Raw genomic sequence first — 50,328 nt, 5'->3', positions numbered from 1 at the left:
AGGCCACAGGCTGCACGGGGCGAGAACTCAACCCCGGCGCTGCTCCGGTCGTACGCGATGTATAACCGCCCCGGGCCCGCCGGCATTCCGCGAACCCGCCCCCAGCGAGAGTTGATCAAGCCCAAAAAACCTCGCACATTTGGCGGGCCCGGGACACCGGTCACCTGACAGCCGTTGTCGGACCCGGCGTCATTGCGGTCAGATGGGTTTGATGAGCATTATCGGCGCGCCCACGGCGATGTCGACCGGTGGTTGGACGAGTACGGCGACGACCGTGCCGGAGATGTCCGAGGGGACCTCGGTATCGATCTTGTCGGTGGACACCTCGCATACCGCCTCACCGGCGCGTACGGCTTCACCGGTTGATTTGTGCACCGACGTGACGGTAGCGGTTCTCACCGACTCCCCGAGCCACGGCATCACAACGGCCACGGTTTCGGACTCGCTACCGGAGGCGGGCTGAACCGCGGGGACGGCCGGTTGTGCGGGCGCGGGCAAGGGAGATCGGCCGAGCGCTCCTCGCAGGAGGGAGACTGCCGCCGCGGCGGACAGCAGCCCGCACATGACAAGCAGGGTCCGGAGACGCAGATGTTCGTGCGCGACAACGTCAACCGCCACGTACGGCATCACCAGCCAGAACCACCATCGCCTGACGCCCTCGGACCAGCTCACCGGAAGGGTCGGTCGTCGAGGCCGGAGCGGCCGGCGGAGGGCGATGTTCGCCGCGAGTACGGCGGTCACGACGAGAGCGACGACATCCGACACGATCAGCAACGTAGGACGTGACGTCAACGCTCCACCGCACCGAGTTTCGGCCGGGCATGCGGTGGGTGGCCGGGAGGTGTCGTCTTCGGTCTGCACTGGCGCCGTCCCGAGCGGATGGTTATCGTGCCGACGACGCCCACGAGGCTCCACCCACCGTCATTGGAAGGCACGTAATGACCTCTCCCTCCGGCCCGTCCCGACGCCAGCTTCTGGTCACCGCGGCGGCTGCCGCCGCGGCAGCACCGCTGGTCGCCGCCGCTCCGGCCCAGGCGCACCGGCCCACGAAGCCGAAGAGCTGGGACCTCACCGTCCTGGGCACTTCGGACACTCACGGTAACGTCTACAACTGGGACTACTACAAGGACGCCGAGTACGACGACAGCGCCCACAACGACATCGGCGTGGCGAAGCTGACCACCCTGGTCAAGCAGATCCGCAAGGAGCGGCGGGGCAAGGCGACCCTGGTGCTGGACGCCGGCGACACGATCCAGGGCACGTCGCTGGCGACGTACTACGCCAAGCAGGAGCCGATCACGTCGACGGGCGAGAAGCACCCGATGGCGCGGGCGATGAACGTGCTCGACTACGACGCGGTGACGCTGGGCAACCACGAGTTCAACTACGGCCTGCCCCTGCTCGACCTCTGGATCCGGCAGCTCGGGTTCCCCGCCCTGGCCGCGAACGCGGTCAACGCGCGCACCGGGAAGCCGGCGTACACGCCGTACATCATCAAGAAGGTCGACCTCGGCGCGGGCGCACCGACCCTGCGGGTTGGCATCCTCGGTCTGACGAACCCCGGCGTGGCCATCTGGGACAAGGGCAACGTCGAGGGCAAGCTCAGGTTCGAGGACATGATCGCGACCGCCGCGAAGTGGGTGCCGGTGATGCGCCAGCGCGGCGCCGACATCGTGCTGATCTCCGCGCACGGTGGCGACAACGGTACGTCGAGCTACGGTCCGGAACTGCCGAACGAGAACCCGGTCGCGCTGATCGCCCAGCAGGTTCCCGGCATCGACGCGATCCTCTTCGGCCACGCGCACAACGAGGTGGTCGAGCGGTTCGTCACCAACACCGCCACCGGTGTGCAGGTGCTGACGTCGGAGCCGTCGCGGTGGGGCCAGCGGCTGACCCGGATGGACTTCACCCTCACCCGGGAGCACAACTGCTGGAAGATCACCAGCAAGCACGCCACCATGCTGAACACGAACACGGTGGTCGAGGACCCGAAGGTCCTCGCGGCCGTACGCGCGCAGCACAACAAGACGGTCGCGTACGTGAACCAGGTGGTGGCCACCTCAGCGGTCGAACTGCCCGCGACGGAGTCCCGCTACAAGGACACCCCGATCCTCGACTACATCAACAAGGTGCAGACCGACGTCGTCGGCGCCGCCCTGGTGGGCACCGCGTACGCGAGCCTGCCGGTGCTGTCGATCGCCGCACCGTTCAGCCGTACGGCGGTCTTCCCGGCCGGTGACGTGAAGATCAAGGACGTGGCCGGGCTCTACATCTACGACAACACCCTCGAGGCCGTGCTGATCAGCGGCGCGGAGGTGAAGGCGTACCTGGAGTACTCGGCGAAGTACTTCCGGACGCTCGGCCCGGGTGCCCCGGTGGACCCGGCGACGATCAACGACCCGTCGGTGCCGGACTACAACTACGACACCATCTCCGGCGTCGACTACGACATCGACATCAGCCGCCCGGTCGGGCAGCGGATCACCCGCCTGGCCCACCCCGGTACGGGCATCCCGGTCGCCGACGGTGACCAGTTCGTGATCGCGGTGAACAACTACCGGCGCAGCGGCGGCGGCAACTTCCCCGGCATCGTGAAGACCCAGATCTACAACCAGCAGCAGGAGATCCGCCAGCTGCTGATCGACTGGGCACAGGAGAAGGGGACCATCGACCCGGCCGACTTCTTCGTACCGAACTGGCGCCTGGTACGCGAGGGCGTCCCGGTCGAGTTCCCGAGCTGACCTGCTTCGACGTGCACGGCGGTGGTCCTCACCCGGTCGGATGAGAACCACCGCCGTCGCGGTATCCGGGGCATCATCGATGCGTCCCGACCAGGTGACTTCCCCCTACCCTGCGGCGTTGCGCAGCATCCAGTCGTCTTCGCCGCCGGCCGGCGCCGCCCGGTCCGGGCGTTGGCCGGTCTCGACCAGTTGGACGTGGTCCTCGGGCCGTACCCGGGCGGGTAGCCGTCCGAACCGCACCTGCCGCAGGTGGGCCAGTTCCTCGTCGGTGGAGCGTCCCTCGGGTTCCTGTTCGGTCGCCATAACGGCCTCCTCGCTCCTGTCCAGTGTCCACCGCAACGACCGTCGGCGACCACCCGGTGACTGATTCGCGTCACCGGGTGGAGGAGTCTGAAAACGCCATCGGTCACGGGCAGTGCGCGTACCGGGTGTGCCGTTAGGGTGCATCAGGTGCCAGGGGGAGGAAACGGAAGGTGCACGGGTTGAGCGGGGACACCGATCCGGATTTCGGACGACTGTGGGCCGAGGCCGACGACCTCGCCCGGCGGGTGGGCACGGCGAGCGATCCGGCGGCCCGCTACCGGGGCAGCGATCCGGACGACGTGGTGACCGTTCAGGTGGACGGCGACGGCCGGGTCCGTCACGTACGGGTGGACCAGGGCTGGCGCCGGGTCGGTGGCGCGGTCGGGCTCGGCTCGGCCGTACGGGCCGCGATCGAGTCGGCGGCGCTGGACCGGCTGCGTGAGCTGGACGCGAGGCTCTCGGAGGGGCTCGTGACACCGGACCCGCCGCAGCCGGCACCAACTCCGCCGTCGGCGTCCGCTTCCCGGGACCGGTCGGTGGACGAGCTGGTCGCGGCGTTGTCGGAGCGGCCGGATGCGGCGGCGACGGTCGAGGCGATGCGGGAGATGGTGCGGATGCTGCACGACCTCGACGCCGATCTCGACGTGTTGTCGCGGCAGGTCGCCGACCGGCAGACCCGGTCGTACGACGGGCGGGACGCGGGCCGGCACGTGACCGTACGGATCACCGGGGACGGCGCTCCGGTCGGCGTCGAGTACAACTCGCAGTGGCTCTACGACACCCACGAGGTCAACATCGGCCGGGCGACCCTGGAGGCGTTCGAGGAGGCGTACCTGGTGGCCGGTCGGGAGACCGTGCAGGGGCTGGTCGCCGACAGCCGGGTCGGTGCGTTGGGCCGGCTGGCCGGCGACCCGCTGGAACTCGCCCGCCAGTTGGGACTGTACCGCCGACCGTGACCGGCGCCGACCGAACGTCCGCCCGGGTCCGGCCGGGTCACCCGGCCAGCCAGCGATTGTGAGGAAAGACCGTGCCACCGAGCAAAGAGCAGATCGAGGCGTCGATCGCGGCCCTGCACGAGGGTGCCCGGTCCTGGGGCCGGCACGCCTACACCATGGACGCCGCGTCGAAGTCGGCCTCGGCGCAGAGCCTGGGTCCGTTCGAGCTGTCCAGCCTGGCGTCGCTCACCGGTCTGGTCGAGACGTACGGCGAGTTGCAGGAGAAGCTGGCGCGGCTGCTGCGCGAGGGCGCGGCCAACTTCGACGCGATCGGTTCGGCGTTGCGTACGGCAGCCGACGGTTACGAGGCCGACGAGCGGGACGCGGTGCACCGGATGCGCGGCATCTACTAGTGGACCGCGCCATGGGCGACCCAGCTGCGGAAAAGGACGGTGTGTGATGGCTCCGAGCCCCGGTGAGCAGGAGTTCCGCGAACTGATCGAGGAGTTCGAGGCCGCGCTGAAACGCGTACAGCAGAAGACCGAGGAGATCGTCGACAATGTCAACCGGGTGCTGTCGAAGGTGCCCGGCTTCGTCGGCGACGGGATCCGCGAGTCGACCGAACGGTTCGTCTCCCTGATCAACAAGATCTACGCGGAGCTGAACAGGTACATGCTCAAGCCGGGGTGGCCCCCGACGCTGCTGCGGGTTGGCAACGCGTGGGCGGACGACGTCGGGTCTCCGGTCAGTGCGCTCGCCGGGGCGGCTGACCCGGACAAGTCGGCGATCCTGGACGAGTGGAAGGGACCGGCGGCGGACGCGTACAAGCGGATGCTGGGCGCGCAGCTCAAGGCCATCACCTCGATCAAGAAGGACTTCACCGACGCCATCCACAGTGCGCTGACGGCCACCGCCGCGGCGATCGTGGTCTGGTGGGGTTCGATCCTCGTCGCGATCACGGCCCTGGTGGGCGGCCTGATCGGCGCCGCCGCGTCCACCGCCTCGGTGTTCGGTGCGCCGGCCGGACCGTTCATCGCGATCGCGGCGTGTCTGGTGTTCCTGACCGCCCTGACCGCGGGAACCGGCACCCTCTACGGGGTGACCGCGGTGCAGGAGGGCAATCTCCGGGACCGGATCAACGAGTGGTTGGCCTTCGACGGGCACCGGTGGCCGGTCTCCGCTGCCGACAAGATCTCCGACGGCTCTCTGCGGGACAAGGCTCCGGCGGTCGCGGACGGCACGGACTGGCGCCTGGAGCCATGACCGGGCAGATCGGCGCGGACGGCCGTCGGCGCGCCGCCCGGAAGCGGGCCGCCGTCGCGGGCGCGCTGCTCATCGGGTACGCGGTGCTGCTGGCCTTTGTCGGCTACCTGCTCGGCATCGACGCGGTCGGGGTGCTGATCCCGGTCGCGGTGGCACTCGGTGTAGGCGTACTGGGGTGCGTACCGGTGCTCGTCGCGAACCTCCGCCTGGCGGCGGGGGCGACCGGTGGCCGGTGGCTGCTGTGGAGCACGTTCCTGTTGACCGGGCTCGCCGTCGGCGGGCTGTTCGTGGTGGGCGCGTTCGAACTGATCGCCGGGGATGCGGCGGTCGGGGGGATCGCGAGCGGGGCGATCGTGCTGGTGCTCGGTCCCCTGGTGCCGGCGGCCCTGTCGTTCTCCGCGACGGACCGCCGATGACTCCGGCCGAGTCCGACGGGCTGCTGGCGGGTCTGCTCGGTTTCGGTTGTCTGGCCGCGGTCGCGGTGCTGGCGCTGCTGGTCGTCCTCGTCCTGCTCGGCCGGCGGCGCAACGGGCAACGCCGGGACACGCTGCGGCGGTGGGCCGGCCGCAACGGTTGGGTGTACGTGCCACTGCCCATCGTGGACTGGGGAACGAGGCTGCCGGGTGGCAACCGGGCCGGTGTCGCGGTTGTCGTGTCCGGGGTGGTCGCCGGTCAACGGGTCAGTGTTGCCGAGTACAACCACACCGAGACGTACACCGGCACGGGTTCCGACGGCATGGGTGGCACCACCAGCACGACGTCCAGCCACAGCCACCCGTACGTGGTCGTGGTGGTGCACCTGGGGCACGCGTACCCCTCGGTGGAGGTGTCGCCGCGCGGCCCGGCGGCGCAGGTCGGGCGCGCCCTGGCCGGCGGTGGGGGCGCGGTCACCGGTGACCGGGACTTCGACCGGGCGTTCCGGGTCGAGGGCGACCCGGTGGCGGTGCGGTGGGTGCTCTCCCCCGCCCTCGTCGCCGCGCATCTGGCCGGGTCGGTGCCGCCGTGGATCCTGCACCAGGGCGAGCTGATGACCTACCTGCCGGGCCGGCTGGACCAGGTGGACCGCATTCCGGCGCTGGCCGAGCCGCTGACCCGGGTGGCGGCGATGCTGCCCCGGCTGAACTGACACGGGCGGGTTGCCGGCCGGGTTCGGCCGCCGGTCAGGACCGGAGCAGGGCGAGTGCCGCGCGGACCGGCATCCGGGTCAGGGTGCGCTGGAACGACGCCTCCCCCTGGCAGAACCGGGCGAACATCCGCCAGCCGGGCCGGGTGGCGACCACGGCGTGGAAGACGCCGGGGTGCCTGGTGAACGCGCCCAGCAGCCGGCGCCCGGCGGCCATCGGCGGCACCAACTCCCGGTGTACGGCGGTGACGTAACGGTCCAGGTCACCGGAGGCCGCAGCGGCTCCGGCGAGTGCACCGGAGCGCAGGGCGAAGCTGATCCCCTCCCGGGTCCACGGCTCCAGCAGACCGGCGGCGTCACCGGCGACCAGGACCCGGTCCCGGCGCAGCGGCGAGGATTCGCTGCGGCAGCGGGTCAGGTGTCCGGAGTCGTGGATCGGCTCGATCCCGGCGAGCCCGAGCCGGTCGACGAAGTCGCGCAGGTAACGCCGGGTCGCCTCACCCTGGCCCCGCTCGGCGATGACACCGACGGTGAGCACGTCGCCCTTCGGGAAGACCCAGGCGTACGAGCCGGGGATCGGGCCCCAGTCGAGCAGGAGCCGGCCCTGCCAGTGCTCCCGGATCGGACCCGCGACCGGCAGCTCCACCTCGAGCCCGAGGTCCACCTGGTCGTACTCGACGCCGACGTGACGGGCGGTGATCCCGGAGGAGCCGTCCGCGCCGATCACCACACCCGCGGTCAGCTCGGTGCCGTCGGCGAGGCGGATGCGTACGCCGGTGCTGTCCTGGTCGATCGCGCGTACCGCGACCCGCTCGCGGATCTCGGCTCCGGCGTCGGCGGCGGCCCGGCGCAGCCGGTCGTCGAACTCGGGGCGGCGGACCATGAGGACCAGCGGTGAGCCGTGGTCGCGGCTGAACTCGCGCCGGCCGTCGTGGGTGAACGTGACGTTGTGCACCCGGTCGTCGGCGGGCACCTCGATCCGCCCGTCGAGGGCGGCCAGGGAGGTGCCGATCAACCCGCCCCCACAGGTCTTGTAGCGGGGATGTTCGGCCCGCTCCAGCACGATCGTACGGGCTCCGGCCCGGGCGGCGGCGTAGGCGGCGGAGAGGCCGGCCGGCCCGGCGCCGACGACGGCGACGTCACATGCGGTCACGGGAGCAGCCTAGAGGAACGGCCGTCGGGCGCTCGATCGTGCTGACCGTACGCCCCGACCCCGCCCATGTCCGGCCCGAATCCCGCCCACTTCTTTCTTGTAGCAACGGCGACGGATGGCCGCCGTAAGCACGTTTATGTTTCGGCGCGATTGCCGGTTCCATTTGTTTGCGCCGATCCCCGTTTCGGATCCTGTGCCCGATGTGCCGCTCGGCGCTGCATTCGTACACCCAAAACATGAATCGCGAACCGAGTCCACTCAGGTTTATTCCAGAAGGGAGGAGATGTGGCCCGACCTCGGACGTCGTCGGACGCACCACGAACGGGCGCGGCCGGAACACCACAGGATACGCGACTCGCCAACCAAATCATACATCTCTACATTTCAATGAATTGCCCCTAGCATTTCCCCCAATCAGTTACCGGGAACCATCGATCGGTGGACCACGAGTCCACCGGTCGAGCATCGGAAGGGGAGCACGAGGGATGACACTCTCAGGGTCACCGGGGCGCCGCTGGCGCATCGGAGCAGCCGTCACGGCCGCGGCCACCGCCGCGGTCGCGTTCGCCAGTCCAGTCGCCGCCGCACCCGCCGAAGGGCAGATCCTGCAGGCCGGCGGCGTCACGGCGGTGGCCGGCTCGTACGTCGTGGTGTTCAAGGACGCCTCGGTCGCCCAGACCAACGTCACCGACACCGCGGCGAGCCTGGCCAAGCGGCACGGCGGCAGCGTCGCCCGCACCTACCAGCACGCCCTGCGCGGCTTCGAGGTACGGCTGTCCGAGGCGGCGGCCAAGCGGCTCGCCGCCGACCCGTCGGTGAAGTACGTCCAGCAGAACCACACCGTGCGCCTCGCCGCCACCCAGTCCCCGACCCCCTCCTGGGGACTGGACCGGATCGACCAGCGCAACCTGCCGTTGAACAACTCCTACACCTACCCGAACAACGGTGCGGGTGTGCGGGCGTACATCATCGACACCGGGATCCGGTTCGCCCACAACGACTTCGGCGGGCGGGCGGTCACCGGGTTCGACGCGGTCGACGGCGGTAGCGCCGACGACGGCAACGGGCACGGTACGCACGTCGCCGGCACCGTCGGCGGCACCGCGTACGGCGTGGCCAAGGGCGTCACCCTGGTCGGCGTACGGGTGCTCGACAACGGTGGCAGTGGCTCGTACGCCGGTGTCATCGCCGGCATCGACTGGGTCACCGGCGACCACGACCCGGGTGAGCGGGCGGTCGCCAACATGAGCCTCGGCGGCGGTTTCGACCAGGGCGTGAACGACGCCGTGACCCGGTCGATCGCGGACGGCGTGGTGTACGGTCTCGCCGCCGGTAACGAATACAGCTCCAACGCCTGCAACGTCTCCCCCGCCAGCACCCCGAACGGGATCACGGTCGGGGCGACGGAGTCGAACGACGCCAAGGCGTCCTACTCCAACATCGGCACCTGCCTGGACATCTTCGCCCCCGGCAGCGCGATCACCTCGGCCTGGAGCACCAGCAACACCGCGACCAACACCATCAGCGGCACCTCGATGGCGACCCCGCACGTGGTCGGCGCGGCTGCCCTGGTGCTGTCGGCCAGCCCCAGCTACACCCCGCAGCAGGTACGCGACAAGCTCGTCAACGACGCCACCAACGGCGTGGTGACCGGTGCGGGCACCGGTTCGCCGAACAAGCTGCTCTACATCGGAAACGTGGTCCCGCCGACCCAGGACTTCTCGATCTCGGTGGCGCCCGGTGCCGGCACGGTCAACCCGGGGCAGTCGGTGACCGCCACGGTCAGCACCGCCACCACGGTCGGCAGCCCGCAGTCGGTCGCGCTGACCGCGAGCGGCCTGCCCAGCGGGGCGACGGCGACGTTCAGCCCGGCCTCGGTCACCTCGGGCGGCTCGTCCACCCTCACCATCAGCACCACCTCGGCCACCCCGTCGGGCACCTACACGGTGAGCATCACCGGCACCGGCCCGGTCACCACCCAGGCGACCTCGTACTCGCTGACGGTCAACGGGGCACCCGGTTGCACCCAGACCAACGGCAACGACGTGGCGATCCCGGACAACACCACGGTGGAGAGCACGATCACCGTCTCCGGCTGTGCGCGCAACGGCCGTACCAACGCCACGGTCGCGGTGAACATCGTGCACACGTACCAGGGTGACCTGGTGGTCAGCCTGGTCGCCCCGGACGGCAGCGCCTACGTGCTGCACAACCGCACCGGCGGCGGCACCGACAACATCAACACGACCTACACCGTCAACCTCTCCAGCGAACCCGCCAACGGCACCTGGAGGCTCCGCGTCCAGGACGCGGCGACCATCGACACCGGCTACATCAACACCTGGACCCTGGCGCTCTGAAGCCACCGTCCGGTCGCATCGGATCGGAAACCACCGGAGCCCCGGCGCCACGCCGGGGCTCCGGCCCGTCGACGCCGGCGGCACGGGGCCGGCGAGGGGCAAGGACGGCAAACCTCGCATGTACGTCCCGCCGGTCGGGAATCATCGGCTGGGGGCGGGGTATCCGCCCGGTCGTGAGGTGCCCGACAGTGTGGTCGAGCGGAGGAGCTTTCCATGCGACAAGTACAACTATCCGACGTCGAGGAGCGGGTGTACGCGGCGGTGACCGCGCTCGAGGCGAAGGGGCAGGTGCCCTATCCGGCCGCCATCGCGACTGAATCCGGGTTGGCCGAGGAGCAGTTGACCGCGCCGCTGCACAACCTCTCGGTGAAGAACCTGCTGCACCGGGAGGACTCTCCGCTGGCCGGCCTCGACTTCGGTCCCCGGTGGTGTGCGCATCAAGCCGCATAGCAGCCAGGGCAGGTCGAACCGCCAGCGCAACCTCGCGCTGGCGGTGGGCCTGATCGCGACGTTCATGACGCTGCTCGACGTGAGCATCGTCAACGTGGCGGTGCCGTCGATCGAGCGGGCGCTGAAGGCGTCCCCGAGCGAACTGCAGTGGGTTCTCTCCGGCTACGCGCTCACCTTCGGCCTGGTCCTCGTCGCGGCCGGCCGGTTCGGCGACATCCGGGGCCGGCGCAACGTGTTCATCGCCGGACTGGCCCTGTTCACCGTCTCCAGTGCGGCTGCGGGCCTGGCCACCTCACCGGAGTGGCTGATCATCGCGCGCCTGATCCAGGGCGCCGCTGCCGGGGTCGTGAACCCGCAGGTCGTCGGAATGATCCAGCAGATGTTCCAGGGGTCGGAGCGAGGCCGGCCATTCGGTCTGCTCGGCTCGGTCATCGGCCTCTCGACCGCGATCGGGCCGCTGCTGGGTGGGCTGCTGATCGCACTCGTCGGTACGCACGAGGGCTGGCGGCTGGTCTTCTTCGTCAACGTACCGGTCGGCATCGCCGCCATCATCTTCGGCTGGCGGGTGCTGCCGCCGCACCACCCCGGCCCACGCAAGAGCCTCGATCCGGTCGCGGTGCTGCTGCTCGGCCTCGGCGTGACCCTGCTGCTGCTTCCGTTGATCGAGGAACGGCAGTGGCAGGGCTTCCTCAAGTGGCTGCTGGTACCCGCGGCCGCGCTGGTGCTGGCGGGGTTCGTCTACTGGGAGCGCCGCTACGAGCGCCGGGGCGAGCCGCTGTTCGACCTCGCCCTGTTCCGACACCGCTCCTACACGCTGGGCAGTCTGATCGCCCTGCTCTACTTCGCCGGGTTCACCGCGCTCTTCTTCATCTTCACCCTGTTCCTGCAGAACGGACTGCGCTACAGCGCGCTGGCCGCCGGTCTGGCGGTGACCCCGTTCGCGTTGGGCTCCGCCGGTACGGCGATCCTCGGCGGACGGCTGGTCAACCGGTACGGCCGACCGCTGGTGGCGATCGGGCTGACCCTGGTCGCGATCGGGCTCGCCGGGACGATGGTGGCGCTGCACTTCGTACCGGGACGCGGCGCCCCGTACGCGACCGCCGTGCCGCTGCTCATCGCCGGCCTCGGCAGCGGGTTCGTGATCACCCCGAACCAGACCCTCACCCTCGCCGAGGTGCCGGTGGAACGGGGCGGCGCCGCGGCCGGCATGCTGCAGACCGGGCAGCGGATCGGTTCTGCGGCCGGGATCGCCGGTGTCGGTACGGTGTTCTTCAACGCCCTCGCGGCCACCCACAACGGCTGGTCGAGGGCGTTTCGGGACGCGCTGCTCATCGCGCTCGGTTTTGTCGTCATCGCCCTCATCGCCGCCCTGGTCGACATCGTCGCCGGTCGGCGTGCCGCCCATCGATCGGATGCGGCGGCGACCGGCGGCGCCGGTTGACGCCCAAACCCGTCCAGGGCGGGCCCCGGTGTGATCTGGCTCACCCGATTCTCGGAGGCGATCGGGTTCGGATCGGCGCCACCGGTGTATGCAACGGGCGAACCGTGCGTCCGCCACCGGGGAGGTAACCAATGTCCCGCCAGCAGTTCGGTTTCGTGATCGGCTTCCTCATCGCGGCGGTCTGGGCCGTTGCCGGTTTCGGCGCGGCGGCCGGCGCCGTCCTGGCCGGCCTCGTCGGCTGGATCGCCGTACGGGTGATCGACGGTGACCTGTCGGTGGCCGGACTCGCCGACCGGGCCAGCGCCAACCGGCGTCGCTCGCCCACGTCCTGAAGGGCGGTCACCGAGCGTCGCAGCGGCACCCAGTCGCGTCGCGGGACGGCGGTGACCGCGTCATGACCACGGACTCGAAACGGGGCCGTGGCACGTGAACCCCTGCCGCACCCGGACCGGACCAGGAACGAGTTCAGGAGGCACCAGATGGCTGACACCGACACCCGGGCCGACGGCCGGGAGAAGACCAGATCCCCGAGCCAGCCCTTCCCACCGGGCAGCGGACAGACCGGCCACGGCCAGCTGATAACCGACTCCGGGAAGACCCGGATCGCCGAGGGCGTGGTCGCCAAGATCGCCGGGTTCTCCGCCCGGGAGATCCCCGGGGTGCACTCGATGGGCTCCGGCATCGCCCGCCGGGTGGGTCAGCTGCGCAACCTCGTACCGGGCGGGTCGGAGGCGTCCACCCAGGGGGTCTCGGTCGAGGTCGGGGAGCGCGAGGCCGCCGTCGACCTGGACATCGTCACCTGGTACGGCCAGAGCATAGTGGACGTATCCGAGGCCGTACGACGCAACGTGATCGATCGCGTACAGGAGATGACCGGCCTGCGCGTGATCGAGGTGAACATCAACGTGGATGACGTGTTCGTCGAGGGCGAGCAGAACGGCAACAACGCCAGCGGCGGCAACTCGGGTACGCGGACCCAATGACCGAGCAGCGGAACCGAGCCGACCGGGTCGCCCTCGCGACGGCGGTACGCGACGCCGTCCTCGGGGTGGACGGAGTGGCCGGGCTGAACGCGGGCGGACCGGTGGAGGTGGCCACCCAGTACGCCGGAGGCAAGATCTCCGGCGTCCGGCTGGGTGAGCAGGTCGAGGTCCACGTGACGGTCGAGGCGGTGCCGATCGGACCGCTGGGCGAACGGATCGCCGCGGCGGTCCGGAAGGTACTGGACCGGGCCGGCGTGGACCGGCCCGTGGAGGTTGTCGTCGACGACGTCGACCTGGCGGCACTGGCCGCCGAAACCCGGAGGTGAGGCATGCGGGTGGTCAACCGGCTGGCGTCGCTACTGCTGGCCATCATCCTGCTCGGCGGTGGCCTGCTGCTCGCGGCCGAGGCCGCCGCCGTCGCACTGGACCTGCCGTCGCTGCTGATCGACCGGAAGGGCTGGTTCGACACGCTGACCAGCACCACGGTCGGCGACCCCGTGATCTTCGCGATCGCGATCGCGGTCGGGGTCCTGGGCCTGCTGATCCTGCTCACGCAACTGCGCCGCTGGACGCCGAACCGGCTCGCCGTGCCGCTCGCCGACGGCTGGCACCTGCACCGCCGGTCGGTCGAGCACCGGCTCGCCAACGCCGCCGACCGGGTTCCCGGAATCCGGGACGCACGGGTCCGGGTACGCCGTCACGGCGACTCGTGGTCGTCCCGGATCCGCGCGGTCGGTGACCCGTCGGCCCGGCCACAGGTGGAGCGCGCGGTCCGGCAGGAACTCGACCAACTGGCGGCGCCGCCGGCCGATCGGCTGGACATCCAACTGGCCCGGGAACGGAGGACGACATGAGCCACGCCGGCAACCGGGTGCTCTGGACGTTGATCGGGCTGCTGCTCACCGCGCTCGGCGCGGCCGCCGTGGTGGCCAACCTGGGTCACCTGCCCGGGATCGACGAACGGGCACCGCTGATCTGGACCGCGTTCCGGGGCGTGTTCCGGGACATCTCGCCGTGGGGACCGATCGTCACGATCGCCCTGGGGCTGCTGCTGGCGTCTCTCGGCTGGATCCTGCTGCGGCGACAACTACGTCCCGCGTCGAGCCCCGCCATGGACGAGTACGACCTTCGTACGGTCACCCCGAACCGGGTGCCCCGGTACGGTACCGGGCCGGGACTCACGATCGTGCAGGGCTCGGCCCTGGCAGACGGCCTTGAACGGGACCTCACCCGCGACCCGCAGATCCGTCGGGCGTCGGTCTGGCTGACCGGAGAACCGCCCACCCCGGCGGTCCGGATCAAGCTCTACGTCACCCCCCAGGCCCCGCTCAGCAACCTTCGGGAGTACGTACAGGCGGCGGTGGACCGGTTCGCCACGACCTCCGGCCTGCGCCCGAGCCAGCTCGACATCACCGCCCGGGTGGACGCCGGCGGCGCAGCTCGGGTGCGATGACCGCAGACCCCGGCGGCCTGCTGGCCGTCCGAGGCCGACAAGCCGCCTCATTCGGGTTGGAACCGGTAACCCATGCCCGGTTCGGTCAACAGGTGACGCGGCCGGGCCGGGTCGTCCTCCAGCTTGCGGCGCAGTTGGGCCATGTACTGGCGCAGGTAGTTGGTCTCGGACTGGTACTGCGGTCCCCACACGTCGTGCAGCAGTTGCCGCTGACTGACCAACCGGCCCGGATTGCGGATCAGGATCTCCAGCAGGTGCCACTCGGTCGGGGTGAGCCGCACCTCCCGCCCGTCGTCCGCCCGGACCGTACGGGCCGCCAGGTCGACGGTGAAGCGGCCGACGGTGACGGTGGCGACGGTCTCGCCGGCACCGGCCGTACGCCGGGTCACCGCCCGCACGCGGGCCAGGAGTTCGTCCACCCCGAACGGCTTGGTGACGTAGTCGTCGGCACCGGCGTCGAGGGCGAGGACCTTGTCCTGGCTGCCGGCCCGGCCGGAGAGGACGATGATCGGGATGTTGGTCCACCCGCGCAGGCCCCGGATCACGTCCACCCCGTCCATGTCCGGCAGGCCCAGGTCCAGCACCACCAGGTCCGGGGGCTGGCTGGCGGCCAGCCGCAGCGCGTCGGCACCGTCGGCGGCGACCGCCACCTCGTAGCGCCGGGCCCGCAGGTTGATCCGCAGCGCCCGGAGGATCTGCGGCTCGTCGTCGACCACGAGCACCCGGGTCACGCCGGCCCTCCGGCTGGTCCGCTCATGCGTTGTCTCCTTCGGCCGCAGGCAGGCTGAGCACCATGGTCAGCCCTCCACCGGGGGTGTCCTCGGGCACCAGTGTGCCGCCCATCGCCTCGGCGAGGCCACGGGACAGCGCCAACCCGAGGCCGACCCCGGCGTGGTTGTCCCGGTCGCCGTGCCGCTGGAACGGCAGGAAGGCCCGTTCCCACTGGTCGTGCGGCAGCCCAGGACCGTAGTCGGTGACCCGGAGCTCGACCAGCCCGCCGTGCTCGCTGGCCGAGATGGACGGCGGCCGGTCCGGCGGGCTGAACCGCAGGGCGTTGGCGACCAGGTTCACCAGCACCCGTTCCAGCAGGCCGGGGTCGGCCAGCACCGCCCGCAGGTGCGCGGGCAGGCTCACCCGTACCCGCCGGGCCGGCTCCCCCATCTCGTCTAGCACCGGCGGGACCGCGTCCTCGAGACCGATCGGGGCCAGCGACAGCCCGAGTACGCCGGCCTGCAACCGGCTCATGTCAAGCAGGTTCGTCACCAACCGGGTCAACCGGTCGAGCGACTCGTCCGCGGTGGCCAGGAGTTCCTCCCGATCGGACTCGTCGAAGTCGACCTCATCGCTGCGCAGGCTGGTCACCGCCGCCTTGGCCGACGCCAGTGGCGTACGCAGGTCGTGGCTGACCGCGGCGAGCAGCGCCGTACGCATCCGGTCGGCCTCGGCCAGTGGCCGGGCGGTCGCCGCCTCCTCGGCCAGCCGCTCCTGGCGCAGAGCGAGCGCGGCCTGGGCGGCGAACGCCTCCACCACCCGCCGGTCGGCGGCGTCGAGCACCCGGCCGCAGAGCACCAGGGAAAGGTTCTCGGCGGCCCGTACCTCCACGTCCCCGCCGGCCGGGGTGAGGCATGGCGCGGGCCCGACGGTGCCGGCCACCTGCCACGCCCTGGGGTCGCGCTGCCGGTCCGGGCCGGCGGCCACCTCCGGGACCCGTTCCAGCAGGGTGACCGAGGTCAGGCCGAAGGTCTCCCGCAGCCGTTCCAGCAGTGCGGTCAGCGGGCGGGCGCCGCGCAGCACGCTCCCGGCGACCATCGCCAGGGTCTGGGCGTCCGCGCTGGCCCGTGCCGCCTCCCGGGTACGCCTGGCGGCGAGGTCCACGACCATGCTGACCGCCGCCGCCACCAGCAGGAACACCACCAGGGCGAGCAGGTTCTCGCGCTGGGAGATGGTGAACGCGTGCAGCGGCGGGGTGAAGAAGAAGTTGATCACAAAGGAGGCGGCGAGCGCGGCGAGCAGCGCCGGCCAGAGCCCACCGACCAGGGCCACCGCGATCACCACCCCCAGGAAGAGCAGGATGTCGCTGGCCAGGGAGAGGTCGTCGGCCAGCAGCCGGAGCAGCACGGTCAGCACCGGCAGGCCGATCGCGGCCAGACCGAATCCGCTCAGCCGGCGGCGCCGGGACAGCGCGCTGGTCACTGACGGCGGTCGCCGGCCGTGTCCCATCTGGTCGTGGGTCACCAGGTGTACGTCGATCGACCCGGACAGCGCCACCGTGGTGACCCCGACACCCCGGGAGAAGATCTGGGCCAACCGGCCACGACGACTCGCGCCGAGCACGATCTGGCTGGCGTTCACGCCCCGGGCGAAGTCGAGCAACGCGGTCGCGATGTCACCGCCCACCACCTGGTGGTAGGTCCCGCCGAGGCTCTCCACCAGAACCCGTTGCCGGGCGAGCTGGGTGGGGTCGACACCGGTCAGCCCGTCGCTGCGACTGACGTGCACGGCGAGCAGGTCGGCACCGGTGGGCGTACGGGCCGCGACCCGGGCCGCCCGGCGGATCAGGGTCTCCCCCTCCGGTCCACCGGTGAGCGCCACCACGACCCGCTCCCGTGCCTCCCACTTGGCCCCGATGTGGTGTTCGGCCCGGTAGCGGTCGAGCTGGTCGTCGACCTTGTCGGCGAGCCAGAGCAGGGCCAGTTCGCGCAGCGCGGTGAGGTTGCCGACCCGGAAGTAGTTGCCGAGCGCGGCGTCGATCTTGTCTGCCCGGTAGATGTTGCCGTGCGCCATCCGCCGGCGCAGCGCCTCCGGGGTCATGTCGACCAGTTCGACCTGTTCCGCGGAGCGGACGACGTCGTCGGGCAGGGTCTCCCGCTGGGTGACCCCGGTGATCTGCTCGACCACGTCGTTGAGGGACTCCAGGTGCTGGATGTTGACCGTGGAGAGCACGTCGATGCCGGCGTCGAGCAGCTCCTGCACGTCCTGCCAGCGCTTGGCGTTGCGGGAGCCGGGGACGTTGGTGTGGGCGAGTTCATCCACCACGGCGATCTCGGGCCGCCGGGCGAGCACGGCGTCGAGATCCATCTCGGTGAACTCGGCGCCCCGGTAGCTCATCGTGCGGCGCGGCACGATCTCCAGGTCACCGAGCATCGCCGCGGTGTGCTTGCGGCCGTGGGTCTCGGCGAATCCCACCACCACGTCGGTGCCCCGCTCGGCGCGGCGGTGCGCCTCCTCCAACATCGCGTACGTCTTGCCCACACCGGGGGCGGCCCCGAGATGGATGCGCAGTTGTCCACGTGCCACCAGTCGATCCTGCCGCATCTGCACTCGGAGCCACCCCCGGTAGGGGTCAGCTGTTGCCGGGGAACTGTCGGTCCAGGGCGAGGTTGAGCTCCAGTACGTTCACCGCGGGCTCGCCCATGAAGCCCAGTGCGCGCTCGGTGGTGTACCGGTCGACCAGCCCCCGTACGGTCGCCACGTCGGTGCCCCGCTCCCGGGCCACCCTCGGCGCCTGCAGCCGGGCGTACGCCTGGCTGATGTTCGGGTCGAGGCCGCTGCCGCTGGCGGTGACCGCGTCGGCGGGCACCACCGGCTCCGCCGGGGCGTCGCCCCGGATCGGGGTGACGATCCCGTGGCTGTAGTCCTGGCCGATCTCGGCGCACTCCACGGTCACCCCCTGGTAGGTGGTGACGAACGGGGTGGCCGGGCAGGCCTGGTTGATGCTGACCGCCCGGGTCACCGGTCCGGTCAGTCCGTCGCGGTGGAACACCGACAGCACGGCGCCGATCCCGTCGGGGGTGCAGTACGGTCGGGCGCCGCTGACCCCCTCCAGCTCACCGATCGCCCGGCTGCGCTCGCAGACCTGGGTGAGCAGGTTCTGCGAGGCGTCGTCCGGGTTGGCGGCGAGGGTGTCGACCACACTCTCCGGGCCGAGGTTGCTGGCACTGGTCGAGGTCGGGTCGTAACCGTCACCGGCGGCCGACGGACGGCTCTGGAAGTAGCGCGGTACGGCGTCCCCGTCCGCGTCGGTGAAGAGCTGGCCGATCAGCCGGCTGCCGACCGTGCGACCATCGGCGGTCTGCACCAGGGAGCCCTCGGCCCGGCTGTGCAGTCCGGGAATCTGCGCGACCGCGACCATGGCCAGTGGATAGGCCAGACCGAGCAGGGCGGTGAAGACCAGCACCGCGCGGAACGCGGCGAGGTGCTGGGCGAGCCAGGAAGGTAGACGCATCACGAAATCCCCGGGATGAACTGGATGATGAGGTCGATGATCTTGATACCGACGAACGGGGCCACGATCCCACCGAGCCCGTACAGCAACAGGTTGCGACCGAGCAGGGCCGAGGCGCTGCTCGGCCGGTACCGCACGCCGCGCAGGGCCAGCGGCACCAGGGCGATGATGACGATCGCGTTGAAGATGACCGCGGACAGGATCGCCGAGGTCGGACTGGACAGCCGCATGATGTTCAGGGTGTCCAGGCTGGGGTAGATCCCGGCGAACATGGCCGGGATGATCGCGAAGTACTTCGCGATGTCGTTGGCGATGGAGAACGTGGTGAGGGCGCCTCGGGTGATCAGCAACTGCTTGCCGATCTCCACGATCTCGATCAGCTTGGTCGGGTCCGAGTCGAGGTCGACCATGTTGCCGGCCTCCTTCGCGGCCGACGTACCGGTGTTCATCGCCACGCCGACGTCGGCCTGGGCGAGCGCCGGGGCGTCGTTGGTGCCGTCACCGGTCATCGCGACCAGGCGGCCACCCTCCTGCTCCCGCTTGATCAGCGCGAGCTTGTCCTCGGGCGTCGCCTCGGCCAGGAAGTCGTCCACCCCGGCCTCGTCCGCGATGGCCTTGGCCGTACGCGGGTTGTCGCCGGTGATCATCACCGTACGGATGCCCATCCGACGCATCTCGTCGAAGCGCTCCCGCATGCCGCTCTTGACCACGTCCTTGAGGTGGATCACCCCGAGGGCACGGGCCGGTTCACCCTCGACATGCTCGGCGACCACGAGCGGCGTACCGCCGCTGCCGCTGATCCCGTCGACGATCTCGCCGACCTGCTCGGTCGGGTGACCGCCGTTGTCGCGCACCCACTTCATGACGGCCGCCGCGGCGCCCTTGCGGATCTGCCGCACGCCACCCTCGGCGCCGAGGTCGACGCCGCTCATCCGGGTCTGCGCGGTGAACGGTACGAAGGTGGCGTGCGGTACGACGCCCGCCTCCCGCTCCCGCAGGCCGTACTCGTTCTTCGCCAGGACGACCACCGAGCGCCCCTCCGGGGTCTCGTCGGCCAGGCTGGCCAACTGCGCGGCGTCCGCGACCTCCTCCGGGGACACCCCCTCGACGGACAGGAACTCGGACGCCTGCCGGTTGCCGAGGGTGATGGTGCCGGTCTTGTCGAGCAGCAGGGTGTCGACGTCGCCGGCCGCCTCGACCGCGCGGCCGCTCATCGCCAGCACGTTGCGCTGGACGAGCCGGTCCATGCCGGCGATGCCGATCGCCGACAGGAGCGCACCGATGGTGGTCGGGATGAGACAGACCAGCAGCGATGCCAGCACGATGCCGGTAACCCCGTTGGCGTCGACCGCGGCGGTGTCCGGCGCGGCGGCCTGGAACGCCTTGGAGAAGATCGCCAGCGGCTGCAGGGTGACCACCGAGAGCAGGAAGATGATGGTCAGCGCGGCGAGCAGGATGTTGAGCGCGATCTCGTTCGGCGTCTTCTGCCGGTTGGCACCCTCGACCAGGGCGATCATCCGGTCGATGAAGCTCTCCCCCGGCTTCTGGGTGATCTTCACGATGATCCGGTCGGAGAGGACCTTGGTGCCGCCGGTGACCGCGCTGCGGTCGCCGCCGGACTCGCGGATCACGGGCGCGGACTCGCCGGTGATGGCCGACTCGTCGACGCTGGCGATCCCCTCGACCACGTCGCCGTCGCCGGGAATGATCTGCCCGGCATCGACCAGCACGACGTCACCGAGACGCAGTTCGGTGGCGGCGACCGCCTCCTCCCGGTAGCGGCTGGCCGGGGTGTTCGGCGACCAGCCGGTGAGCCGGGTCGCGATGGTGTCCTTCTTGGCCTGCCGCAGGGTCGCGGCCTGTGCCTTGCCCCGCCCCTCGGCGACCGCCTCGGCCAGGTTGGCGAAGAGCACGGTCAGCCAGAGCCACACCGTGATCAGCCAGGCGAAGACGGTCGGGTCGGCGATCGCGAGCACCGTGGTGAACACGGCACCGACCTCGACGATCAGCATCACCGGGTTGCGCCAGAGGGTGCGCGGGTCGAGCTTGCGTGTCGCATCCGGCAGGGAGCGGAGCATCTGCTTCGGGTCCAGCAGGCCACCGCCGATCCGACTGCTCGGATCGCCGGGTCCGCCCGACGAGGGGCGCCCGCCCGACGCGGCGGGAGCCAGCGGAGTGCTAGTCATGTTCTCTTTCCTCAGCATGTCGGTCACAGGCCTTCGGCCAGCGGGCCGAGGGCGAGCGCGGGCAGGAAGGTCAGCGCCACGAGGATCACCGTCACGCCGACGACCATGCCGACGAAGAGCGGGCGGTGGGTCGGCAGCGTGCCCTCCGACGCGGGTACGGGTTTCTGCCGGGCGAGCGACCCGGCCAGGCCGAGCACGAAGATGATCGGCAGGAAGCGGCCGAGCAGCATCGCCAACCCCAGCGCGGTGTCCCACCAGCCGGTGTTGACGGTGATCCCGCCGAACGCCGACCCGTTGTTGTTGCTGGCCGAGGTGAACGCGTACAGGACTTCGGAGAGGCCGTGCGGGCCGACGTTGAGCGCGGTGGCGTTGTTACCGGTGCCGAACGCCAACGCCGTGCCGACCAGCACCAGAGTCGGTGTGATCAGGAAGTAGAGCGAGGCGAACTTGATCTCCCGGGCACCGATCTTCTTGCCCAGGTACTCCGGGGTCCGGCCGACCATCAGACCGGCCACGAACACCGTGATCACGGCGAGGATCAGCAGGCCGTAGAGGCCCGCGCCGACACCGCCCGGTGCCACCTCGCCGAGCATCATGTTGACCATCGGCATCATGCCGCCCAGCGGGGTGAACGAGTCGTGGAAGGAGTTCACCGCGCCGGTCGAGGTGAGCGTGGTAGCCGCCGCGAAGGTGGCCGAGTTCGACACCCCGAATCGGACGTCCTTGCCCTCCATCGCGGCCCCGACCGCGTGCGGGACCGTGCCGCCACCGCCCAGTTCGAACGCGTTGGTCAGGGCGATGCTGGCGATGGCCAGGATCGCCATCACGGCGACGATCGCGTAACCCTGCCGGTTCTGCCCGACCAGGCGACCGAAGACCCGGGGCAGGCTGAACGGAATCACGAAGATCAGGAAGAGCTGGAGCCAGTTCGTCCAGGTGGTCGGGTTCTCGAACGGGTGGGCGCTGTTGGTGTTGTAGAAGCCGCCACCGTTGGTACCGAGTTCCTTGATCACCTCTTGGCTGGCCACCGGTCCACCGGTGATCGTCTGGGTGCCGCCGGTCAGGGTGGTCACGTCGGTGCCGCCGTGCAGGTTCTGCACCATGCCCGCGGCGATGAACACGACGGTTCCGACCACCGCGATCGGGAGCAGGATCCGCAGGGTGATCCGGGTCAGGTCGACCCAGAAGTTGCCCAGCTTGTCGGTCCGGCTGCGGGCGAAGCCGCGTACCAGCGCGACCGCCACCGCGATGCCCACCGAGGCGGAGACGAAGTTCTGCACCGCGAGCCCGGCCATCTGCACCAGGTGCCCCATGGTCGACTCACCGGAGTACGCCTGCCAGTTGGTGTTCGTGACGAACGAGACGGCGGTGTTCCACGCGATGTGGTTGGTGACCGGGTCGAGGCCGAGGGAGAGCCAGAGCTTGTCCTGCAGGCGCAGGAACGCGTACAGGAACAGGAGCGAGACCAGTGAGAAGGCGAGCACGCTGCGGGCGTACACGCCCCAGGACTGCTCGCCCCTCTTGTCCACCCCGATGAGGCGGTAGATGCCCCGCTCCACCCGCGAGTGCCGGGTGCCGGCAACCACGTTGTACATGTAGTCGCCGAACGGGCGGTAGGCCGCGACCAGTGCGGCGGCGAGCACGACGATGAAGATCACGCCCGCGGTTGTCGTACTCATCTAGAAACGCTCCGGGAACAGGAGGGCTACCACCAGGAAGACAGCCAGCGCGGCCGATACGATCAGACCGACGAGGTTGATCACGTTCACAGCCGCTCCACCGCCCGGACCACCAGGGCAAGGGCCGCGAACAGTCCCACTGTCAGCAGCACGAACACGACGTCGATCACCGAACGTCTCCTCAATCGCGGGTTCATCGCGGCCGTGAGTGACCGCACGGAACCATGGAAGCGCGACCAACCGGAGCGGGCGGCGGTTCTGACGATCCCGCTACGTTGGGCCGCCCCTTCTTGACGCTCCCTTGACGTACCCGGCGAATCCGGCGCACGGGGGGTGGCGGATCGGGACATGCGGGGGTGGATCGGGGGGCGCGGCGGTGCGCGGCCGGCACCGGGGCCGGGACGAATCCGGCAGGGGTCCGACGCCGGTGGGACCGGTCGCCTCGGTGGACGGGAGCGCGGCGCGAGCGGCTACGGCAGCCACGGGTACGGCGGCGCGACACCGCGGGGCGGGGCGACCGTAGGGCGGGGCGACCGCAGGACGGGGTGATCGCGGGGCGGAGCAGCCGCAGGGCGGCGGCGAACACCGCCAGTCGTGCCTGGCCCCGGATCCGGCACCCGCCCGCTCACGCCGGACCGGGTACGGACCGCGAGGCGGTCGCCCGGGTCAGCCGGCGCTGCGGCGGGCCCGGATCCGCAGGCCCAGCACGACCGCGGTGACGACGATGGCCACGCCCAGCAGGCCGAGCACGAAGACCAGTGGACGCGAGGAGGTCCCGTCGGAGTCGCGGATCGCGGTGGCCGACGGTGGCGTACCGGTGCCGGTGGCCGAAGGCTCGGCTGCCGGGGCGGTGCCGCTGACGGTGGGCACCGGTCCGGTGGTGGCCGTGGCGGTGGGAGCCGACGGGTTCGCGGCGGGCGGCGGTGGGGCGGCACCGCTGGGCGCGGGCGCCGGACCGCCCTCGGTCACGGTGAAGCTGAAGCTGCCGACGGCGGGCGGCCCGGTGACCGGTGACATCTCGTAGCTCACGGTGTAACGCCCGGCGGCGCCCGGCCGGACCGGTTGACGTACGCCGACACCCCGGATGTTCGGCGGTGACGACACCACGTCCACCCCGTCCGGTCCGGCGACGGTGATCTTCACCTCGGACGGGGACTCGTCGAACACCAGCGTGATCACCTCGGGCAGCCGCGCGATGGTCTGGTCCGCCGGCGGATCGCTCTGCCGCAGGGTCGCCTGCGCGGCCCCGGCGGACTGCGCCGGAAGCAGTGGCAGGGTCAGCCCGAACAGGATCACGGCGAGGGCGGCGAGTACACGGCCCGCGGTGCTACGCATGCGCCACACCATAGTCATCGACCGATGTCGGGGCCAGCGCCGACGTTCGTCCGCGACCGCCGATCGATCGACGCCGACCGGCCCGTGCGCCGGAGCGTGTTTTACGGCGTGTCGGCCGGGTAGCCCGGCGGGGAGCGACAGGGGGTACGCGATGTCGGATTCGTGGGTTCGCGAGGCCACGGCGACCGCGGAGGGCGGGCAGTTGCGTACCGGCGACGGGAAGCTGTCGACCGCGCTCGCCTCCCCGCTCGCCCCGCACTGCAACGGGCTGGCGCCGGAAGAACTACTCGCCGCGGCGTTTGCCGCCTGCCTGCATCACGCCGCCGTCGAGGCCGCGACGTCGGTCACGGACGAGGCGCACACGGTCCAGGTACGGGCGCAGGCCCGACTCGGCCGCGACCCGGACGGCTGTTACCACGCCGACGTACGGGCGAGCATCGCCGCGGTGGGGCTGACCCGGCAGCAGTTGGCGAAGCTCGCCGACCGCGCCGACCGACTCTGGCCCTTCTCCGGCAACGGCGGCGGCCGGCACACCCTCACCGTGACCCCGGCGACCTCCGCCGACCGCTGACCGCCGCGACCGGACACCACCGCCGACCGCCTCGACCGGACACCACCACCACTGAGCGGCGCAGCGGCGGACGCCACTGGCACCGTGACCGCTCCGCGTGCGGGGCCGGCGGTCAGCGGAAACCGGCGGTGACCGCGCGGTGGTCGCTGGCCGGGGTCCGGACCACGCCGGCCGACGCGGCGGTGAGGCCCCGGTAGAGGACATGGTCGGGTCGGGTGAGCGGGAGCGCCGCCGGCCAGGTGAACCCCAGACCGCGCCCGGCGTCGGCCTGGGCGTCGGCGAGCAGGTCGGTCAGGGGCGAGATGGCCCTGTCCGTGCTCGCCGTGTTGAAGTCACCCAGCACGATCAGCCGCTGCGCGGGGTCCTGTCGCAGCGCGGTGGCCAGCATGTCGACGGTGTGGTCACGGGTCGCGGTGTCCCCCGCGCGGGCGGACCCGAGGTGGACGACGTAGACGGTGACGTCGCCCTGGGGGGCCTCCACCACGGCACGCAGCGCCCTGTTCCATCCCATTCCGGTGTCCACGCCCGCATTGTCCCGAATCGGGAACCGGCTCCAGAGAGCGACGGTGGATTCGGCGGCCCGGTACGGGTAGCGGTCCCGCAGTGCCCCGGCGGCCGAGCCCTGGACCTCCCCGCCCACCTCCTGAAGCCCGATCAGGTCGGGTTCGGTTTCGGCGAGCGCGGTCACCGTCGCCACCGGGTCGGGATTGCCGATCCTCAGGTTCTGGCTGGCCACCCGGAGCGCGACCGTCCCGCCGGCGCCTGCGGGCAACCAGGCCGTACCGAACATGACCGCCCAGACCACCAGCGGCACCAGCACCGCCAGCAGGGCGGTGCGGGATCGCCGCAGCAGGGCGGCGAGCGCCAGGACCGGGATGCCGAGGCCGAGGAAGGGCAGGCCGCTGTCGACCAGACTGCCGACTCCGGCGATGTTGGGGATCAGGCGATGACCGGCGATGAGCGCGGCCAGGGCGACCGCCGCCAGGGCGAGGAGCAGCCCACGCCGCCGTGGCGGAGGTGGGGCCGGGGCCGGATCGGCCGGGTTCGTCTCGCTCGCGGTCACCACCGGCATCGTATCGGAGGTCGCCGTCCCCGAGCCGGCACCCGTGCCCGCCGGGTAAATCGTCAACCAATGATTGACCCCGAGGTCCGCGTCAACCTACGGTTGACCAATGAACCAACCGCCCGCGCGACTCGACGAACTGATCGCGTACGTGGTCAGCCGGCGTCCCGACACGTCCGCACTCGTTCACCTGTCGGACTCCACCCTGGTCGCCGAGTATCTCGCCGAGGTGGCGGACCACCTGATCGGCCACTTCGTCGACGAGGCGCGTCGGTCCGGGGCGTCCTGGACCGAGATCGGTCAGCGGATGGGGGTGAGCAAACAGGCGGCGCAGAAGAGGTTCGTGGTCAAACGGGCGGACAGCGGGGAACTCCTGCCACCCGGCGTCTACGCCCGTTTCACCGATCGGGCGCAACACGTGGTGCGGCAGGCGGAGGCGGAGGCCCACCGGATCGGCCACGAGGAGATCACCGGCGCGCACCTGCTCCTCGGCCTGCTGCACGAGCCGGACGGCCTGGCCGTACGGGCGCTGGTGGGGTTGGGCGTACCGGTGGAGACCGTCGGGGCGGCGACCAGGGCGACCCTGGATCCGGCCACCGCACCCCGGCCCACCCCACCCGTGCTCTCCCCCGGCGCCCGGCGGGTACGGGACCTGACCTTCCAGGAGGCGCTGCGCCTGGGACACAACTACGTCGGAACGGAACACCTGCTGCTCGGACTGCTCCGGGACCCGGACGAGCCGGGTGCACGGGTCCTGGTCGCACTGGGCGTCACCCGCGACCGGGTGGAGAACTGGGTCGTCGAGGCGTACGCCCGGGAGCGGGCCGGGGGGTCGGGCGGGTGACGGCGGCGGATCCGGACGACCGGCCACTGTGGCGCGACCACAACTTCACCATCTTCTGGGTGGTACAGACCCTCTCGGTGGGCGGCGCCTCGTTCTCGTACGTCGCCATCCCGCTGCTGGTACTCGACGCCACCGGATCGGTCACCCAGATGGGGCTGCTCACCGGGGCGGCCGGGGCGGCGGCGATCGTCGCCGGGATCGGCGCCGGGGTGCTGGTCGACCGGGTCGACCGCCGTACGTTGCTGATCTGGTGCGACGCCGTACGCGCGCTGCTCTACGCGCTGATCCCGCTGGTCTGGTTGTTCTCCCCGCAACTCTGGCTGCTGTACGTGGTGATGCCGCTGGGCAGTGCGGTGGCGATGGTCTTCCAGGTCGGGTACGCCAGCGCGGTGCCGAACCTGGTGCCGGCGTCCCGGATCACCGAGGCGAACGGCCGGCTCTTCGCCAGCTACGCCGCCGCCGGAGTGGTCGGCCCGATGCTCGCCGGTGGCCTCTCCGTCCTGCTCGGGCCGACCGCCGCGATCGGGGTGGACGCGGCCACCTTCGCCGTCAACGCCCTCGGCCTGTGCCTGGTCCGTTTCCGGCGCGCCGAACCGACGCCGGACGAGGGTGGATCGACCCGCACCCGGAGCCGCACCCGCGCCCGGAGCCGACCGGGCTGGGACGACCTGCTGGTCGGCGCCCGGTTCCTCCGGCGCCAGCCGGTGCTGCGGGCGTTGACCGGACGGCTGGCGCTGCTCACCTTCCTGACCTTCGGCCTCACCGACCTGTACATCTACCACCTCAAACACGACCTCGGCCGGTCCGACCGGACGGTCGGCTACGTGCTCGCGGTGGCCGCGCTCGGCACCATCGCCGCCGCGCTCCTGGTCGCCCCGGCCCGGCGCCGGCTCGGCTTCGGGGTCTGCTGGATCGGCTCGTACACACTCGCCGCGCTCGGGATCGTCGGGCTGGGCGCCGCCGCGCTCGGGCTTCCCGGCGACGCCCGTACGGTGGCAGCCCTCGTCACCGTGGTGGTGTTCGGGACGAGCGTGGCCGGCATCTGCTCGATGTCGCTGCGGCAGGAGGTCACCCCGAACCCGCTGCTCGGCCGGGTCACCTCGGCGTTCTGGACCATCCACACCGCCCCCGGCCCGCTCGGCGCGGCTCTGCTGACGGTCATGGCGGCCCGCTGGGGCACGGCCTGGGTGTTCCTGCTCGCCGGGGGCGCCAGCCTCGCGGTCGTCGCGAGCGCGCTGCGTACGCCGATCCGCCGGACGCGTCCGGAGCGTGCGCGGGTGGACGAGCCGTTCGCGGCGACGACCTGACCGGCCGCCGGCACGCGGGCGACCGCCCCGGGGGTCGGCACCCTTCGATCGGCCGTCCGGATCGGTACGGCAACCCCGTTCGGTCAATCTCGACATCAGCCGAACGTGTGAGTCCTCCAACCCGGCGTGGATCACGACGACACGGTGAGCGATTGCGTCGAGTGACCCCACCAGAACGGACACGACGGATATGCCGGTCTTGCGGCATTCGCGCCCGGCCGCCCCGGGCTGCCGTCCGATGACCGGCTGACCAGGCAAAACTGTGGCGCACACCACCGCACCGGGCTTCCCACGGGCCTACGGCATTACCTAGCCTCGGCGGGTGCATCCCAACGACGAGGTGAAGCGTGAGTCGACCAGCAAAGCCCAACCCATCCGTTCGGCCGAGCCGCCATCGAACGACCGGCTAGCTGGCCGGCACCGCACCCCCGCCCGACGGAATCCGCTTCGGCGCTCCACCGCTCGCGATGGGGAAAAGTCCTCGTCCCGGATCAGGTCCGCCGTCGCCTCCACCCCGGTACGGCTGACCCTGGTCACCGGGATCACCTGCTGCCTCGGATTCGTCGCGTTCACCGAGTCGCGCGCGGCCACCACGCCGACGCAACCGCTGCACGCGGCACTGGTCGACACCGCCGCACTGGCCGACCGCGCCGCGGCGGCCGAGAAGCAGGCGGCGAGCCGGGCCGAGCGGGCTCCCCTATCGCCGAGCCCGACCGCGACCACACCGACACCCACCCCTCCGGCCAAGAGCAAGGCGCCGACCAAACCACCGGTGCGCAAGCCGACCAAGCCGGCCAAGCCGAAGCCGGTCGCCGGTCTGGACCAGGCACAGATGGACAATGCCGCGGCCATCGTCAAGGTCGGAATCAAGCTCGGCATCCCCCGGCAGGGCCTGATCGTCGCGATCGCCACCGCCATGCAGGAGAGCAACCTCTACAACCTGGCCAACCCGGCGTTACCGGAGTCGCTGGACTATCCCAACCAGGGCACCGGGTACGACTACGACTCGGTGGGCCTGTTCCAGCAGCGCACCAGCAGCGGCTGGGGCGCCGTCGCCGACCTGATGCGTCCGGCGTACGCGGCCCAGGCGTTCTTCGAGGCCCTGTTGCAGATCCCCGGTTGGCAGCAGATGAGTGTCAGCGGCGCGGCCCAGGCGGTCCAGGTCTCCGCGTTCCCCGACGCGTACGCCCAGCACGAGAGCCGGGCGACCACGATCGTCGCGGCCCTCGTCTGAGCACCGGCGCCGCCACGCGGTGACTCACACCTGGGCCCGGTTCAGGGTCTCCGCCTGCGGTGCGGTGTCCGGCCGGTCCTCCCCCGCCATCGCCCTGGTGGCCGGTACGGCCGACGGCGCGGTCTCCGGGTCGTCCGCCGGGGCGCTGACCACGGTCACGTCCCGGAGGATGTGATCCACCTGCTCCTCGCGCAGGCGTCGGGCGTGCAACGCGGCCTCGAACTCCCGGCGAGCCTGCACCGCCTCCGCGTACACCTGGTCGCGGAGCTGGCGGGCCTCCTCCTGCGCCGCGGTCAACTCGCCCCGCGCTCGCGCCAGGAGCTGGGCGGCCTCCTGCTCGGCCACGGCGAGCAGCTCGCGCATCCGCGCCGGGCCTCGATCCCCCGCCGAGCCGCCGGTGAGCATGCCGTGCAGCCGGGCCGCTTCCTGCCGTACCCGGATCAGCTCGTCACCGGGTCCGGCGGCGACGTCCGCCGGTGCGGCCAACCGGGCCAACCGCTCACTCAGGTCAGCCAGGCACGAGTCAACCTGATCCTGGTCATAGCCCATCTTCGCGATGGAGAAATCCATGCTTTGCCCCCCAGGCAGCGTGTCTTCCTTCACCTGAATCCTCGCCAGCGGCGCGGACCGTCGGGGCAAAATCGCAAAATTATTCATCATTCGACCGGCGCCACCGGCAAGATGCCGTCACCGGCTCAGAGACCGCGATGAACTGGCACAATGCCGCACCGGGGCCGACCGGGGCGCAGGCGGCGGGTCAGTGCCGGCGGGGCAGGACCGCGACCCGGCCGAAGAACTGGTCGATCCGGCGCACCGCGTCGTTGAACTCGTCCAGGTCGATCGGCTTGGCGACGTACGCGTTGGCCTGCAACGTGTAGCTGCCGATGATGTCGGTGTCGGCGTTCGAGGTGGTCAGCACGACCACCGGGATCGTCCGCAGGTCCTCGTCACCCTTGACCGCGCTGAGCACCTGGCGGCCGTCCATCCGGGGCATGTTCAGGTCCAACAGGATCACGTCCGGACGCATCGCCGTGAGATGCCGCCCCTGCCGGCGCAGGAACTCCATCGCCTCCTGGCCGTCGCTGACCACGTCGATCGCCTTGTGCACATCGGAGTCGCCGAGCGCTTCCTCGATCATCAGAACATCACCGGGATCGTCGTCGACGACGAGGATCCGAACCGGAACGGACGTGTCCGCGTGCATGCGTACCTGCCTCGGGTTGGCGGGGAGGGGACCTGACAGGTGCGCACGGGTCGCCAGTGCAGCGCCGGACGAATGCCTTGCCCACAGCGTACGCGCCGAGCACGTGAATGCCGGTGTCCCCCGTACCGGTTTTAGCCCCCGGTGCGCGGGAACGCGCCCACGATGGTGGATCCGGCTCCGACCGGGAGGAGGACACAGTGCCCGACATGGGAATCCCGACGCTCACCCTTCCGTCCGGCGAGGTGATCTCGGCACTCGGGCAGGGCACCCGGGGTCTGGCCGGCGACCCGAGCCGGCGCGACGAGGAGATCGAGGCGCTCCGGGTCGGCATCGACCTCGGCCTGACCGTGATCGACACCGCCGACACCTACCGCGACGGCGGTACCGAGGAACTGGTCGCCGAGGCCATCGCCGGCCGGCGCGACAGCGTCTTCCTGATCAGCAAGGTGGCTCCGTCCGACGACCGCAACGACACCCTCGCCGCCTGCGAGCAGAGCCTCAACCGGCTCGGTACCGACCGGATCGACCTGTACCTGCTGCACTGGCGGGACTCGGGGCCCCTGGACGAGACGGTCCAGGCCTTCACCTCGCTGATGACCCAGGGGCTGATCCGACACTGGGGGGTCAGCAACTTCGACCTGCCGGATCTGGTCGAACTGACCTCGATCGCCGGTGGGACGGCGATCGAGACCAACCAGGTGCCGTACAACCTGGGCCGGCGCGGGATCGAGGCGGACCTGCTTCCCCTGTGCCGGGAGGCGGGTGTGCCGGTGATGGCGTACGCACCCTTCGGGCCGGACGGGATGCTCGACCATCCGGCGCTGTCGCTGGTGGCCGCGCGCCACGGCGCCACCGCGGCACAGGTGGGACTGGCCTGGCTGTTGCGCCAGGACATGCTGTGCACGATCCCGAGGGCGAGCACCCCGGATCACGTACGCGAGAACCGGGGTGCCGCGGACCTGGTCCTCACCGACGACGACCTGCTCGAACTGGACCTGGCCTTCCCGCCGCCGACCGGCCCCGAACCCCTCCGGATCCCCTGATCCAGCCCCGCTGCCACGCCCGCCATCCCGGCGCCGGCAGGGCGGACACGGGTGGGTGACCCGTGTCCGCCCCGGTACGCGAACAGGTGGAGCGGGACGGGGTCAGGTGGTGGAGGGAGCGGGTTGGAGGAGCGTGGTGGGGACCCCGCTGCCGGAGGTGACACGGGCCTGGTCGGCGTCGTCGGGATGGCCGGTGTCCGGCGGTTGGAAGAGGTAGCGGACGAAGTCGGCACCGGGCTCGTTGTCGTCCGCACCCGGCCACTGGCCCACCGAGTCGACACCGATCACCTCTCGGCTCGCTCCGTCCGCATCCTCCACCAGTGCCCAGACCGTGACGGGATAGGAACGGGTGGCATCCGGTGCGAGACGCCAGCGCGAATACCATCCCGGACGAGCGGGGACGATCTCGATGATCCGCTTCATGACGACCTTCCTTCCGCGAGCATTCGGAAGTCTGCCGGTCCAGCTCGATCATGGGCCCGTGCCGGGTGATGTCCCCTCACCCCGCCGGCATGACCCGAACCCGACCACCGCCCGGCCCGCCACGCCCCGCCGTTTCGGCCGTCCGTACGGCGGGAAGGCGCAGGACATGAGCGGAAAGCAGATGGAGGGCGACAACCAGCGGCGCCGCGCGCTCGCTCGACAGGCACGTCAGCGCGGGCAGCGGCCGAGCGGCGCGGGATTCACGCTCGGCTCGTCGAAGCAGCTCGAGAGCCTGGACCAGGCCCGCCGCGACGGTCCGCCGGAGGCCGGCTCCCGTAAGCCGGCCGCGGACCGGGCCGGTCTCGAACCCGCCTCGGTGCCGTCGACCGCCCCACCTGCGTGGCCGCTGCCGGACCCGGACAGCCCCACCGGCGCCGAGGTCGCGGTGATCCAGTACCGGGACCTGGTGACCGACGTCGGCCGCCGGGCGGGGGTCGACTTCGACCAGGCACGCAGCGCCGCGGAGGCGACCGTGCTGGCGTTGGCCGAGGCCCTGGGTGACGCGGACCGGGAACGGCTGCTGGCCGCGGTGCCGAACGAGTTGCACAACGGACTGTCGGGCACCGCCGCACGCCGGCACGACCTGGGCGGCTTCCTGGCCGAGGTGGCCAGGCTCAGCCAGCGGACCCCGGAACAGGCGCGCTACCAGGCCCAGGCGACACTGAGCGCGTTGGCCGACCGTGACCGGGAGCTGGTCGAGTCCCTGGACCTGCCGATCGACCTGCGGGACCTGCTCGGCCCGCCACCGGCCGGTGGTGGTGTGGTCAGCCCGCACGGCCAGACCGCCCCGCTCACCGACGCCGAGCTACGCGCCGCCCTCGCCGACCTGCCGTACTGGTCGGGTGACCGGCGGTCGCTGACCCGGACCATCGAGCTGCCGCCGGAGAACCTCGATCGGGTACTGGGGCGGCTGGCCGCCCTGCGTCCGGAGAACGGCCGGGGGCCGCGGATCGGCCGGGAGAGCCCGTCCACGGCGGTCATCGTGGTCCGTACCGCGCGGGTCGACGCGGTGACCGCGCTCGACATCGACCTCGCCCGGCAGGTGGACGACGCCATCGACGAGGCCGGCGCCGGGCTGAGTTGATCCCGACGCAGACCCTGGCCGGGCTCGTCTTCGCTTCGGTCGGTACCGGCCGGCGGGATCCCCGCCGACCGGTACCGGGTCGATCAGCTACCGCCGGTGAGGGTCACCGAGTCGACGTCGAACAGGGAACCGGAACCACCGGTGAAACGCAGGAACAGCGGTCCGCTGGCCGTCGCGGTCAGGGTGGTGGTGACCGTACGGAAGGTCTCCCAACCACCGGTGTTCGGCACCGCCACCGAGCCGAGCAGGGTGCCGGTGGCCGAACCGGAACGGACCTGGAGCGTGCCACCGGCGCCGGCCGAGGAGATCCGGGCCGAGAAACCGGTACGTCCGGCGGTGCTCACCGACGCGTACCCCGTCCAGTCGCCGTTCTCGATGTAGCCGACGGTCGCGCCGCCACTGGCCCCGCCCTTGCCGACCACCTGGACACCGGACTGCGAGCTGAACGCCTCGGCCTCCACGGTGACCGAACCGCCGCCACCGCCACCGCCGGGCGTGCAGGCGGCCGGGGCCCAGCCCGCCGCGTACCGGATGCCGCCGAGCAGGTGCGCACGGAACGCGCTGTCGGCGTACGAGGCCTGGGTGTGCCCGAAGCCGGTGTAGAACGCCCGTCCGCTCGACTGCGGGTGGCACCAGGCGATCGGGTGGTCGCCCATCGACCCGCCGGAGTAGCTGGACTCGGTCAGGCTGGCCAGCACCCGCACCTGGGCGCGGGGGTTGGTGCGGTAGTTGTACCACTCGTCGGTGCGGGTCCAGGTCTGCGGCAGGTGGGCGGTGGCGGCGTGGGTGCGGTCCTCCACGTTCACGTTCGCCTGCTGGATCGCCGGGTGGGAGGCGAACCAGGCGCCGACGAGTTGGCCGTAGTACGGCCAGTCGTACTCGGTGTCGGCGGCCGAGTGCACCCCGACGAAGCCACCGCCGCCGTTGACGTACGACTCGAAGGCGGTCTGCTGGGCGGCGTTGAGTACGTCCCCGGTGGTGTTGAGGAAGACCACGGTACGGAACCGGGCCAGGCTCGTCGTGGTGAACTGGGCGGCGTCCTCGGTGGCGGTGACGGTGAAGTTGTTCGCCGCACCGAGGTCACGGATGGCCTGGATGCCGACGGGGATGGCGTCGTGGCGGAACCCGGCCGTCTTGGAGAAGACGAGGACCTGGTACGCCGGGTCGGCGGCCTGGGCCGGGCCGGCGGTGGCGGCGACGGCCGTGCCGGCGAGCAGCACGCCGGATGCGGCGACCGCCAGCGCGCGACGGATCGGGAGTTTCATGGTCGGCCTTTCTGATCGGGACGTTGGTAGCCGGGTGGGGGAAACGACCGGGCCGGGCGCGCGCCGCCGCGCTGTCTGCCGGTCGTGGGTGGTGGGGTCGGGCCGGTCGGCTGCCGATGGGCCGCCGGCGTCGGTGGTCGGGTGGCTCGGTGGAGGGTCGGGAAAGGACTAGGGGGTACGGGCCGGTGTGCCACGGGGCACGCCGCTTCGGGGATTACCCACCGAGGTCGGGTCGGCAATCACCCGGTCGACGACCACACCGGCCGCGCCTCTCGCGGCGGCGGTGAAGCCGAGGTCGGAGGCGACGAACCGGCAGTGCGCGGCCGGGCCGGCGACGGCGAGTCGGTCGAGTTCGGCACGGGCGGCCGGGATCAGCCAGTCGGCCAGCGTGGCGAAGTATCCGCCGAGCACGAGCACCCGCGGGTTGACCAGGTTGACCAGGATCGCGCCGCCGAGCCCGAGCCAGCGGCCGACCTCGGCCACCGCGGACAGCGCCACCGGGTCGTCGGCGACGAGTCGCCGGTGCAGTTCGGCGACCCGCTCCTCGGGCACCCGCAGCGGTCCCGGGTCCAGCCCGTACGCCCGGTCCGGGGTGATCGCACGGACGAGTTCGGCGAGTCCGACCTTGGTCTCCCAGCAGCCGGTCCGGCCGCAGCCACAGCGACGCCCGCCGGGATCCACGGGCAGGTGACCCACCTCCCCCGAAAAGCCGTCGTTGCCGCGCAGCAGCCGGCCGTCGGAGATCACGCCACCGCCCACGCCGACCTCGCCGGTCAGGTAGACCAGGTCACGGCTGCCGGCGGCCACTCCGTAGGTGTGTTCGGCCAGCGCGGCGAGGTTGGCGTCGTTGTCGACCACCACCCGCAGGCCGGTCGGGAGGGCCGCGGTCAGCCGCGCCGCCAGCGGTAGGTCGTGCCAGTCGAGGTTGGGCGCGAGGACGACCGTGCCCCGGCCGACATCGACCAGCCCCGGTACCGCCACGGTGACGCCGACCGGTGTGGCGCCGAGGTGTTCGAGGTCGCGCAGCGCGTCCCGGGTGACCTCGGTGAGTGCGGCCACGCACCGGTCCGGTCCGCCCCGGGTGGCGTCGAACGGGATCCGGCGCTCGACCAGCGGCCGACCGGCCAGGTCGGTGCCGTGTACGCCGAGGTAGTCGACGTTGATCGCGACTCCGAGGGCACCGACGCCGGCCCCGTCGAGGGCGACCGCCCGACCGGGTCGACCGGCGGCGCCGGAGTACTCCAGCCCGGTTTCGCGTACCAGCCGGCGGGCCAGCAGCTCGTCGACCAGGCTGGACACGGTCGCCTTGTGCAGACCGGTGCCGGCCGCGATGGCGGCGCGCGAGCGGGGGCCGTGGATCCGGAGATGACCGAGCGTCCGGGACAGGTTGGCGCGGCGTAGCGAGAGCTGGTCGCTGGGCGCGTGCGCCGGTCGGACCTGACCGAAGCGCGGTGCAGTGGACATCGCGACCCCTGATTCGTCTGTTGGTCCGACTAACCAACCATGCGATGCACATCGATATCAAGAGGTGACCGTCATGGATTCCTAACTATTTCGAAACCTGCCGATAACCCATCGTCCGGGGGAAAGATCGACGTCGACGTCGAGGGGCGGACCGGCGGCGGTTAGCGTGACGCCGTGACGACCGAACCGCGGACACCGGCCGCCAGGGCCCGGACCGCGACGACGGAACTCCTGATCGACCGGGTGCGCCCGAACGGGCGGATCCTGCTCGTCGACGGCGTACCCCAGTCGTACGTCGACCTGGTCGATCCGACGTACCTGCACTTCGACTACGTCCGGCGGATGGCCTCGGTGGTGGACGCGGCGGCGGCCAGGGGTGCCGCCCTGCGGGTGCTCCACCTCGGTGGCGGTGGCCTCACCCTGCCGCGTTACGTCGCGGCGACCCGCCCGGACTCGGTCCAGGTGGTGGTGGAACGCGACGCCGCCCTGGTCGACCTGGTCCGGCGCGAGCTGCCGCTGCCCGCCGGTGACCTACGGGTACGGGTTGCCGACGCACGTGCCGCCCTGGAGGCCGAGGACGACGGCCGGTTCGACCTCGTCCTCGCCGACGTCTACCAGGCGGCGCAGATGCCCGAACACGTGGCGAGCGCCGAGTTCGCGGCACAGGCCGCGCGGGTGCTCCGCCCGGACGGCATCTACCTGGTGAACCTGACCGACCTGCCGCTGCTGGCGTTCTCCCGGGTCCAGGCGGCCACCCTGCGGGTCGCCTTCGCCGACGTCGCCGTCATCGCCAGCCGGGCGATGCTGCGCGGACGCCGCTACGGCAACGTGGTGCTGGCCACCGCCCGCGAGCCGGACCGGCTGCCGGTGGCCCGGCTGGTGAACATGGCGGCGCGGGACCGGGTGCCGGGCGGTGTCCTGCACGGCGCGTCGCTGGACCGGTTCGTCGCCGGCACCCGCCCCGCCACCGACGCGACCGGCAACCGTGCCGTGACCGACGCGACCGGCGACCGTGCCGTGACCGACGCGACCGGCGACCGTGCCGTGACCTGAGCGGTCAGCGGGAACCGACCCGGGTGGGCATCTCCGGTGATGAACTCTCCAGCGGTACGGCGTTCGGGGCGACCAGGCCGAGTTGCACCGATGGCCGGGACAGGATCGCATCGAGCAGCCAGTCCACCCCCACCCGTGCCCGGTTGCTCGGCAGGGCCAGCAGGTGGTAGCCACGGGTGACCGCCTTCGCCAGCAGCCCGGACAGCGGCACCTGCAACGGGTTCGCGGCGGCGTCCTTACCGCCGAGGTCCACCACGAAGCCGAGGTCATGGTGCTTGTACGCGCGCCGCCGACCACGCCCGTACGAGGCCGCGATGTTGTGCGCCACGAGCTTGCCCTGCCGCTCGGCATGCTGGGCGGTCATCGGGGTGACCTGGCCGGGGCGGGTCAGGTCGGGCACCGCGGCGGCGTCGCCGCAGGCGTACACCTCGGGGAAGCCTGGCACGCCGAGGAACTCGTCCACGGTCAGCCGGCCCCGCTCGGTGGAGAGCCCCAGGTCGGCGACGAGCGGATCCGGGCGTACGCCGACGCACCAGATCAGCGACCGGGTCGGTACGTACTCGCCGTCGCTGAGCCGTACCCCGTCCGCGGTCGCCTCCTTGACCGAGGTGCCCATCCGTACGTCTATCCCACGGTTGTCGAGGACCCGCTGCGCGGTCACCGACATCCGCTCGGCCAGTTCCGGCAGCACCCGGTCGGCGACGTCGAGCAGCATCCACCGGGGCCGGACGTCGAATCCGGGACGCTGGGCGGTCAGCCGGTCGGTGAAGAGCTGCCCGTGTGCGGCCACCTCGGTCCCGGTGTAGCCCGCACCGACGACCACGAACGTACTGCGCGCGACCCGCTCCCGTGCGTCGTCCGTGGCATCCGCCAACTCGATCTGGCGGACCACGTGGTCGTGCAGGAAGACCGCCTCGGGCATGCCCCGGAAGCCGTGCGCGTGCTCGGTCACGCCGGGTATCGGCAGCAGCTTGTTGACGCTTCCGACGGACAGCACCAGACGGTCGTAGCCCAGTTCCTGGTGGTCCCCCTCGGGCGGGGTGAAGCCCACCCGCCGGCCGCGCAGGTCCACCCGGTCCACCTCGCCGACGATCACCCGTACGCCCGGCAGCGTGCCGGTCAGCGGGACGGTGATCCGGGTCGGCTCCAGCACACCGGCCGCGACCTCCGGCAGCAGGGGCAGGTAGAGGAAGTAGTCGGTCGAGTTGATCAGGGTGATGTCGGCCCGTCCCCGGGCGAGCCGGGACAGCCGTTTCGCCGCGTGGTACCCGGCGAAACCGGCCCCGACGATCACAACACGCGGTGTGGTCATGCCGCTGCCGTTCCCTGGCACAAGCGGGACAAACCTCGGCCCGTGGGCCGGTTCGGACGGCCGGTCCGGGACGATCACGGGCATTGACACCCATCACGTCGATTGATGACGATGATCTCATGGCATCTGACGAGTCACACGGCCCACAGCCCACGAAGCCGACCCGCCGTACCTTCCTCTCCGCCGCCACCGTCACCGCCGCCGCGGCGGTGACGGTGCCACTGGTCGCCGACCCAGCCTCGGCGGGCGGTCACGGCGGGGACGACGGCCCCGGCCGACCGGTCCGGCCGCAGTCCCCCGACCGGGAGTTGCGGCGGCTGCTGGAGGAGGTCGACCAGCGGCGGATCGAGGCGATCGTGCGTCGGCTGGCCGCGTTCGGCACCCGGCACACCCTGTCGAGCCAGGATGATCCGCAGCGTGGGATCGGTGCCGCCCGGGACTGGATCCACCAGCAGCTGCAGAGCTACGTGGCGGGCTCCGGGGGCCGGCTGACGGTCGAGTTGCAGTCGTACATCCAGCAGCCGGCGTCCCGGATCCCGGTGCCGACCCGGATCAGCAACGTGGTCGCGACCCTGCGCGGCACCACCTCCCCGGACCGGGTGTACGTGATCACCGGTCACTACGACTCCCGGTGCACCGACGTCATGGACTTCACCAGTGACGCCCCGGGCGCGGACGACGACGCCTCCGGGGTGGCGGTACTGATGGAACTGGCCCGGGTGATGTCCACCCGGCCGCTGGAGGCGACCGTCGTCTTCGCCGCCGTCGCCGGCGAGGAGCAGAACCTGTACGGGTCGACCTACCTCGCCCAGCAGTACAAGGCTGCCGCCACCGACATCCAGGGCATGTTCAGCAACGACATCGTCGGCAGCAGCCGGGCCGACGACGGCACCCGCGACCCGAAGTCGGTACGCCTGTTCGCGGAGGGGGTGCCGACGTCGGAAACCCCCGGGCAGGCGAGCACCCGGCAGTCGGTCGGCGGGGAGAACGACTCGCCGTCGCGGCAGCTCGCCCGGTTCGTCAGCGACGTGGCGGACAACAGCGCCACCGGGATGAACGTACGGGTGATCTACCGGCGGGACCGCTATCTGCGCGGCAGCGACCACATCGCGTTCCTGCGGGAGGGCTGGCCGGCGGGCCGGTTCACCGAGCCGAACGAGGACTTCGCCCACCAGCACCAGGACGTACGGGTGGTGGACGGCAAGCAGTTCGGTGACCTGCCGGAGTTCTGCGACTTCGGCTACATCACCCGGGTGGCCCGGGTGAACGGCGCGGTGCTGTGGTCACTGGCCCAGGCCCCCGGTACGCCGAAGCGGGCGACGATCGTGACCACCAACCTGACCAACGACACCGAACTGCGCTGGGAGCGCGGTACCGAGCCGGACCTGGCCGGTTACGAGGTGCTCTGGCGGGAGACGACCGAGCCGGAGTGGACGCACGCGATCGAGGTCGGCGACGTCACCACGGTGACCGTCGACCTGTCCAAGGACAACGTCTTCTTCGGCATCCGGGCGGTGGACCGGGCCGGACACCGCAGCCCGGTCGCCTTCCCCCAGCCCGGAAGCTGACACCGCCGTCCGGCGCCTCACCATCGTGACGTCGGTGGTGAGGCGTCCGCGCCGCGACCACGCTCAGGCCGTACGCCGGACGGTCCCCCGGTCGCGGTGGGTGAGCGTCGCGTCGACCGCGAGCACCGTGGCGCCGGCGTAGACCGTGACCGCGCCGCCGATCAGAGCCGCGAGCGCGGCGCGGCGGGAGCGGGAGGCGGTACGCGGGACAGGTCTCATGCCGGTCATTCTCACCGGGTCCGGTCCCCGCCGCCTGAGTCGCGGGGCCCAGGCCCGGTCGGTAAGCACAGGCCCCTGCCGGCCAGGTACACCGGTAGTCGAAACACGCCAACAGGGGTAATGAAAAGCTTGGGGGTATGAGTTCCGAGACCGTACAGCCCGATCCAGCAACCCCCGTCGATGGCGTTGGCGACGACGACGGGTCCGGCACCTTCGCCGACCTCGGGTTGCGGGCCGAGCTGCTCGGCGCGCTGAGCGCCCTCGGCTACGAGGAACCGACCGCGATCCAGCGGGAGACGATCCCGCCGCTGCTGGCCGGGCAGGACCTGCTCGGCCAGGCGGCCACCGGTACCGGGAAGACGGCCGCCTTCGCGCTCCCGCTGCTGCACCGGATGCCGGCGGACCGCCGCTCCGGCGACCCGCTGGCGCTGGTCCTGGTGCCGACCCGCGAGCTGGCCGTGCAGGTCTCCGAGGCGGTGCACCGCTACGGCCGGGAACTCGGCGTCCGGGTGCTGCCCATCTACGGTGGCCAGCCGATCGGCCGGCAGCTTCGGGTCCTCGACGGCGGGGTGGACGTGGTCGTCGCCACTCCGGGCCGGGCGCTGGACCACATCGCCCGGGGCACGCTCCGGCTCGGAGAGCTCGCCACGGTGGTGCTGGACGAGGCGGACGAGATGCTCGACATGGGCTTCGCCGAGGACATCGAGGCGATCCTGGCGCAGACTCCGGAGCAACGGCAGACGGTGCTGTTCTCGGCCACCATGCCGGCCCGGATCGACGGCATGGCCCGCCAGCACCTGCGGACCCCGGTACGGATCGAGATCGGCCGGGCGTCGACGCCGACCGGCACCGCGCCGCTGGTCCGGCAGACCGCGTACGTGGTGGCGCGGGCGCACAAGCCGGCGGCGCTGGGACGGGTGCTGGACGCCGAGTCGCCCACCGCCGCGATCGTCTTCTGCCGCAGCCGGGAAGAGGTGGACCGGCTCACCGAGACGATGAACGGGCGGGGTTACCGGGCCGAGGCGCTGCACGGCGGGATGAGCCAGGAGCAGCGCGACCGGGTGATGGGGCGGCTGCGTACCGGGACCGCGGATCTCCTGGTCGCCACCGACGTGGCCGCCCGTGGGCTGGACATCGAGCAGCTCACGCACGTGTTCAACTACGACGTCCCGTCGGCGCCGGAGTCGTACGTGCACCGGATCGGGCGGGTCGGTCGGGCCGGCCGGCAGGGTGTGGCGATCACCCTCGCGGAGCCGCGTGAGCACCGGATGCTCAAGACCATCGAGCGGGTCACCGGCCAGCGGATCTCGATCGACCGGGTACCGACGGTCGCGGACATGCGTACCCGACGGTTGGAGCTGACCCGGGCGGCCCTGCAGGAGAGTCTGCTGGAGGACGACCTGGAGCAGTTCCGGGTGATCGTGGAGACGCTGACCGACGAGTTCGACGTGATGGAGGTGGCGCTGGCGGCGGTGAAGCTGGCCCACGAGGCGTCCGGGGTGCCGGTCGACGACGAGGAGATCCCGCAGGTCACGCTCCGGGGCGAACGGGACGGCCGGACGTCGCGGGACAGTCGCGGGCGGGACGGCCAGCGTGCCGCGCGACCCCGCCAGGGCAACATGACCTGCCTGTTCATCGGGGTGGGGCGGCGGTCCGGCATCCGGCCGCAGGACCTGGTCGGTGCGATCACCGGCGAGACCCGGGTGAGCGGGCGGGAGATCGGCTCGATCGAGATCGCCGACCGGTTCTCGCTGGTCGAGGTGCCGCAGGCGGCAGCCGACGAGGTGATCACCCGGCTGCGCGGCACCACCATCAAGGGCCGCAAGGCGACCGTACGCCGGGACCGGGAGGGCAGCCGCGAGTAGGACCCACGGCCGCCCGTACGGGATCAGGACCGGAGTTCGACCGGGGCCGCCGGAATGGCCGGGGTCCCGGCGGGCTGGGGCTGCCCCAGCACCTCGGCGATCTCCGCGATGACCCGCCTGGCCTCGGGTATCGGGGTGAGCACCCAGTCGTGCAGCATGCCCGGGTACTCGCGCAGGACGATGTCGGTGCCCTGGTCGGCGGCGAGTTGCCGCAGCCGCCGGGCGTCGGGGTTGAGCACGTCCCTGGTGCCGGTGAACAGGGTCACCCGGCCGAGGTCGCGCAGCGGACCGTTGATCGGGCTGACCTCGGCCACCGAGGGCAGGTCCGGCAGGGCGTACAGGTGCCCCAGGGACCTGAGGTGGGCGGGTTTCAGCAGCGGGTCGCGGGGCGCGATCGCGGGGATGTCCGGGTTGGTCATGGTCGCGTCGAGCCAGGGTGAGAGCAGGACCAGGTCGCCGGGTCGGGCTTCGCCCACCGGCAGCGACTGCACCAGCGCGAGCGCCATGCCTGCGCCGGCCGAGTCGCCGACCACCGCGAGCCGGTCCGCCGCCCCGAGCGCCGCGACCCGCCGGTAGAGGCGTTGGAGGGTCGGGAACACGTCCCGGTGACCGTACTCGGGGGTCAGTGGGTAGATCGGCACGGTGACGGTGCGGTTGGTCCGCTCGGCCAGCCGGGCGACGAGGTTCCAGTGCCCGGCGCCGATCTCGGTCGCGTACGCGCCGCCGTGCAGGTAGAGGATCTGCCCGGCGTCGCCGCCGGAGACCGGCGTGACCACGTACGTCGGCCAGTTCTCGAAGTCCTGCCGCTCCACGGTGACGTGCCGCAGGATCGGTGGACGGTGTCCGTTCGGGTCTCTCGGCGGGGCCGAGGCACCGATGAATCGCTTGGGCGCGAACTGCCACCGCTTCACGCCGGCCAGGGTCAGCGAAACGGTGAGGATGCGACTGCTGATGCTGTTCACGGTCTGCGCTTCCTTCGTCTTCACGAGTTTTCCTGGGACGCCGGGCGGGCTCCGGCGGGGCGGGCGGGACTCACCGCGCCCGTACCCGCTGCCAGACGCGCGATCCGCGTACCCGGTCGCGCACCCGGACGAGCCCGCGCCGGGGTCGGTCGGCCAGTCGTTTCGCCCAGGGGAACTCCCGGCCGAGCAGGGACAGGCCGGCGAAGATGGTCAGCCAACCGGGTCCGGGCAGCACCAGCATGGCGAGTCCGGCCAGGATGACCGCCCCGCCGGCGACCGCGACACCGATCCGGCGCAGGGTCCGGTTCCGTCCGGGTCGGCCGCGATGCCGGACGAGGCGGTGACCCGTCGCACCACGCTGCCGGACGAGGTTGCCGGTGTGCTCCCGGACGGCGCGGCCACCGGCGCGGTGCCCGGCGATCGCCGGGGTGGGGCGCAGTGCGGGGAGCAGGAGCGGGATGACCGCGAGGATGGTGGCGGCGACGACGCCGTCGAGCCAGTAGTGGTTGGCGGTGGCGACCACCACGACCAGGGTGATGGCCGGGTGGATCAGCCACAGCCAGCGCCACCGGCTCCGGGTCACGGCGATGAGTCCGGCGGCGACCAGCAGCGCCCAGCCGACGTGCAGCGAGGGCATGGCGGCGTACTGGTTGGTGAGGTCGTCGGCGGTCGGTGAGCCGTAGACCGACGGCCCGTACCGGGCGGCGGTGTCGATCATGCCGGTTTCGGCGAGCATCCGGGGCGGGGCGAGCGGGAAGATCAGGTGGACCACCAGGGCCACGCCGGTCAGGGTGGCGAGGGTGTTCCGGGCCCGGCGGTAGTAACCGGGCCGGCGCAGGTACAGCCAGACCAGGAAGGCGACGGTCGCCGGGAAGTGCACGTACGCGTAGTAGCTGTTCGCGGTGCGCAGGAGTGTCTCGCTCTGCGCGAGCAGGTGTTGCAGGCTCCCCTCGTCGGGCAGGCCCAGGGCCCGCTCGAGGTCCCAGACCCGGTGGGCGTTGGCCATCGCCGCGGGTACGTGACCGTCGGCGATGAGCCGGCCCAGGCTGTACGCGGCCCAGAGCGCGGCGACCAGGAGCAGTTCCCGGAGCGCCCCGAGCGCGTACGGGAGGGCGCGCTGCCGCCGGGCCGGGACGGGGGCGGGATGCCGTACCTCGATGGCGGGGCCGACGGCGGTCGGTGGGGGCGCGGCATCGACGGGGTGCCGCGCGGGCGCCGGGCCGAACTCTGCGAGGGGTACGGGCATGGTGGTTGTCCCCACGGTTGATCTGCTTTTTACCAGCTAGTAGCTTCTAAAGTCCGAGCACCTATCCTTGGGCTAGCTAAGCTACAACCTGAAACGCCGCTGGGAGCGGGTCTGATGCCCGAAAGTTCCGCACGACACACTCGCCCGAGCCGCGTACCCGTCCCCGTCCGGCGGCGGTAAGGTCTCGTCTCAACCCGCCAGGCCCACCAGCCGGTCGACCAGGTCGACCGGGGCCGGAAGCTCGCTCATCCGCCGCGCCGTCGCCTCGGCCGCCCCGCGTACCGACCGGTCGCGCAGCACCGCGCTCAGCACCTCTGAGTCGACCTCCTCGGGCTCCACCTGCCGGCCGACGCCGTGCCGGGCCACCAGGTCGGCGTTGACGAACTGGTCGGCACCGTGGGGCAGGACCAGTTGGGGGACGCCGGCACTGAGCGCGGTCATGGTGGTGCCCGACCCGCCGTGGTGCACCACCGCGGCGCAACTGGCCAGCATCGGGTGCAGCGGGGTCCAACCGACCGGACGTACGTTGCCCGGCAACCGGCCCAGCGTGGCCAGGTCGGCGTCCTCGCCCAGCGCCAACACGAACTCGGCGTCCACGCGTGCGGCCGACGCCAGCAGCCCGGCCAGCCCGCCGACCCCGGCCAGCCGGGGCACCACCGTGCCGAGGGTGACCAGCACCCGGGGCCGGGTCGGCGGTTCCCACAGCCAGTCCGGCAACAGGCCACCGGCGTTGTACGGCACGTACCGCATGGACCAGCCGGTGCCGCTGCCGGACATCAGCTCCGGCGGGGCGACGTGGATCACCGCGCGGCGGGGCAGTTCGAGCGGCACCCCGTGGCGCTCGAAACTCTCCGCCAGGTACGGCAGGAAGCGGGCGGCGAAGTCGTCCTCGCGCAGCAGGTTGAACCCGTGCTCCACCGCCGGTACGTCGAGCATCCGCGCCACCAGCAGGCCCGTCCCCTGGAGCCGGGAGTGCACCACCAGGTCCGGACGCCACCACCGGGCCAGTTGTACGGTCCGGTCGGCCATCACCGCCGACACCTGCCCGAAGGTCCGCAACAACAGATCGTGGGTACGCCCACCCGCGCGGGCGATCTGCCGGCCCCGTTCCCTCATCCGGCGTGCCCGCCCGGCCGGTTCGCCCACCGTCCCGGCGAAGATCCCGTCGATCGCCGTGTCCGGCGCGGTGGCCACCGCCGCCAGACCGGCCCGGATCGCGGCACCCACCCCCTCGGCCGCGGTGGCGACCAGCACCTCGTGGCCGGCCGCACGCAGCGCCCAGGCCAGCGAGATGGTCGGGAACAGGTGGCCGAGCCCCGGCGAAACGGTGAACAGAACGCGCATCCGAATTTCTCCCCACTGGCTGATCAAACGTATTTCCGATAGCCGGAATCAGCACCTGACCGGACTGTCCGGCGGCGCTTTCGATGGTTGACACGGGTATCCATGATTGCTAATTTCTCAGCCATTACCCCGGCGATTTTCCCCCTTCCCAGCCGGAATGACCGCACCCTCACCGAAATGGAGACTCGGCGTGCCCGAACCGGTCGACATCCCCTTTACACCGGACCTGCACCTACGCCTGTTGTTGAGCCTCGACCGGGGCCAGAACGTACAGCGCGCGGTCACCGACGCGGTCCGCCCCGGAATGCGCGTCCTCGACGCCGGGACCGGCAGCGGACTCCTCTCCTTCATCGCGTTGGCGGCCGGTGCCGCCACCGCCGTCGGCGTCGACCGGCACCACGTGGACCTGGCCCGGGCAATAGCGGAGCACAACGGACTGGGTGACCGGCTTTCGTTCGTCGAGGCCGACCTGGCGGACCTGGAGTTGTCCTCGTTCGACCCGCCGAAAGGGTTCGACCTGCTGCTGGCGTTCATCCACACGAACAATCCGCTGATCGACGAGGGTCGGTCACGACTGGTGTTCGAGCTGCGGGACCGGCTCTGCGCCGACGGTGCCACGGTCGTGCCGGGCGCGGTCCGCTACCGGGCGACCGGATGTGACCGGCGGGACTGGGACCTGCACACCGAACTCACCGACCTGGAGGAGACCGCCGCGGTAATGCGCGGCGCGTACGGCCTGGACTTCCAGCCGGTGACCGACGCGGTACGGGAGGGGCTGGCGATGCGTCGGATGCGGCCCGTCGACGCGGTGGCGCACACCTGGCGCTCCCCCACCACCATGGGCGCCATCCGGTTCCCGCGTACCGACGTGCGGCTGCTCACCGAGGCACACGACTTCGCCACGTTCGACTACTCCGCACCCGCCTTCACCGGTTTCCCCCCGCAGGTACGGCTGCGGGCCGCGGTGCCGGGGCGGCTGACCGGGGTGATCTGGACCCAGGAACTGCTCTACGCCGGGGTGCCGGTGTGGACGACGGAGTCCTACAGCCCGCTGGCCAGCCCGGTCGCGGTGGTCACCGGTGACGAGCTGACGATCGCCACCGGCGACGAGTGGCGGGCGACGAACGTCCTGCACAGCCGGCCGACCGGCGAGACGGTCGAGGATCACTCCCACCCGATGTAGTCCTCGAGGAAGGCGGCGGCGTACGACGGGGAGGCGAAGATCCGTTCCAACCGGGCCCGTTGCACCCGGTGCAGGAACGGCGCCTCCCGCGTGCCCAGACCGGGCGTGTTGACCAGGTCCATCATCCAGCCGACAAACTCCTGGGCCCGCCAGATCCGGGCCAGTCTGGTGTCCGAGTAGGCGTCCAGCCGGGCGGGAGTGCCACCGGTGAACCGCTCCACCAGGGCGAGGGCGAGTTCCTCCGCGTCGGCGAGCGCGATGTTGAAGCCCTTGCCACCGACCGGCGGGACGATGTGGGCGGCGTCGCCGGCCAGGAAGAGCGGGCCGTACCGCAGTGGTGCGCAGACCAGGCTGCGCATCCGTACGCTGCTGGTGGACAGGATCGGGCCCTCGTTCAGGGTCCATGGACCGTCCAGGGTCAGCCGGATCCGGATCTCCTTCCAGATCCGCTCGTCCGGCCAGTCCGCCCGGCTGTCCTCCCGGGGACACTGCAGGTAGAACCGGCTCACCGTCGGTGTCCGCCGCACGTGCACGCAGGACCCCGATTCGTGGATCGCGTTGATCACACAGTCGTTGGACGGGGCGGCCTCGGCGAGTACGGCCAGCCAGGCGTAGTCGTACTGGTACTCGTACGCGTTCAGCGCAGACCGTGGGATGGCGCGGCGGGCGACGCCGTACTCGCCGTCGGCCCCGACCACGACCTCGCAGCGCAACTCGGTCGGGCCGGTGCCGGTGTCCGGCTCGAGCAGGATCCGGGGCCGGTCGCCGCCGAGGTCGGCGATGGCCACCGCGGAGGTCTCGAACCGCAGGTCGCCACCGGCGGCGAGGAAGGCGTCGATCAGGTCCCGGACCAGGAACTGCTGCGGGTAGATGTAGTGCGTCCGGCCACCCGCGACGGGGTCGTAGGCCAGCGGGTACCGCTGGCCGCCCATCCGGAACTCGATCCGGTCCTCGACCGCACCGGCGGCCAGGAGACCCGCGGCGAGATCGTGGCGGCGCAGCAGTTCCACCACCCGGTGTTCGACCGTGGCACCGCGGGCACGTTGTTCGACGTAGGCCCGGTCGCGCCGCTCGACCACCACACAGTCGATCCCGGCCCGTTGCAGCAGGACCGCGACCAGCATGCCGGCCGGGCCCGCGCCGACGATGCCCACCCGGGTACGTCCGGTCATGCCGTCGCGCTCCGGCCGTCGACCCCGGTGAGGGTGAAGAGCCGTGCCCGCATGATCTGCCGCAGCGCGTCGGTGCCGGACTGGGTGGTACGGCCCTGCGAGTTGGCCGCCATCCGCAGGCTGGGCAGCACGTCCCCGCCGAACCGGGCGCAGATGAACCGGTGTGCGTCGTACGCGTCTATCGTCGCGTCCACGAACTCCTCGAAGTCCTCGCCGGTGCGCCCCGGTCCGAGCCGGGCGAGAAGGGCCCGCAGTTCGGTGAAGAGGCCGGTCAGGAAGGCGTGGTCCCGGGTCTGCAAACCGCTGAATCCGGCCCGTACGGCGGGCGGGGCCATCGCCGGGCGGACCAGCTTGTCGTAGTCGACCGGCCCGAAGTCGGCGGTGAACCTGATCGCCGCGGCCGAACTGCGCATGAAGTCGCTGGCCACCCCGACCGCCGCTCGGGCCTCGGTCTCGTCGCCCCGTTCGGCGGCGCCCACGAAACAGTTGAGTCCGACGATCACGCCCTGCACCACGGCGAAGAACAGCTGGTGTCCGACCAGCCAGCGCTGGTGGGGCGGGGATTCGTCGACCGGTCGGGTCGGCATCGGCGGCACACCGTCGGACACGGGCACGCAGGCGTACCGCAGGATGCTCTGCAGGCCGGCGAAGAGGTTCCGCCACTGGGCGCCGTCGAGATTCGACACACCCATCTCACAGGCGTTCTGTCGCACCAGCGAATAGGTACGGACAAGGCCACGGAGAAACGCTTCCGCGGGTTGCCTGCGTACCCGACGTACCTGGAAATAGCGGTCGTGCTCGGCGTACTCGGAATTGGGGTCGGCCGACGGGTCGCTATCCTGGGGAAAGTCCTCCACGCCGTTCCACGGGTCACCCGGATCGGGCGCGGAATCGACTGCGAATACGCGGGACAATGTATCGGCCAGCGCGCGGTCGGTCACCGCGGCCCGTATCTCGGACCGGCTACCCGGAAGCAGCGCCGGATACGGTAAGCACAAGAAACCTTCAGGCACAGACGTATCGCCCTTCTGGCAGCCCAGCCCGGTCGGGTAGCACCACACCGGCAGCGTCACGACAAGTTCCCCTGCCATTTCGCGCCATCGGTGGATTGGTGAAGCGCATAGGAATTCTCACGTCTTCGATGACGGGTGTCAATCCCTGAAGATCTCGGACGAGGCCCACGCCATATGACGTGCATTTTGCGTTCGTGTTGCCGGCGACGGGACGACCGGGGCCGGACCTGCCCGTCGGGTGTAAACCTGTGGTTCACAGTGCTACGGTCGGGGCGGCAACACCGGACACCCGAACGTGGAGGGACATCCCATGACCCGAGAGACTCGACCGCTCGACCGGCTCGCGGCGTCCGAGTACGACGAGCTGCGGGGCCCGGCCCGGAACCTGGTACGCCGGATCACCGATCGGGTCGCCGACCACCCGACAGCCGGTGGGCCGGACTCCGGGCCGAAACCGGGTGACGTCGACGACGAACAGCTCCACCGGACCACGTACCTGCGTCGGGTCGGTGCCGGGCAGCTCACCGATGCCCTGGTCAACGAGTTGATCGACGAGTGCGCCGCCGAGGACGCGGCGGACGCGGTGTGGCTCGGCGCGAGCCTGGCCGACCTCGGCTCGGTCACCGGCAACAGTCGGCAGGCCGCGCGCAAGCGCTGGCCCGACCTCGGGCAGATCTACCGGACCCGACGTTGGGTCGCCGGTCACCACGCGGATCTGGTCACCGTGATCGAACAGGTGCTCGACCACGGCGGCGAACTGACCGCCGCCGACGGCCAGGGCGAAACGCTCGACCGGGCGGTGCCGGCCCTGCGGGACGCACTGGCGAGAACCCTCCGGGACCGTGACTCCGGCTCGGTCGTCGACCCCGGGACCGGGCGTCCGCTGCGCTGGCGGCACCTGGCCGAGACGGTCGACGTCCACCTGCGTACGGTCGTGCGGGTCGGCGTACCGACCACGCCGGCGGCGGCCACCGCGCTGGCCGGCGCACACGGCGTGCTCGCCTACTACGACTCGGTCACCGCCGAGCCGGCAACCGCGACGGCGTGACGGCGGTGCGGGAGAACGGCGCCACTGGCATGGTCACCAGGTGGCCGGCGACTCCGGTGGCATCGGGACCTGCACGAAGACCGCTCCGCGGAGATCCAGCCAGGCGCTGGTCGGGGTGCGCACCAGCCGCATGACGACCTCCTCGCAGCCCGGACAGCGGGCCACCAGGCCCGGCGCGTGCCGGTACACCCGCATCTCGGCGAGGGGACCGGTCAGTCCGCAGTTCGCACAGCGGCCGGTGGCCGCGGTGAGGTCCACGGCGAAGAGTTCACGCATCGGACCGGCGAGCATGTTGCCGTCGGCGTACTGCTGATCGGTCATCTCAACCTCCGGTGGGTCCGAATCGCTCGGTCTTGACCCGGCGGGGGTCGTGACCGAGGGCGACGAGGATGTCGGCGACCGTCTCGACGAACCCGGTCGGGCCGCAGACGAAACACTGCGGTTCGAGTTCCGCTGGCCAACCGTGGCTGTTCACCTCGGCCACCCCGATCCGGCCGGCCAGCGCCGGCCAGCCGTCCGGCGTCTGCCGGGTGTAGACGTACGCCACGTCCAGTCCGCCGTCGTCACGGGCCCGTCGGCGCAGTTCGTCGGCGAAGTAGACGTCCCGGTCGGTCCGTACCGAGTAGATCAGCCGGAACGGGACCCGGCTGCCGGCGACACGTCGCGCCCGTACCATCGCCATCAGCGGCACGATGCCCGAGCCACCGGCGACCAGCAGGACCGGCGCGGTGTCCGTGGCACGCCAGACGAACCAACCACCAACCGGTCCGCGGATCTCCACCGGGTCGCCGACCGACAGCACCTCGACCAGGTACGGCGAAACCTCACCGTCCGGCACCCGCTGTACGGTCAGCTCCACCCGGTTCCCGTCGGATGCCGAGGCGATCGAGTAGGAACGCTCGGCGCGGTAGCCGTCCGGTGCGGTGAGTCGCACGTCGACGTGTTGACCGGGCAGGTGGCCGGGCCAGTCCGGCACCTCCAGCACCAGCGTGCGCGAGGTTTCCGTCTCGTTCCGGGTCTCGACCAGCTCGGCTACCCGCCAGCTGGCCGCCCGGTTCAGTCGCCCTGGTACCGCTGCTCGCGCCACGGGTCACCGTAGTCGTGATATCCGGCCGTCTCCCAGAAACCCGGCTCGTCGGTCAACAACAACT

General features: G+C 71.3%; 51 protein-coding genes and 1 pseudogene. 25 read left to right on the top strand and 27 right to left on the bottom strand.

The features are described 5' to 3' along the window. Positions 1–198: 198 nt before the first annotated feature. The gene (locus tag ACWEFB_RS34530; RefSeq protein WP_452292245.1) at positions 199–420 is read right to left on the bottom strand and encodes a biotin/lipoyl-containing protein; all 222 of its coding nucleotides are present in this window, start codon (positions 418–420) and stop codon (positions 199–201) included. Between the two features lie 518 nt (positions 421–938). Between ACWEFB_RS34530 and ACWEFB_RS34525 the strand changes: the two genes are divergently transcribed. Continuing rightward, complete coding sequence (locus ACWEFB_RS34525) at positions 939–2,741, top strand: bifunctional metallophosphatase/5'-nucleotidase (RefSeq protein WP_452292241.1); 1,803 nt, start codon at positions 939–941, stop codon at positions 2,739–2,741. Positions 2,742–2,846: 105 nt separating this feature from the next. Here ACWEFB_RS34525 and ACWEFB_RS34520 read toward each other — a convergent pair whose 3' ends face one another. Further along, on the bottom strand, positions 2,847–3,044 hold the full coding sequence (locus ACWEFB_RS34520; protein WP_326558277.1) for a hypothetical protein: 198 nt from the start codon (positions 3,042–3,044) through the stop codon (positions 2,847–2,849). A gap of 179 nt (positions 3,045–3,223) precedes the next feature. Between ACWEFB_RS34520 and ACWEFB_RS34515 the strand changes: the two genes are divergently transcribed. The 5 genes from ACWEFB_RS34515 (at position 3,224) to ACWEFB_RS34495 (ending at position 6,368) form a co-directional block, all read left to right on the top strand. After that, positions 3,224–4,000 (top strand): hypothetical protein, encoded by a 777-nt coding sequence (locus ACWEFB_RS34515; RefSeq protein WP_452292239.1) that lies wholly within the window; start codon positions 3,224–3,226, stop codon positions 3,998–4,000. Positions 4,001–4,071: 71 nt separating this feature from the next. Further along, the gene (locus ACWEFB_RS34510; protein WP_452292237.1) at positions 4,072–4,392 is read left to right on the top strand and encodes a hypothetical protein; all 321 of its coding nucleotides are present in this window, start codon (positions 4,072–4,074) and stop codon (positions 4,390–4,392) included. Between the two features lie 46 nt (positions 4,393–4,438). Beyond that, positions 4,439–5,242 (top strand): hypothetical protein, encoded by an 804-nt coding sequence (locus ACWEFB_RS34505; RefSeq protein ID WP_452292235.1) that lies wholly within the window; start codon positions 4,439–4,441, stop codon positions 5,240–5,242. Further along, complete coding sequence (locus tag ACWEFB_RS34500; RefSeq protein ID WP_452292233.1) at positions 5,239–5,658, top strand: hypothetical protein; 420 nt, start codon at positions 5,239–5,241, stop codon at positions 5,656–5,658. The genes ACWEFB_RS34505 and ACWEFB_RS34500 overlap by 4 nt, the downstream gene beginning before the upstream one ends. Next, positions 5,655–6,368, top strand: coding sequence for a hypothetical protein (locus ACWEFB_RS34495; protein WP_452292231.1), 714 nt, complete (start codon positions 5,655–5,657; stop codon positions 6,366–6,368). Before ACWEFB_RS34500 ends, ACWEFB_RS34495 begins: the two co-directional genes overlap by 4 nt. A gap of 34 nt (positions 6,369–6,402) precedes the next feature. On the opposite strand, the gene ACWEFB_RS34490 is transcribed toward ACWEFB_RS34495, so the two are convergent. Beyond that, positions 6,403–7,518, bottom strand: coding sequence for a geranylgeranyl reductase family protein (locus tag ACWEFB_RS34490; protein ID WP_452292229.1), 1,116 nt, complete (start codon positions 7,516–7,518; stop codon positions 6,403–6,405). Between the two features lie 485 nt (positions 7,519–8,003). Between ACWEFB_RS34490 and ACWEFB_RS34485 the strand changes: the two genes are divergently transcribed. From ACWEFB_RS34485 to ACWEFB_RS34450, 8 genes are all read left to right on the top strand, one after another. Then, positions 8,004–9,878 (top strand): S8 family peptidase, encoded by a 1,875-nt coding sequence (locus ACWEFB_RS34485; protein WP_452292227.1) that lies wholly within the window; start codon positions 8,004–8,006, stop codon positions 9,876–9,878. Positions 9,879–10,091: 213 nt separating this feature from the next. Next, complete coding sequence (locus ACWEFB_RS34480) at positions 10,092–10,328, top strand: hypothetical protein (protein WP_326558269.1); 237 nt, start codon at positions 10,092–10,094, stop codon at positions 10,326–10,328. Continuing rightward, on the top strand, positions 10,309–11,769 hold the full coding sequence (locus ACWEFB_RS34475; RefSeq protein ID WP_452292225.1) for an MFS transporter: 1,461 nt from the start codon (positions 10,309–10,311) through the stop codon (positions 11,767–11,769). Before ACWEFB_RS34480 ends, ACWEFB_RS34475 begins: the two co-directional genes overlap by 20 nt. Before the next feature lie 131 nt (positions 11,770–11,900). Next, positions 11,901–12,101 carry a hypothetical protein gene (locus tag ACWEFB_RS34470; protein WP_363595127.1) on the top strand — a complete coding sequence of 67 codons (201 nt, stop codon included), beginning with the start codon at positions 11,901–11,903 and terminating at the stop codon, positions 12,099–12,101. A gap of 147 nt (positions 12,102–12,248) precedes the next feature. After that, entirely contained in the window at positions 12,249–12,752 is a 504-nt protein-coding gene (locus ACWEFB_RS34465; protein WP_452292222.1) for an Asp23/Gls24 family envelope stress response protein, read from the top strand. After that, positions 12,749–13,078 carry a hypothetical protein gene (locus ACWEFB_RS34460; RefSeq protein ID WP_452292220.1) on the top strand — a complete coding sequence of 110 codons (330 nt, stop codon included), beginning with the start codon at positions 12,749–12,751 and terminating at the stop codon, positions 13,076–13,078. Before ACWEFB_RS34465 ends, ACWEFB_RS34460 begins: the two co-directional genes overlap by 4 nt. Positions 13,079–13,081: 3 nt before the next feature. Further along, positions 13,082–13,606 carry a hypothetical protein gene (locus ACWEFB_RS34455; RefSeq protein WP_452292218.1) on the top strand — a complete coding sequence of 175 codons (525 nt, stop codon included), beginning with the start codon at positions 13,082–13,084 and terminating at the stop codon, positions 13,604–13,606. Continuing rightward, positions 13,603–14,205 (top strand): hypothetical protein, encoded by a 603-nt coding sequence (locus tag ACWEFB_RS34450; RefSeq protein WP_452292216.1) that lies wholly within the window; start codon positions 13,603–13,605, stop codon positions 14,203–14,205. The genes ACWEFB_RS34455 and ACWEFB_RS34450 overlap by 4 nt, the downstream gene beginning before the upstream one ends. 47 nt (positions 14,206–14,252) lie before the next feature. On the opposite strand, the gene ACWEFB_RS34445 is transcribed toward ACWEFB_RS34450, so the two are convergent. The 8 genes from ACWEFB_RS34445 to ACWEFB_RS34410 form a co-directional block, all read right to left on the bottom strand. Further along, a complete protein-coding gene (locus ACWEFB_RS34445; RefSeq protein WP_452292214.1) occupies positions 14,253–14,936 on the bottom strand; it encodes a response regulator in 684 nt (227 codons plus the stop codon). 22 nt (positions 14,937–14,958) lie between these two features. Then, positions 14,959–17,502 carry a DUF4118 domain-containing protein gene (locus tag ACWEFB_RS34440; protein ID WP_452292212.1) on the bottom strand — a complete coding sequence of 848 codons (2,544 nt, stop codon included), beginning with the start codon at positions 17,500–17,502 and terminating at the stop codon, positions 14,959–14,961. A 46-nt stretch (positions 17,503–17,548) separates the two neighbouring features. Next, the gene (locus tag ACWEFB_RS34435) at positions 17,549–18,430 is read right to left on the bottom strand and encodes a potassium-transporting ATPase subunit C (protein ID WP_452292210.1); all 882 of its coding nucleotides are present in this window, start codon (positions 18,428–18,430) and stop codon (positions 17,549–17,551) included. Then, positions 18,430–20,616 carry a potassium-transporting ATPase subunit KdpB gene (gene kdpB, locus ACWEFB_RS34430; protein WP_452292208.1) on the bottom strand — a complete coding sequence of 729 codons (2,187 nt, stop codon included), beginning with the start codon at positions 20,614–20,616 and terminating at the stop codon, positions 18,430–18,432. Before kdpB ends, ACWEFB_RS34435 begins: the two co-directional genes overlap by 1 nt. A 23-nt stretch (positions 20,617–20,639) precedes the next feature. Continuing rightward, complete coding sequence (gene kdpA / locus ACWEFB_RS34425; RefSeq protein WP_452292206.1) at positions 20,640–22,295, bottom strand: potassium-transporting ATPase subunit KdpA; 1,656 nt, start codon at positions 22,293–22,295, stop codon at positions 20,640–20,642. Then, the gene (gene kdpF, locus ACWEFB_RS34420; RefSeq protein ID WP_326558257.1) at positions 22,296–22,385 is read right to left on the bottom strand and encodes a K(+)-transporting ATPase subunit F; all 90 of its coding nucleotides are present in this window, start codon (positions 22,383–22,385) and stop codon (positions 22,296–22,298) included. It abuts the gene before it with no gap. Next, positions 22,382–22,513 carry a hypothetical protein gene (locus ACWEFB_RS34415; RefSeq protein WP_363595105.1) on the bottom strand — a complete coding sequence of 44 codons (132 nt, stop codon included), beginning with the start codon at positions 22,511–22,513 and terminating at the stop codon, positions 22,382–22,384. Before ACWEFB_RS34415 ends, kdpF begins: the two co-directional genes overlap by 4 nt. A 448-nt stretch (positions 22,514–22,961) precedes the next feature. Next, positions 22,962–23,630 carry a copper resistance CopC family protein gene (locus ACWEFB_RS34410; protein ID WP_452292203.1) on the bottom strand — a complete coding sequence of 223 codons (669 nt, stop codon included), beginning with the start codon at positions 23,628–23,630 and terminating at the stop codon, positions 22,962–22,964. Between the two features lie 151 nt (positions 23,631–23,781). Between ACWEFB_RS34410 and ACWEFB_RS34405 the strand changes: the two genes are divergently transcribed. After that, a complete protein-coding gene (locus ACWEFB_RS34405) occupies positions 23,782–24,201 on the top strand; it encodes an OsmC family protein (RefSeq protein ID WP_452292201.1) in 420 nt (139 codons plus the stop codon). A 112-nt stretch (positions 24,202–24,313) separates the two neighbouring features. On the opposite strand, the gene ACWEFB_RS34400 is transcribed toward ACWEFB_RS34405, so the two are convergent. Continuing rightward, positions 24,314–25,264, bottom strand: a complete 951-nt coding sequence (locus tag ACWEFB_RS34400) for an endonuclease/exonuclease/phosphatase family protein (RefSeq protein ID WP_326558254.1) — start codon at positions 25,262–25,264, stop codon at positions 24,314–24,316. A gap of 109 nt (positions 25,265–25,373) precedes the next feature. On the opposite strand from ACWEFB_RS34400, the gene ACWEFB_RS34395 reads away from it, so the two are divergent. The 3 genes from ACWEFB_RS34395 to ACWEFB_RS34385 all read left to right on the top strand — a co-directional run bounded on the left by ACWEFB_RS34395 (position 25,374) and on the right by ACWEFB_RS34385 (position 28,649). After that, positions 25,374–26,108, top strand: a complete 735-nt coding sequence (locus ACWEFB_RS34395) for a Clp protease N-terminal domain-containing protein (protein WP_452292199.1) — start codon at positions 25,374–25,376, stop codon at positions 26,106–26,108. Next, a complete protein-coding gene (locus ACWEFB_RS34390; protein WP_452292197.1) occupies positions 26,105–27,415 on the top strand; it encodes an MFS transporter in 1,311 nt (436 codons plus the stop codon). Before ACWEFB_RS34395 ends, ACWEFB_RS34390 begins: the two co-directional genes overlap by 4 nt. A gap of 322 nt (positions 27,416–27,737) precedes the next feature. Continuing rightward, positions 27,738–28,649: a hypothetical protein gene (locus ACWEFB_RS34385; RefSeq protein ID WP_452292195.1), complete on the top strand. Its 912-nt coding sequence runs from the start codon at positions 27,738–27,740 to the stop codon at positions 28,647–28,649. Positions 28,650–28,673: 24 nt separating this feature from the next. Here ACWEFB_RS34385 and ACWEFB_RS34380 read toward each other — a convergent pair whose 3' ends face one another. Continuing rightward, positions 28,674–29,219: an ATPase gene (locus ACWEFB_RS34380; protein WP_452292193.1), complete on the bottom strand. Its 546-nt coding sequence runs from the start codon at positions 29,217–29,219 to the stop codon at positions 28,674–28,676. 187 nt (positions 29,220–29,406) lie between these two features. Beyond that, positions 29,407–29,853, bottom strand: coding sequence for a response regulator (locus tag ACWEFB_RS34375; RefSeq protein WP_452292191.1), 447 nt, complete (start codon positions 29,851–29,853; stop codon positions 29,407–29,409). 206 nt (positions 29,854–30,059) lie between these two features. On the opposite strand from ACWEFB_RS34375, the gene ACWEFB_RS34370 reads away from it, so the two are divergent. After that, entirely contained in the window at positions 30,060–30,896 is an 837-nt protein-coding gene (locus ACWEFB_RS34370) for an aldo/keto reductase (RefSeq protein ID WP_452292243.1), read from the top strand. A 102-nt stretch (positions 30,897–30,998) separates the two neighbouring features. Here the strand turns inward: ACWEFB_RS34370 and ACWEFB_RS34365 are convergent, their stop codons facing one another. Then, positions 30,999–31,319: a hypothetical protein gene (locus tag ACWEFB_RS34365; protein ID WP_326558247.1), complete on the bottom strand. Its 321-nt coding sequence runs from the start codon at positions 31,317–31,319 to the stop codon at positions 30,999–31,001. 166 nt (positions 31,320–31,485) lie between these two features. On the opposite strand from ACWEFB_RS34365, the gene ACWEFB_RS34360 reads away from it, so the two are divergent. Then, positions 31,486–32,463, top strand: a complete 978-nt coding sequence (locus tag ACWEFB_RS34360; protein WP_452292188.1) for a DUF2267 domain-containing protein — start codon at positions 31,486–31,488, stop codon at positions 32,461–32,463. An 83-nt stretch (positions 32,464–32,546) separates the two neighbouring features. On the opposite strand, the gene ACWEFB_RS34355 is transcribed toward ACWEFB_RS34360, so the two are convergent. Continuing rightward, entirely contained in the window at positions 32,547–33,728 is a 1,182-nt protein-coding gene (locus ACWEFB_RS34355; RefSeq protein ID WP_452292186.1) for a ThuA domain-containing protein, read from the bottom strand. A 168-nt stretch (positions 33,729–33,896) separates the two neighbouring features. Next, positions 33,897–35,192: an ROK family protein gene (locus ACWEFB_RS34350; protein WP_452292184.1), complete on the bottom strand. Its 1,296-nt coding sequence runs from the start codon at positions 35,190–35,192 to the stop codon at positions 33,897–33,899. A 174-nt stretch (positions 35,193–35,366) separates the two neighbouring features. Between ACWEFB_RS34350 and ACWEFB_RS34345 the strand changes: the two genes are divergently transcribed. Then, a complete protein-coding gene (locus ACWEFB_RS34345; RefSeq protein ID WP_452292182.1) occupies positions 35,367–36,245 on the top strand; it encodes a spermidine synthase in 879 nt (292 codons plus the stop codon). Positions 36,246–36,249: 4 nt separating this feature from the next. Here ACWEFB_RS34345 and ACWEFB_RS34340 read toward each other — a convergent pair whose 3' ends face one another. Further along, positions 36,250–37,557: an NAD(P)/FAD-dependent oxidoreductase gene (locus ACWEFB_RS34340; RefSeq protein WP_452292180.1), complete on the bottom strand. Its 1,308-nt coding sequence runs from the start codon at positions 37,555–37,557 to the stop codon at positions 36,250–36,252. Between the two features lie 119 nt (positions 37,558–37,676). Between ACWEFB_RS34340 and ACWEFB_RS34335 the strand changes: the two genes are divergently transcribed. Beyond that, positions 37,677–39,125, top strand: a complete 1,449-nt coding sequence (locus tag ACWEFB_RS34335) for a M20/M25/M40 family metallo-hydrolase (protein WP_452292178.1) — start codon at positions 37,677–37,679, stop codon at positions 39,123–39,125. 63 nt (positions 39,126–39,188) lie between these two features. On the opposite strand, the gene ACWEFB_RS34330 is transcribed toward ACWEFB_RS34335, so the two are convergent. After that, positions 39,189–39,344: a hypothetical protein gene (locus tag ACWEFB_RS34330; protein ID WP_452292176.1), complete on the bottom strand. Its 156-nt coding sequence runs from the start codon at positions 39,342–39,344 to the stop codon at positions 39,189–39,191. Positions 39,345–39,481: 137 nt separating this feature from the next. Between ACWEFB_RS34330 and ACWEFB_RS34325 the strand changes: the two genes are divergently transcribed. Beyond that, positions 39,482–41,209, top strand: a complete 1,728-nt coding sequence (locus ACWEFB_RS34325; protein ID WP_452292174.1) for a DEAD/DEAH box helicase — start codon at positions 39,482–39,484, stop codon at positions 41,207–41,209. 23 nt (positions 41,210–41,232) lie between these two features. Here the strand turns inward: ACWEFB_RS34325 and ACWEFB_RS34320 are convergent, their stop codons facing one another. The 3 genes from ACWEFB_RS34320 to ACWEFB_RS34310 all read right to left on the bottom strand — a co-directional run bounded on the left by ACWEFB_RS34320 (position 41,233) and on the right by ACWEFB_RS34310 (position 44,761). Beyond that, positions 41,233–42,195 carry an alpha/beta hydrolase gene (locus tag ACWEFB_RS34320; RefSeq protein WP_326558239.1) on the bottom strand — a complete coding sequence of 321 codons (963 nt, stop codon included), beginning with the start codon at positions 42,193–42,195 and terminating at the stop codon, positions 41,233–41,235. A gap of 46 nt (positions 42,196–42,241) precedes the next feature. After that, on the bottom strand, positions 42,242–43,417 hold the full coding sequence (locus ACWEFB_RS34315; protein ID WP_452292172.1) for a phosphatase PAP2 family protein: 1,176 nt from the start codon (positions 43,415–43,417) through the stop codon (positions 42,242–42,244). A gap of 189 nt (positions 43,418–43,606) precedes the next feature. Continuing rightward, positions 43,607–44,761 carry a nucleotide disphospho-sugar-binding domain-containing protein gene (locus tag ACWEFB_RS34310; protein WP_452292170.1) on the bottom strand — a complete coding sequence of 385 codons (1,155 nt, stop codon included), beginning with the start codon at positions 44,759–44,761 and terminating at the stop codon, positions 43,607–43,609. A 190-nt stretch (positions 44,762–44,951) separates the two neighbouring features. On the opposite strand from ACWEFB_RS34310, the gene ACWEFB_RS34305 reads away from it, so the two are divergent. After that, the gene (locus ACWEFB_RS34305; RefSeq protein WP_452292168.1) at positions 44,952–45,944 is read left to right on the top strand and encodes a methyltransferase domain-containing protein; all 993 of its coding nucleotides are present in this window, start codon (positions 44,952–44,954) and stop codon (positions 45,942–45,944) included. Here the strand turns inward: ACWEFB_RS34305 and ACWEFB_RS34300 are convergent. Beyond that, complete coding sequence (locus ACWEFB_RS34300; protein WP_452292166.1) at positions 45,926–47,116, bottom strand: 4-hydroxybenzoate 3-monooxygenase; 1,191 nt, start codon at positions 47,114–47,116, stop codon at positions 45,926–45,928. The genes ACWEFB_RS34305 and ACWEFB_RS34300 overlap by 19 nt on opposite strands. Beyond that, positions 47,113–47,973 carry a hypothetical protein gene (locus ACWEFB_RS34295; protein ID WP_452292164.1) on the bottom strand — a complete coding sequence of 287 codons (861 nt, stop codon included), beginning with the start codon at positions 47,971–47,973 and terminating at the stop codon, positions 47,113–47,115. The genes ACWEFB_RS34300 and ACWEFB_RS34295 overlap by 4 nt, the downstream gene beginning before the upstream one ends. Positions 47,974–48,439: 466 nt before the next feature. On the opposite strand from ACWEFB_RS34295, the gene ACWEFB_RS34290 reads away from it, so the two are divergent. After that, positions 48,440–49,177, top strand: coding sequence for a hypothetical protein (locus tag ACWEFB_RS34290; RefSeq protein ID WP_452292162.1), 738 nt, complete (start codon positions 48,440–48,442; stop codon positions 49,175–49,177). Positions 49,178–49,210: 33 nt separating this feature from the next. On the opposite strand, the gene ACWEFB_RS34285 is transcribed toward ACWEFB_RS34290, so the two are convergent. From ACWEFB_RS34285 to ACWEFB_RS34275, 3 genes and pseudogenes are all read right to left on the bottom strand, one after another. Further along, the gene (locus tag ACWEFB_RS34285) at positions 49,211–49,498 is read right to left on the bottom strand and encodes a DUF6510 family protein (RefSeq protein WP_326558232.1); all 288 of its coding nucleotides are present in this window, start codon (positions 49,496–49,498) and stop codon (positions 49,211–49,213) included. A 1-nt stretch (position 49,499) separates the two neighbouring features. Beyond that, a complete protein-coding gene (locus tag ACWEFB_RS34280; RefSeq protein ID WP_452292159.1) occupies positions 49,500–50,264 on the bottom strand; it encodes a ferredoxin reductase in 765 nt (254 codons plus the stop codon). Beyond that, a pseudogene (locus tag ACWEFB_RS34275) lies at positions 50,234–50,328 on the bottom strand (molybdopterin-dependent oxidoreductase); the annotation flags it as partial. The pseudogene ACWEFB_RS34275 and the gene ACWEFB_RS34280, both read right to left, overlap by 31 nt.

It is taken from the genome of Micromonospora sp. NPDC004704 (assembly GCF_053601675.1).
This window is presented reverse-complemented; position numbering and strand designations above follow the sequence as displayed.

Coding starts and splice junctions, on each gene's coding strand:
- ACWEFB_RS34530 (WP_452292245.1), bottom strand. CDS start 420: ATGCCGTGGCTCGGGGAGTCGGTGAGAACCGCTACCGTCACGTCGGTG.
- ACWEFB_RS34525 (WP_452292241.1), top strand. CDS start 939: ATGACCTCTCCCTCCGGCCCGTCCCGACGCCAGCTTCTGGTCACCGCG.
- ACWEFB_RS34520 (WP_326558277.1), bottom strand. CDS start 3,044: ATGGCGACCGAACAGGAACCCGAGGGACGCTCCACCGACGAGGAACTG.
- ACWEFB_RS34505 (WP_452292235.1), top strand. CDS start 4,439: ATGGCTCCGAGCCCCGGTGAGCAGGAGTTCCGCGAACTGATCGAGGAG.
- ACWEFB_RS34500 (WP_452292233.1), top strand. CDS start 5,239: ATGACCGGGCAGATCGGCGCGGACGGCCGTCGGCGCGCCGCCCGGAAG.
- ACWEFB_RS34495 (WP_452292231.1), top strand. CDS start 5,655: ATGACTCCGGCCGAGTCCGACGGGCTGCTGGCGGGTCTGCTCGGTTTC.
- ACWEFB_RS34485 (WP_452292227.1), top strand. CDS start 8,004: ATGACACTCTCAGGGTCACCGGGGCGCCGCTGGCGCATCGGAGCAGCC.
- ACWEFB_RS34480 (WP_326558269.1), top strand. CDS start 10,092: ATGCGACAAGTACAACTATCCGACGTCGAGGAGCGGGTGTACGCGGCG.
- ACWEFB_RS34470 (WP_363595127.1), top strand. CDS start 11,901: ATGTCCCGCCAGCAGTTCGGTTTCGTGATCGGCTTCCTCATCGCGGCG.
- ACWEFB_RS34465 (WP_452292222.1), top strand. CDS start 12,249: ATGGCTGACACCGACACCCGGGCCGACGGCCGGGAGAAGACCAGATCC.
- ACWEFB_RS34460 (WP_452292220.1), top strand. CDS start 12,749: ATGACCGAGCAGCGGAACCGAGCCGACCGGGTCGCCCTCGCGACGGCG.
- ACWEFB_RS34455 (WP_452292218.1), top strand. CDS start 13,082: ATGCGGGTGGTCAACCGGCTGGCGTCGCTACTGCTGGCCATCATCCTG.
- ACWEFB_RS34450 (WP_452292216.1), top strand. CDS start 13,603: ATGAGCCACGCCGGCAACCGGGTGCTCTGGACGTTGATCGGGCTGCTG.
- ACWEFB_RS34435 (WP_452292210.1), bottom strand. CDS start 18,430: ATGCGTCTACCTTCCTGGCTCGCCCAGCACCTCGCCGCGTTCCGCGCG.
- kdpB (WP_452292208.1), bottom strand. CDS start 20,616: ATGACTAGCACTCCGCTGGCTCCCGCCGCGTCGGGCGGGCGCCCCTCG.
- kdpA (WP_452292206.1), bottom strand. CDS start 22,295: ATGAGTACGACAACCGCGGGCGTGATCTTCATCGTCGTGCTCGCCGCC.
- ACWEFB_RS34410 (WP_452292203.1), bottom strand. CDS start 23,630: ATGCGTAGCACCGCGGGCCGTGTACTCGCCGCCCTCGCCGTGATCCTG.
- ACWEFB_RS34405 (WP_452292201.1), top strand. CDS start 23,782: ATGTCGGATTCGTGGGTTCGCGAGGCCACGGCGACCGCGGAGGGCGGG.
- ACWEFB_RS34395 (WP_452292199.1), top strand. CDS start 25,374: ATGAACCAACCGCCCGCGCGACTCGACGAACTGATCGCGTACGTGGTC.
- ACWEFB_RS34380 (WP_452292193.1), bottom strand. CDS start 29,219: ATGGATTTCTCCATCGCGAAGATGGGCTATGACCAGGATCAGGTTGAC.
- ACWEFB_RS34375 (WP_452292191.1), bottom strand. CDS start 29,853: ATGCACGCGGACACGTCCGTTCCGGTTCGGATCCTCGTCGTCGACGAC.
- ACWEFB_RS34370 (WP_452292243.1), top strand. CDS start 30,060: ATGGGAATCCCGACGCTCACCCTTCCGTCCGGCGAGGTGATCTCGGCA.
- ACWEFB_RS34365 (WP_326558247.1), bottom strand. CDS start 31,319: ATGAAGCGGATCATCGAGATCGTCCCCGCTCGTCCGGGATGGTATTCG.
- ACWEFB_RS34360 (WP_452292188.1), top strand. CDS start 31,486: ATGAGCGGAAAGCAGATGGAGGGCGACAACCAGCGGCGCCGCGCGCTC.
- ACWEFB_RS34355 (WP_452292186.1), bottom strand. CDS start 33,728: ATGAAACTCCCGATCCGTCGCGCGCTGGCGGTCGCCGCATCCGGCGTG.
- ACWEFB_RS34350 (WP_452292184.1), bottom strand. CDS start 35,192: ATGTCCACTGCACCGCGCTTCGGTCAGGTCCGACCGGCGCACGCGCCC.
- ACWEFB_RS34340 (WP_452292180.1), bottom strand. CDS start 37,557: ATGACCACACCGCGTGTTGTGATCGTCGGGGCCGGTTTCGCCGGGTAC.
- ACWEFB_RS34335 (WP_452292178.1), top strand. CDS start 37,677: ATGGCATCTGACGAGTCACACGGCCCACAGCCCACGAAGCCGACCCGC.
- ACWEFB_RS34330 (WP_452292176.1), bottom strand. CDS start 39,344: ATGAGACCTGTCCCGCGTACCGCCTCCCGCTCCCGCCGCGCCGCGCTC.
- ACWEFB_RS34325 (WP_452292174.1), top strand. CDS start 39,482: ATGAGTTCCGAGACCGTACAGCCCGATCCAGCAACCCCCGTCGATGGC.
- ACWEFB_RS34315 (WP_452292172.1), bottom strand. CDS start 43,417: ATGCCCGTACCCCTCGCAGAGTTCGGCCCGGCGCCCGCGCGGCACCCC.
- ACWEFB_RS34310 (WP_452292170.1), bottom strand. CDS start 44,761: ATGCGCGTTCTGTTCACCGTTTCGCCGGGGCTCGGCCACCTGTTCCCG.
- ACWEFB_RS34300 (WP_452292166.1), bottom strand. CDS start 47,116: ATGACCGGACGTACCCGGGTGGGCATCGTCGGCGCGGGCCCGGCCGGC.
- ACWEFB_RS34290 (WP_452292162.1), top strand. CDS start 48,440: ATGACCCGAGAGACTCGACCGCTCGACCGGCTCGCGGCGTCCGAGTAC.
- ACWEFB_RS34285 (WP_326558232.1), bottom strand. CDS start 49,498: ATGACCGATCAGCAGTACGCCGACGGCAACATGCTCGCCGGTCCGATG.